Source organism: Escherichia sp. KCJ4928 (assembly GCF_004352695.1).
Lineage (GTDB): Bacteria > Pseudomonadota > Gammaproteobacteria > Enterobacterales > Enterobacteriaceae > ECMA0423.
Map to the genome: position 1 here is coordinate 1 of NZ_SJWV01000002.1, position 56,113 is coordinate 56,113.

General features: G+C 51.9%; 59 protein-coding genes, 1 other RNA gene and 1 pseudogene (1 of these 61 cut by a window edge). 38 read left to right on the forward strand and 23 right to left on the reverse strand.

Features of this window, described 5'->3' with window-relative positions:
• Nucleotides 1-81 precede the first annotated feature (81 nt).
• From cmtB to E0D98_RS00550, 6 genes are read left to right on the forward strand one after another with little or no spacing between them, the layout of a single operon-like run.
• Nucleotides 82-525 carry a PTS mannitol transporter subunit IIA gene (cmtB, locus tag E0D98_RS00525; protein WP_001239650.1) on the forward strand — a complete coding sequence of 148 codons (444 nt, stop codon included), beginning with the start codon at nt 82-84 and terminating at the stop codon, nt 523-525.
• 27 nt (nt 526-552) lie between these two features.
• A complete protein-coding gene (cmtA, locus tag E0D98_RS00530) occupies nt 553-1,953 on the forward strand; it encodes a PTS mannitol transporter subunit IICB (protein ID WP_000428806.1) in 1,401 nt (466 codons plus the stop codon).
• Nucleotides 1,954-1,955: 2 nt separating this feature from the next.
• Complete coding sequence (locus tag E0D98_RS00535; protein ID WP_000853221.1) at nt 1,956-3,233, forward strand: zinc-binding dehydrogenase; 1,278 nt, start codon at nt 1,956-1,958, stop codon at nt 3,231-3,233.
• A complete protein-coding gene (gene glpX, locus E0D98_RS00540) occupies nt 3,230-4,195 on the forward strand; it encodes a class II fructose-bisphosphatase (protein ID WP_000987277.1) in 966 nt (321 codons plus the stop codon). Before E0D98_RS00535 ends, glpX begins: the two co-directional genes overlap by 4 nt.
• A gap of 21 nt (nt 4,196-4,216) precedes the next feature.
• Nucleotides 4,217-4,726: a fumarase E gene (gene fumE / locus E0D98_RS00545; protein WP_000224138.1), complete on the forward strand. Its 510-nt coding sequence runs from the start codon at nt 4,217-4,219 to the stop codon at nt 4,724-4,726.
• Complete coding sequence (locus E0D98_RS00550; protein ID WP_000687768.1) at nt 4,723-5,436, forward strand: nucleoside/nucleotide kinase family protein; 714 nt, start codon at nt 4,723-4,725, stop codon at nt 5,434-5,436. Before fumE ends, E0D98_RS00550 begins: the two co-directional genes overlap by 4 nt.
• Here the strand turns inward: E0D98_RS00550 and E0D98_RS00555 are convergent.
• The 5 genes from E0D98_RS00555 to E0D98_RS00575 are packed head-to-tail and all read right to left on the reverse strand — an operon-like array spanning nt 5,408 to nt 8,484.
• Complete coding sequence (locus tag E0D98_RS00555) at nt 5,408-6,085, reverse strand: sulfate/molybdate ABC transporter ATP-binding protein (RefSeq protein WP_000956871.1); 678 nt, start codon at nt 6,083-6,085, stop codon at nt 5,408-5,410. The genes E0D98_RS00550 and E0D98_RS00555 overlap by 29 nt on opposite strands.
• Entirely contained in the window at nt 6,079-6,756 is a 678-nt protein-coding gene (locus tag E0D98_RS00560) for an energy-coupling factor ABC transporter ATP-binding protein (RefSeq protein WP_000256969.1), read from the reverse strand. The genes E0D98_RS00555 and E0D98_RS00560 overlap by 7 nt, the downstream gene beginning before the upstream one ends.
• Nucleotides 6,744-7,451: an energy-coupling factor transporter transmembrane component T gene (locus tag E0D98_RS00565; RefSeq protein WP_000553225.1), complete on the reverse strand. Its 708-nt coding sequence runs from the start codon at nt 7,449-7,451 to the stop codon at nt 6,744-6,746. Before E0D98_RS00565 ends, E0D98_RS00560 begins: the two co-directional genes overlap by 13 nt.
• The gene (locus E0D98_RS00570; protein WP_000124312.1) at nt 7,452-8,030 is read right to left on the reverse strand and encodes an ECF transporter S component; all 579 of its coding nucleotides are present in this window, start codon (nt 8,028-8,030) and stop codon (nt 7,452-7,454) included.
• A gap of 22 nt (nt 8,031-8,052) precedes the next feature.
• Entirely contained in the window at nt 8,053-8,484 is a 432-nt protein-coding gene (locus E0D98_RS00575; RefSeq protein ID WP_000988702.1) for a PPC domain-containing DNA-binding protein, read from the reverse strand.
• Between the two features lie 371 nt (nt 8,485-8,855).
• Here E0D98_RS00575 and epd point away from each other — a divergent pair, with 371 nt between their 5' ends.
• From epd to fbaA, 3 genes are all read left to right on the forward strand, one after another.
• On the forward strand, nt 8,856-9,875 hold the full coding sequence (gene epd, locus E0D98_RS00580) for an erythrose-4-phosphate dehydrogenase (RefSeq protein WP_000218480.1): 1,020 nt from the start codon (nt 8,856-8,858) through the stop codon (nt 9,873-9,875).
• A 49-nt stretch (nt 9,876-9,924) separates the two neighbouring features.
• Complete coding sequence (pgk, locus tag E0D98_RS00585) at nt 9,925-11,088, forward strand: phosphoglycerate kinase (RefSeq protein WP_000111269.1); 1,164 nt, start codon at nt 9,925-9,927, stop codon at nt 11,086-11,088.
• A 214-nt stretch (nt 11,089-11,302) separates the two neighbouring features.
• On the forward strand, nt 11,303-12,382 hold the full coding sequence (gene fbaA, locus E0D98_RS00590) for a class II fructose-bisphosphate aldolase (RefSeq protein ID WP_000034372.1): 1,080 nt from the start codon (nt 11,303-11,305) through the stop codon (nt 12,380-12,382).
• Nucleotides 12,383-12,445: 63 nt separating this feature from the next.
• Here fbaA and E0D98_RS28385 read toward each other — a convergent pair.
• Nucleotides 12,446-12,544 (reverse strand): annotated as a pseudogene (locus E0D98_RS28385) (hypothetical protein); the annotation flags it as partial.
• Nucleotides 12,545-12,739: 195 nt separating this feature from the next.
• Here E0D98_RS28385 and mscS point away from each other — a divergent pair.
• From mscS to E0D98_RS00610, 4 genes are all read left to right on the forward strand, one after another.
• A complete protein-coding gene (mscS, locus tag E0D98_RS00595; protein ID WP_000389818.1) occupies nt 12,740-13,600 on the forward strand; it encodes a small-conductance mechanosensitive channel MscS in 861 nt (286 codons plus the stop codon).
• Nucleotides 13,601-13,738: 138 nt separating this feature from the next.
• Nucleotides 13,739-14,374 carry an arginine exporter ArgO gene (gene argO, locus E0D98_RS00600; RefSeq protein WP_000493360.1) on the forward strand — a complete coding sequence of 212 codons (636 nt, stop codon included), beginning with the start codon at nt 13,739-13,741 and terminating at the stop codon, nt 14,372-14,374.
• Between the two features lie 92 nt (nt 14,375-14,466).
• Nucleotides 14,467-15,207 carry an oxidative stress defense protein gene (locus E0D98_RS00605; RefSeq protein ID WP_000669340.1) on the forward strand — a complete coding sequence of 247 codons (741 nt, stop codon included), beginning with the start codon at nt 14,467-14,469 and terminating at the stop codon, nt 15,205-15,207.
• 166 nt (nt 15,208-15,373) lie between these two features.
• Nucleotides 15,374-16,270, forward strand: coding sequence for a LysR family transcriptional regulator (locus E0D98_RS00610; protein ID WP_000350807.1), 897 nt, complete (start codon nt 15,374-15,376; stop codon nt 16,268-16,270).
• Here E0D98_RS00610 and scpC read toward each other — a convergent pair.
• The 5 genes from scpC to argP all read right to left on the reverse strand — a co-directional run bounded on the left by scpC (nt 16,267) and on the right by argP (nt 22,794).
• Nucleotides 16,267-17,745 carry a propionyl-CoA:succinate CoA transferase gene (gene scpC / locus E0D98_RS00615; RefSeq protein WP_000449968.1) on the reverse strand — a complete coding sequence of 493 codons (1,479 nt, stop codon included), beginning with the start codon at nt 17,743-17,745 and terminating at the stop codon, nt 16,267-16,269. The genes E0D98_RS00610 and scpC overlap by 4 nt on opposite strands.
• Before the next feature lie 23 nt (nt 17,746-17,768).
• Complete coding sequence (gene scpB / locus E0D98_RS00620; protein WP_000122079.1) at nt 17,769-18,554, reverse strand: methylmalonyl-CoA decarboxylase; 786 nt, start codon at nt 18,552-18,554, stop codon at nt 17,769-17,771.
• Nucleotides 18,555-18,564: 10 nt separating this feature from the next.
• On the reverse strand, nt 18,565-19,560 hold the full coding sequence (gene meaB, locus E0D98_RS00625) for a methylmalonyl Co-A mutase-associated GTPase MeaB (protein ID WP_000606525.1): 996 nt from the start codon (nt 19,558-19,560) through the stop codon (nt 18,565-18,567).
• On the reverse strand, nt 19,553-21,697 hold the full coding sequence (scpA, locus tag E0D98_RS00630) for a methylmalonyl-CoA mutase (RefSeq protein ID WP_000073248.1): 2,145 nt from the start codon (nt 21,695-21,697) through the stop codon (nt 19,553-19,555). Before scpA ends, meaB begins: the two co-directional genes overlap by 8 nt.
• 203 nt (nt 21,698-21,900) lie before the next feature.
• Nucleotides 21,901-22,794: a DNA-binding transcriptional regulator ArgP gene (gene argP / locus E0D98_RS00635; protein ID WP_000828351.1), complete on the reverse strand. Its 894-nt coding sequence runs from the start codon at nt 22,792-22,794 to the stop codon at nt 21,901-21,903.
• 141 nt (nt 22,795-22,935) lie between these two features.
• Between argP and E0D98_RS00640 the strand changes: the two genes are divergently transcribed.
• The 5 genes from E0D98_RS00640 to E0D98_RS00660 all read left to right on the forward strand — a co-directional run bounded on the left by E0D98_RS00640 (nt 22,936) and on the right by E0D98_RS00660 (nt 26,004).
• Nucleotides 22,936-23,121 carry a hypothetical protein gene (locus tag E0D98_RS00640; RefSeq protein WP_050877098.1) on the forward strand — a complete coding sequence of 62 codons (186 nt, stop codon included), beginning with the start codon at nt 22,936-22,938 and terminating at the stop codon, nt 23,119-23,121.
• A gap of 55 nt (nt 23,122-23,176) precedes the next feature.
• Nucleotides 23,177-23,836, forward strand: coding sequence for a ribose-5-phosphate isomerase RpiA (rpiA, locus tag E0D98_RS00645; protein ID WP_000189743.1), 660 nt, complete (start codon nt 23,177-23,179; stop codon nt 23,834-23,836).
• A gap of 255 nt (nt 23,837-24,091) precedes the next feature.
• Nucleotides 24,092-25,324, forward strand: coding sequence for a phosphoglycerate dehydrogenase (serA, locus tag E0D98_RS00650; protein WP_001151604.1), 1,233 nt, complete (start codon nt 24,092-24,094; stop codon nt 25,322-25,324).
• Nucleotides 25,325-25,552: 228 nt separating this feature from the next.
• Nucleotides 25,553-25,612 carry a type I toxin-antitoxin system toxin IbsC gene (gene ibsC / locus E0D98_RS00655; RefSeq protein WP_071524576.1) on the forward strand — a complete coding sequence of 20 codons (60 nt, stop codon included), beginning with the start codon at nt 25,553-25,555 and terminating at the stop codon, nt 25,610-25,612.
• Nucleotides 25,613-25,944: 332 nt separating this feature from the next.
• Nucleotides 25,945-26,004: a type I toxin-antitoxin system Ibs family toxin gene (locus E0D98_RS00660; protein WP_001387035.1), complete on the forward strand. Its 60-nt coding sequence runs from the start codon at nt 25,945-25,947 to the stop codon at nt 26,002-26,004.
• 100 nt (nt 26,005-26,104) lie between these two features.
• On the opposite strand, the gene E0D98_RS00665 is transcribed toward E0D98_RS00660, so the two are convergent.
• The 3 genes from E0D98_RS00665 to zapA all read right to left on the reverse strand — a co-directional run bounded on the left by E0D98_RS00665 (nt 26,105) and on the right by zapA (nt 27,282).
• The gene (locus E0D98_RS00665) at nt 26,105-26,707 is read right to left on the reverse strand and encodes a 5-formyltetrahydrofolate cyclo-ligase (protein ID WP_000192748.1); all 603 of its coding nucleotides are present in this window, start codon (nt 26,705-26,707) and stop codon (nt 26,105-26,107) included.
• A gap of 20 nt (nt 26,708-26,727) precedes the next feature.
• Nucleotides 26,728-26,911, reverse strand: a non-coding RNA gene (gene ssrS / locus E0D98_RS00670) — 6S RNA.
• A 41-nt stretch (nt 26,912-26,952) separates the two neighbouring features.
• Nucleotides 26,953-27,282, reverse strand: coding sequence for a cell division protein ZapA (zapA, locus tag E0D98_RS00675; RefSeq protein ID WP_001276008.1), 330 nt, complete (start codon nt 27,280-27,282; stop codon nt 26,953-26,955).
• 167 nt (nt 27,283-27,449) lie between these two features.
• Between zapA and ygfB the strand changes: the two genes are divergently transcribed.
• Genes ygfB through ubiI form a run of 4 tightly spaced genes read left to right on the forward strand, consistent with a single transcriptional unit; the run spans nt 27,450 to nt 31,779 of the window.
• Nucleotides 27,450-28,028 carry a UPF0149 family protein YgfB gene (gene ygfB, locus E0D98_RS00680; protein WP_001295378.1) on the forward strand — a complete coding sequence of 193 codons (579 nt, stop codon included), beginning with the start codon at nt 27,450-27,452 and terminating at the stop codon, nt 28,026-28,028.
• A gap of 25 nt (nt 28,029-28,053) precedes the next feature.
• The gene (gene pepP / locus E0D98_RS00685) at nt 28,054-29,379 is read left to right on the forward strand and encodes a Xaa-Pro aminopeptidase (RefSeq protein WP_001290141.1); all 1,326 of its coding nucleotides are present in this window, start codon (nt 28,054-28,056) and stop codon (nt 29,377-29,379) included.
• On the forward strand, nt 29,376-30,554 hold the full coding sequence (gene ubiH / locus E0D98_RS00690; protein ID WP_000111171.1) for a 2-octaprenyl-6-methoxyphenyl hydroxylase: 1,179 nt from the start codon (nt 29,376-29,378) through the stop codon (nt 30,552-30,554). The genes pepP and ubiH overlap by 4 nt, the downstream gene beginning before the upstream one ends.
• 22 nt (nt 30,555-30,576) lie before the next feature.
• On the forward strand, nt 30,577-31,779 hold the full coding sequence (gene ubiI, locus E0D98_RS00695; RefSeq protein ID WP_001192185.1) for an FAD-dependent 2-octaprenylphenol hydroxylase: 1,203 nt from the start codon (nt 30,577-30,579) through the stop codon (nt 31,777-31,779).
• 73 nt (nt 31,780-31,852) lie between these two features.
• On the opposite strand, the gene E0D98_RS00700 is transcribed toward ubiI, so the two are convergent.
• Nucleotides 31,853-31,936 carry a hypothetical protein gene (locus E0D98_RS00700; RefSeq protein WP_122056850.1) on the reverse strand — a complete coding sequence of 28 codons (84 nt, stop codon included), beginning with the start codon at nt 31,934-31,936 and terminating at the stop codon, nt 31,853-31,855.
• 290 nt (nt 31,937-32,226) lie between these two features.
• On the opposite strand from E0D98_RS00700, the gene gcvT reads away from it, so the two are divergent.
• The 4 genes from gcvT (at nt 32,227) to E0D98_RS00720 (ending at nt 37,671) form a co-directional block, all read left to right on the forward strand.
• A complete protein-coding gene (gcvT, locus tag E0D98_RS00705; protein ID WP_000068701.1) occupies nt 32,227-33,321 on the forward strand; it encodes a glycine cleavage system aminomethyltransferase GcvT in 1,095 nt (364 codons plus the stop codon).
• Nucleotides 33,322-33,344: 23 nt separating this feature from the next.
• Nucleotides 33,345-33,734 (forward strand): glycine cleavage system protein GcvH, encoded by a 390-nt coding sequence (gcvH, locus tag E0D98_RS00710; RefSeq protein ID WP_001295377.1) that lies wholly within the window; start codon nt 33,345-33,347, stop codon nt 33,732-33,734.
• Nucleotides 33,735-33,852: 118 nt separating this feature from the next.
• On the forward strand, nt 33,853-36,726 hold the full coding sequence (gene gcvP / locus E0D98_RS00715) for an aminomethyl-transferring glycine dehydrogenase (protein WP_000195023.1): 2,874 nt from the start codon (nt 33,853-33,855) through the stop codon (nt 36,724-36,726).
• Between the two features lie 201 nt (nt 36,727-36,927).
• A complete protein-coding gene (locus tag E0D98_RS00720) occupies nt 36,928-37,671 on the forward strand; it encodes an SDR family oxidoreductase (protein ID WP_000951964.1) in 744 nt (247 codons plus the stop codon).
• A gap of 56 nt (nt 37,672-37,727) precedes the next feature.
• On the opposite strand, the gene bglA is transcribed toward E0D98_RS00720, so the two are convergent.
• Nucleotides 37,728-39,161, reverse strand: coding sequence for a 6-phospho-beta-glucosidase BglA (gene bglA, locus E0D98_RS00725; protein ID WP_001307385.1), 1,434 nt, complete (start codon nt 39,159-39,161; stop codon nt 37,728-37,730).
• A 44-nt stretch (nt 39,162-39,205) separates the two neighbouring features.
• On the opposite strand from bglA, the gene yqfB reads away from it, so the two are divergent.
• Entirely contained in the window at nt 39,206-39,517 is a 312-nt protein-coding gene (gene yqfB, locus E0D98_RS00730; protein ID WP_001182954.1) for a N(4)-acetylcytidine aminohydrolase, read from the forward strand.
• Nucleotides 39,518-39,680: 163 nt separating this feature from the next.
• Nucleotides 39,681-40,340 carry a hemolysin III family protein gene (locus tag E0D98_RS00735; protein ID WP_000250274.1) on the forward strand — a complete coding sequence of 220 codons (660 nt, stop codon included), beginning with the start codon at nt 39,681-39,683 and terminating at the stop codon, nt 40,338-40,340.
• A 195-nt stretch (nt 40,341-40,535) separates the two neighbouring features.
• On the opposite strand, the gene ygfZ is transcribed toward E0D98_RS00735, so the two are convergent.
• Nucleotides 40,536-41,516: a tRNA-modifying protein YgfZ gene (gene ygfZ, locus E0D98_RS00740; protein ID WP_000886062.1), complete on the reverse strand. Its 981-nt coding sequence runs from the start codon at nt 41,514-41,516 to the stop codon at nt 40,536-40,538.
• A 242-nt stretch (nt 41,517-41,758) separates the two neighbouring features.
• Here ygfZ and sdhE point away from each other — a divergent pair, with 242 nt between their 5' ends.
• Both sdhE and E0D98_RS00750 read left to right on the forward strand, forming a co-directional pair.
• The gene (sdhE, locus tag E0D98_RS00745) at nt 41,759-42,025 is read left to right on the forward strand and encodes an FAD assembly factor SdhE (protein WP_000354046.1); all 267 of its coding nucleotides are present in this window, start codon (nt 41,759-41,761) and stop codon (nt 42,023-42,025) included.
• Nucleotides 42,006-42,413: a protein YgfX gene (locus E0D98_RS00750; RefSeq protein ID WP_000244772.1), complete on the forward strand. Its 408-nt coding sequence runs from the start codon at nt 42,006-42,008 to the stop codon at nt 42,411-42,413. Before sdhE ends, E0D98_RS00750 begins: the two co-directional genes overlap by 20 nt.
• 39 nt (nt 42,414-42,452) lie before the next feature.
• Here the strand turns inward: E0D98_RS00750 and fldB are convergent, their stop codons facing one another.
• Entirely contained in the window at nt 42,453-42,974 is a 522-nt protein-coding gene (gene fldB, locus E0D98_RS00755; RefSeq protein ID WP_001055874.1) for a flavodoxin FldB, read from the reverse strand.
• Between the two features lie 111 nt (nt 42,975-43,085).
• Between fldB and xerD the strand changes: the two genes are divergently transcribed.
• The 5 genes from xerD (at nt 43,086) to lysS (ending at nt 49,172) form a co-directional block, all read left to right on the forward strand.
• Nucleotides 43,086-43,982 carry a site-specific tyrosine recombinase XerD gene (gene xerD / locus E0D98_RS00760; RefSeq protein ID WP_047086491.1) on the forward strand — a complete coding sequence of 299 codons (897 nt, stop codon included), beginning with the start codon at nt 43,086-43,088 and terminating at the stop codon, nt 43,980-43,982.
• Between the two features lie 24 nt (nt 43,983-44,006).
• Nucleotides 44,007-44,717: a bifunctional protein-disulfide isomerase/oxidoreductase DsbC gene (dsbC, locus tag E0D98_RS00765; RefSeq protein WP_000715214.1), complete on the forward strand. Its 711-nt coding sequence runs from the start codon at nt 44,007-44,009 to the stop codon at nt 44,715-44,717.
• Nucleotides 44,718-44,722: 5 nt separating this feature from the next.
• Nucleotides 44,723-46,456 carry a single-stranded-DNA-specific exonuclease RecJ gene (gene recJ, locus E0D98_RS00770; RefSeq protein ID WP_000813215.1) on the forward strand — a complete coding sequence of 578 codons (1,734 nt, stop codon included), beginning with the start codon at nt 44,723-44,725 and terminating at the stop codon, nt 46,454-46,456.
• A gap of 90 nt (nt 46,457-46,546) precedes the next feature.
• Nucleotides 46,547-47,645 (forward strand): peptide chain release factor 2 gene (gene prfB / locus E0D98_RS00775; protein ID WP_001701073.1). Its coding sequence is split into 2 segments (ribosomal slippage): nt 46,547-46,621 and nt 46,623-47,645, totalling 1,098 coding nucleotides; the frame shifts between segments, so codons are not numbered across the junction.
• A 9-nt stretch (nt 47,646-47,654) separates the two neighbouring features.
• The gene (lysS, locus tag E0D98_RS00780; RefSeq protein WP_000003071.1) at nt 47,655-49,172 is read left to right on the forward strand and encodes a lysine--tRNA ligase; all 1,518 of its coding nucleotides are present in this window, start codon (nt 47,655-47,657) and stop codon (nt 49,170-49,172) included.
• A 42-nt stretch (nt 49,173-49,214) separates the two neighbouring features.
• Here lysS and idi read toward each other — a convergent pair whose 3' ends face one another.
• Nucleotides 49,215-49,763 (reverse strand): isopentenyl-diphosphate Delta-isomerase, encoded by a 549-nt coding sequence (gene idi, locus E0D98_RS00785; RefSeq protein WP_001192803.1) that lies wholly within the window; start codon nt 49,761-49,763, stop codon nt 49,215-49,217.
• A 54-nt stretch (nt 49,764-49,817) separates the two neighbouring features.
• Between idi and E0D98_RS00790 the strand changes: the two genes are divergently transcribed.
• Entirely contained in the window at nt 49,818-49,889 is a 72-nt protein-coding gene (locus E0D98_RS00790) for a protein YqfH (protein ID WP_120795390.1), read from the forward strand.
• Here the strand turns inward: E0D98_RS00790 and yqfG are convergent.
• Nucleotides 49,886-50,011 (reverse strand): protein YqfG, encoded by a 126-nt coding sequence (yqfG, locus tag E0D98_RS00795; protein ID WP_001050745.1) that lies wholly within the window; start codon nt 50,009-50,011, stop codon nt 49,886-49,888. The genes E0D98_RS00790 and yqfG overlap by 4 nt on opposite strands.
• A gap of 1 nt (nt 50,012) precedes the next feature.
• Nucleotides 50,013-51,461 (reverse strand): urate/proton symporter UacT, encoded by a 1,449-nt coding sequence (gene uacT, locus E0D98_RS00800; protein ID WP_001295374.1) that lies wholly within the window; start codon nt 51,459-51,461, stop codon nt 50,013-50,015.
• A 435-nt stretch (nt 51,462-51,896) separates the two neighbouring features.
• Here uacT and ygfT point away from each other — a divergent pair, with 435 nt between their 5' ends.
• Together ygfT and E0D98_RS00810 are read left to right on the forward strand one after the other, a co-directional pair.
• Entirely contained in the window at nt 51,897-53,816 is a 1,920-nt protein-coding gene (ygfT, locus tag E0D98_RS00805; RefSeq protein WP_001378370.1) for a formate-dependent uric acid utilization protein YgfT, read from the forward strand.
• Nucleotides 53,816-54,304: a 4Fe-4S dicluster domain-containing protein gene (locus E0D98_RS00810; RefSeq protein ID WP_000838428.1), complete on the forward strand. Its 489-nt coding sequence runs from the start codon at nt 53,816-53,818 to the stop codon at nt 54,302-54,304. The genes ygfT and E0D98_RS00810 overlap by 1 nt, the downstream gene beginning before the upstream one ends.
• Before the next feature lie 35 nt (nt 54,305-54,339).
• On the opposite strand, the gene ghxQ is transcribed toward E0D98_RS00810, so the two are convergent.
• Nucleotides 54,340-55,707 carry a guanine/hypoxanthine transporter GhxQ gene (gene ghxQ, locus E0D98_RS00815; protein ID WP_000012163.1) on the reverse strand — a complete coding sequence of 456 codons (1,368 nt, stop codon included), beginning with the start codon at nt 55,705-55,707 and terminating at the stop codon, nt 54,340-54,342.
• A gap of 35 nt (nt 55,708-55,742) precedes the next feature.
• Nucleotides 55,743-56,113, reverse strand: partial view of a guanine deaminase gene (gene guaD, locus E0D98_RS00820; protein WP_001295158.1) — the 3' portion only. It continues 946 nt past the right edge of the window; the window shows 371 of its 1,317 coding nt (coding positions 947-1,317); its start codon lies off the right edge, out of view — the gene reads right to left on this strand; it ends in the stop codon at nt 55,743-55,745.

The following is a 56,113-nucleotide window of genomic DNA, read 5'->3' on the forward strand; positions in this document are numbered from 1 at the left end:
GCTCAATTGCTTTCATTAAACCGCACGAGTATTTTATTTTTACCGCCGGACGGTACCCTAAAAATAAAGTAAGGATAATTTATGCGGCTTAGTGATTATTTTCCAGAATCATCAATCTCAGTTATACATTCAGCAAAAGATTGGCAGGAAGCTATCGATTTCTCGATGGTATCATTGCTGGATAAAAACTATATCAGCGAGAATTACATTCAGGCAATTAAAGATTCCACCATTAACAATGGCCCTTATTATATTCTCGCACCAGGCGTGGCAATGCCTCATGCGCGACCGGAATGTGGGGCGCTTAAAACCGGGATGTCTTTGACATTACTTGAACAAGGTGTTTATTTTCCGGGGAATGACGAACCAATTAAATTACTCATCGGACTCTCTGCTGCCGATGCCGATTCGCACATTGGCGCTATTCAGGCGTTAAGTGAATTACTGTGCGAAGAAGAAATACTCGAACAACTCTTAACAGCATCATCAGAAAAACAATTAGCGGACATTATCAGCCGCGGATAATTACTCTCTCCTCTACAGGATAATATTATGGAAAACAAGTCTGCTCGTGCAAAGGTCCAGGCTTTTGGGGGCTTTTTGACTGCAATGGTCATCCCCAATATTGGTGCTTTTATTGCCTGGGGCTTCATAACTGCGTTATTTATTCCCACCGGTTGGCTGCCGAATGAACATTTCGCCAAAATTGTCGGCCCGATGATTACCTATTTATTGCCCGTGATGATTGGTTCTACTGGTGGTCATCTGGTCGGCGGTAAACGCGGGGCGGTCATGGGCGGAATAGGTACTATTGGTGTGATCGTTGGCGCAGAGATCCCGATGTTCCTTGGCTCAATGATCATGGGGCCGCTCGGTGGGTTGGTCATAAAATATGTCGATAAGGCACTGGAAAAACGCATACCTGCCGGTTTTGAGATGGTTATCAATAACTTCTCATTAGGTATCGCGGGGATGCTCCTTTGTCTGCTGGGTTTTGAAGTGATCGGCCCGGCGGTGTTAATTGCCAATACTTTCGTCAAAGAGTGTATCGAGGCGCTGGTACATGCGGGTTATCTGCCTCTGCTGTCAGTCATCAATGAACCGGCGAAAGTGCTTTTCCTTAATAATGCGATCGATCAGGGCGTCTATTATCCGCTGGGAATGCAACAGGCTTCGGTTAACGGTAAATCCATCTTCTTTATGGTGGCCTCTAACCCAGGTCCGGGCCTGGGGCTGCTGCTGGCGTTTACCTTGTTTGGTAAAGGGATGAGTAAACGTTCTGCGCCCGGGGCGATGATTATTCACTTCCTCGGTGGGATCCACGAACTGTATTTCCCATATGTGCTGATGAAGCCGCTGACTATTATTGCCATGATTGCGGGCGGTATGTCTGGTACCTGGATGTTTAACTTACTGGACGGTGGTCTGGTGGCTGGCCCAAGTCCGGGGTCTATCTTTGCTTACCTGGCACTGACGCCGAAAGGCTCGTTCCTGGCGACAATTGCCGGTGTTACGGTAGGTACCCTGGTGTCCTTTGCTATTACTTCGCTGATACTGAAGATGGAAAAAACGGTGGAAACGGAGAGCGAAGATGAGTTTGCTCAGTCAGCCAATGCGGTTAAGGCGATGAAACAAGAGGGTGCATTCTCGTTAAGCAGGGTTAAGCGTATCGCCTTTGTTTGCGATGCGGGGATGGGCTCCAGTGCGATGGGCGCGACCACCTTCCGTAAACGCCTGGAAAAAGCGGGGCTGGCAATAGAAGTAAAACATTACGCGATAGAAAACGTGCCTGCGGATGCCGATATCGTCGTTACTCATGCCAGTCTGGAAGGGCGCGTGAAACGTGTTACGGATAAACCGCTGATATTGATTAATAACTATATTGGCGATCCAAAACTCGACACTTTATTTAATCAATTAACCGCCGAACATAAACACTGCTTACAGAGGTAAAAATGAAAACCAAAGTTGCTGCTATTTATGGCAAGCGGGATGTCCGTCTGCGCGAATTTGAACTGCCAGAAATTACCGATAATGAACTGTTAGTGAGTGTAATTTCTGACAGCGTCTGTTTATCGACCTGGAAAGCGGCGTTACTCGGTAGTGAACATAAACGCGTACCCGACGATTTAGAAAATCATCCGGTCATTACCGGGCATGAATGTGCCGGGGTTATTGTCGAAGTGGGTAAAAATCTCACTGGCAAATATAAAAAAGGCCAGCGTTTTGTATTGCAACCGGCGATGGGGTTACCAAGCGGATATTCAGCAGGCTACAGCTACGAATATTTTGGCGGTAACGCCACCTATATGATTATTCCCGAAATCGCCATTAATTTGGGCTGCGTATTACCGTATCACGGCTCTTATTTTGCTGCGGCGTCGCTGGCAGAGCCTATGTGCTGCATTATTGGTGCTTATCATGCCAATTATCACACCACGCAATATGTTTATGAGCATCGCATGGGCGTCAAACCTGGCGGCAATATTGCACTGCTGGCGTGTGCGGGTCCGATGGGCATTGGCGCTATCGATTACGCCATTAACGGTGGCATACAACCGTCACGGGTGGTGGTGGTCGATATCGACGACAAACGCCTGGCGCAGGTGCAGAAGCTGCTGCCGGTGGATCTGGCGGCCAGTAAAGGCATTGAGCTGGTGTATGTGAATACCAAAGGGATGAGCGATCCGGTCCAGACGCTGCGGGCGCTGACAGGAGATGTCGGGTTCGATGACATTTTTGTTTATGCGGCGGTGCCTGCTGTCGTTGAGATGGCTGACGAATTACTGGCGGAAGATGGCTGTCTGAACTTCTTTGCCGGGCCGACGGATAAAAACTTCAAAGTGCCGTTTAATTTCTACAACGTCCATTACAACAGCACGCACGTAGTCGGTACATCCGGCGGTTCAACGGACGACATGAAAGAGGCGATTGCGTTAAGCGCCACGGGGCAGTTGCAGCCGTCCTTTATGGTCACGCATATCGGTGGGCTGGATGCGGTGCCAGATACCGTGCTCAATCTGCCGGATATCCCTGGCGGTAAAAAACTCATTTATAACGGCGTGACCATGCCGCTCACTGCCATTGCCGATTTTGCCGAAAAAGGCAAAACCGATCCGCTGTTTAAAGAGTTGGCGCGGCTGGTTGAGGAAACGCACGGCATCTGGAATGAACAGGCCGAGAAATATCTGCTGGCACAATTTGGCGTTGATATCGGGGAGGCCGCGCAATGATGTCCCTGGCGTGGCCATTATTTCGCGTTACGGAACAGGCAGCGTTGGCTGCCTGGCCGCAAACCGGATGTGGCGACAAAAATAAAATTGATGGCCTGGCGGTCACCGCGATGCGCCAGGCATTAAACGACGTCGCTTTTCGTGGACGAGTGGTTATCGGCGAAGGAGAAATTGACCATGCGCCGATGCTGTGGATTGGCGAAGAGGTGGGCAAAGGCGATGGGCCAGAAGTCGATATCGCGGTTGACCCGATTGAAGGCACGCGGATGGTAGCGATGGGGCAGAGCAATGCGCTGGCGGTCATGGCTTTCGCCCCTCGAGATAGCCTGTTACATGCGCCCGATATGTATATGAAAAAGCTGGTTGTTAATCGACTGGCTGCCGGGGCGATTGATCTGTCTTTGCCTCTGGCGGACAACTTGCGTAACGTGGCGCGGGCGTTAGGTAAACCGCTGGACAAGCTGCGCATGGTTACGCTGGATAAACCGCGCCTGAGTGCCGCGATTGAAGAAGCAACACAGCTGGGCGTGAAGGTTTTCGCTCTGCCGGATGGCGATGTCGCCGCCAGCGTGCTGACCTGCTGGCAGGATAATCCTTACGACGTGATGTACACCATCGGCGGTGCGCCAGAAGGCGTGATTTCTGCCTGTGCCGTTAAAGCATTAGGTGGGGATATGCAGGCCGAGCTGATTGACTTTTGTCAGGCTAAAGGGGATTACACGGAAAATCGGCAGATTGCAGAGCAGGAGCGCAAGCGTTGTAAGGCAATGGGCGTTGACGTTAACCGTGTGTACTCGCTCGATGAACTGGTGAGGGGGAACGATATCCTCTTTAGCGCTACGGGCGTGACGGGCGGCGAGTTGGTGAACGGTATCCAACAGACGGCGAATGGGGTGCGGACGCAGACATTACTGATCGGCGGCGCGGACCAAACGTGTAATATAATAGACTCCCTGCATTGATGGTGATCTATCGGAAGACCAATGGCGACGCTGACAGAAGATGATGTGCTTGAGCAACTGGATGCACAGGACAATTTATTTTCATTTATGAAAACTGCGCATTCTATTTTGCTCCAGGGGATACGCCAGTTTCTGCCGTCGCTGTTTGTCGATAACGATGAAGAGATCGTCGAATATGCAGTGAAGCCGTTACTCGCCCAAAGCGGCCCGCTTGACGATATTGATGTTGCGCTGCGTTTGATTTATGCGCTGGGGAAAATGGATAAATGGCTGTATGCCGATATCACGCACTTTTCCCAGTACTGGCATTACCTGAACGAACAGGATGAAACGCCCGGATTTGCCGATGACATGACCTGGGATTTTATCAGCAACGTCAATAGCATAACCTGCAATGCGACGCTCTATGACGCGTTAAAAGCGATGAAGTTCGCCGATTTCGCCGTCTGGTCAGAGGCGCGTTTTAGCGGAATGGTCAAAACGGCGCTGACGCTGGCAGTAACGACCACCTTAAAGGAATTAACGCCGTGAAAATTGAATTAACGGTGAATGGGCTGAACGTGCAAGCGCAGTACCATGATGAAGAGATAGAACGCGTGCATAAACCGTTGCTGCGTATGCTGGCGGCCTTACAGACGGTAAGTCCGCAGCGACGTACGGTGGTTTTTCTTTGCGCTCCGCCGGGGACGGGTAAATCTACCTTAACTACCTTCTGGGAATATCTCGCGCAACAAGACCCTGAATTACCCGCTATCCAGACGCTCCCGATGGATGGTTTTCACCATTACAATAGCTGGCTGGATGCGCATCAATTGCGCCCCTTCAAAGGCGCACCAGAGACATTTGACGTTGCGAAACTGGCGGAAAATCTGTGCCAGGTAGTGGAAGGGGATTGTACGTGGCCGCAGTATGATCGACAAAAGCATGATCCTGTTGAAGATGCGTTGCACGTTACCGCACCACTCGTCATCGTCGAAGGAAACTGGTTGTTGCTGGACGACGAGAAGTGGTGCCAGCTTGCGCAATTTTGTGATTTCTCGATCTTTATCAACGCGCCAGCTACTGCGTTGCGGGAACGACTGGTAGGGCGCAAGCTGGCGGGAGGGGTATCGCTGGCAGACGCAGAAGCTTTTTATGACCGTACCGACGGGCCGAATGTTCGCCGGGTGCTGGAAGAGAGTCTGCCTGCAAATTTGACCTTAATGATGACCGCTACGGGTGAATATCGTCTGGTGGATTAACGTTCCTGATTAGACCATCTTCCAGTCGCACCACACGAGAGAAATGACGCCGGGTAAATGCGGCGTCATGACTGATTGCTACGACGCTCGTGCCTCGCTGGCCGCACTTCTCCAGCCAGCTTTCAAACACGCTCAACCAATTTTCGTCAAAATCCCGACTCGGCTCGTCCAGCAGCAATAGTGGCGGAGAGAGTGCTTCCAGGCAGGCGACGGCGACCATCCGTCGCTGCGCACTATGCAGATCCAACGGGTGCGAGTTGGCAGTGTCTGCTAACTGACAACATTGCAGGGCAGCATGGGTACGTTGAGTGATTTCATCCGCCGGGCATTTTTGCAGTTTCAAACCAAATGCGATCTCGTCAGCGACGGTGCTGTGAAAAAGTTGGTTTTCCGCTTCCTGAAACAGTACGCCAACCTTTGCCGCGCGCTGGCGGTTTTTCAGGTTTTTCATCGCCTGTTGTTGCAGCATAACCGTACCGGCTGTGGGCGTAAGAAGACCTGCCATTACTCGTAACAGCGTCGATTTTCCCGCGCCATTGTCGCCGGTCAGCGCCAACCATTCACCTTGTTTGAGTTGCAGAGAAATGTCGCAAAGACAATCCGTTGCCGCGCCAGGCCAGCGATAAGATATCTTATTTAACGTTAACATAGTGGCTGGAGCGCTCCGTTTTGCAATTGCCACGCTTGCTGGCAGTAGTTCAGGAAAGGTGTGCGATGACGTTCAAAAAGAATAATCAGCGAACCACGTTCAAACGCCCAGTGTTGTAAGCGCTGCAACAGCATTTCGCTGGCCTGCGGAGTCAGGCGGCTAAAGGCTTCATCAAGAATTAAGAGCTTTGGCTGCATCGCGATGGCGCAGGCGATGACCACGCGCTGTGTCTCTCCACCGGAGAGTGTTGCCGGGTGACGATGGCGCAACGGCTGGCACTCGGTCAGAGTCAGGGCGGCATCAATCCGCGCCATAATCTCTGCTTCAGCAAGACACAGATTTTCTGGCCCAAAGGCAACTTCTTCTTCCACGCTAAAGGTACAGCCGGAGAGCTGCAAATAGGGCGATTGCTGGACGAGCTGGATGGTGGCGGATTGTTCATTAAGCGGGAGATGCCCAATGGGCGTACCGAGGAGCGTCCCCGTGCCTGTTATCTCTCCTGGCAGAAAGTCCGGATACCAGCCCGCCATCAGCTGTGCCAGCGTACTTTTGCCACTGCCGTTGTCACCAAAGATGGCGACCATCCCCGGTTTGACATAGTGAAAGTCATAACAGAACGGAGGATGCGTTGAGTGTGTCGGGCAATAACGGAACTGTTCTAACGTAACCATATCCACGCTCCGAATTCTGTCAGCATCAGCAAGATCATGGTGTAACGCGCTACGCGTTGTAGGGTGCTATCGGCTGGTGCCCACAACGTTGTTCGTCGGTTGTGGATCCGAAATGCCCGCATATCCAGCGCCGCACCACGGACAGCCAGATCGTTAAGCGCATTGTGTGTTAGCGGAATAATTAACGCGGGCATCGCACGTAAACGCTGATACCAGCCCTCATCCAGCGGCACGCCGCGGGCACGCTGCGCTTCATGAATAATCGCTAATTGCCGTTTTAACTGCTCAACGACCAATAACGGCCCGGCAAACAGATAAGCGACGCCTGGCGGCAGGCGAGAAGCAAACAGAGCGCGGATCAAACATTGCACGGGGACGTACTGCATCCACAACTGTGAGGTTGAAACAATCGCCAGAATCCGCAACCAGAGCGTAATAGCATGCGACCACCGTTCTGGCGAACGCGGCGTGCCGCTTAGCCATTCTGTTAGCCAGCCACCGTGTACCAGCCACAGCCCGGCTCCCAGCGAGAACATCAGCCAGACGACATATTTTGCCCGCCGCCGCGTGGCCTTTAGCGCAATAAGGCAAAAAAAGGTCGCCGCGCTATAGATCGGCAAAATGGTCTGCGCGGGCAGGATAAGCGTGGTGCAGGCCGCCAATGCCCATAGTGTTAATGAGGTAAATGGATGCATTTAGCGCACGGCAGCCATTGCCGGAAAATGGCGCGTGGTGCGAATCGGCAGCTGGCGCAGTAAAAGCCAGACAATCACCGCTGTAAGAATTTTATCGACCAGGTTCGCGCCTATCACCGTAATCGCCACCGACTCCACCAGGTTTTGCCCCATAGAGTGCATCCAGGCAACGAACAAATCGGCTCCGCTACCGGTGACACCGCCGAACAGCGCAGTACGCAGCGGTACAGCGACGACCGTTACCGCAAGCGTAATAATCACGCCGCTGACAACGACTTTTGGCAGGGTGCGAAACCAACCCGCTCGCGCCAGCCAACCGGCGACCAGGCCGATGACCATCGCGACGGGGGCAAATGCGGCGGCGATCGGGTCGGTCAGCAATCCCCAGAGTAAATTGGTCAGTAAGCCGGTTAGCATCCCGATCACCGGACCAAGCAGTACCGCGCTAATAAGGGTGCCGATGGAGTCGAGAAATATAGGTAATTTGACCATGCTGGCCAGTTGCCCGCCGATCATATTGATGGCGATAGATATAACGATCAACACCAGTGCCTGACTGGAAAAGTGGCTACGCGCCATAAGAAAACCTCTCTGAAAGTAGTTATTTAACGGGGGAAATATGCAACTCGTCGTAACCAGAAAGCGCGCAAGGTTGGCGGCTAAACGCCAGTTCCTCAAGGCTACCGATCACTAGTTCAAGCGTGGTCCGCACGGTACAGCCGGGCATCATATGACCGCCAAGCATCGTGCCGTGTGGATCGGAAACGCAGAGATGAAGATGCTCACCACTCTGTTCCAGCGTGCCGTTTAGTGAGATCACTTCGAATGTACCGTTCAGGAGCGTGGTGCCTTCTTGCCCGGCATAGCGCAAGGCGACGTCAGTCAGGCTACCGGTACAGCCTGCAATCCAGGCGGCATGAAGTTGCTGCTGCTGTGCAAAAGCGTGTAGCTGGGAAAAAACTTCCTGCCCGGGGAGCAGGCGCAGTGCGTAAAAGCGTGCGGAGGAAGAATATGGGTAGGGCAATGTCATCATTGGAGTACTCCGAAACTCGGACGTATTGCGGATAATATCGACGCTGCATCAGTCATATTCTGATATAAGTCAGGGTTTGTGACGGCACAACGAAAAGATTTTGCTACGCTTATTCGTGATTCTGCAAAGTGGAATAAATTCCACAGGGGCGGGGCTGAAAACGTGACGTAAGTCAGATATTTGTTTTCTTTGACTGGACAATCATTCCTTTTATTCCACGTTTCGCTTATCCTAGCTGAAGCGTTTCAGTCGATTAAATGTTCGACAATTAACCAATCAGTCGCAGTTTGCGACAGGTAAGGTTTCCCCGGACGATTTGCTGGATTACTCTGTCTGGCAAATTTGCTCAGGGAAAACCTTGCAGGAGATCTATGACCGTACGCGTAGCGATAAATGGCTTCGGTCGCATCGGGCGTAATGTGGTTCGTGCTTTGTATGAATCAGGACGCCGTGCGGAAATTACCGTGGTGGCAATCAACGAACTGGCGGATGCTGCGGGCATGGCGCATTTGTTGAAATATGACACCAGTCATGGCCGTTTTGCATGGGAAGTACGACAGGAACGCGATCAACTTTTTGTTGGTGATGACGCCATCCGCGTATTGCATGAACGTTCACTGCAATCGCTCCCCTGGCGTGAACTTGGCGTTGATGTAGTCCTCGACTGCACCGGCGTATATGGCTCCCGCGAGCATGGCGAAGCGCATATTGCCGCCGGGGCCAAAAAAGTGCTCTTTTCACATCCTGGCAGTAACGATCTCGACGCGACCGTTGTTTACGGCGTCAATCAGGATCAACTTCGTGCGGAACACCGCATCGTTTCTAACGCTTCCTGTACCACGAATTGCATAATTCCCGTCATCAAATTGTTAGATGATGCGTACGGTATTGAGTCCGGCACAGTGACCACAATTCACTCCGCCATGCACGATCAACAGGTTATTGATGCATACCATCCTGACCTGCGTCGCACCCGGGCAGCCAGCCAGTCGATCATTCCGGTCGATACTAAACTGGCCGCCGGTATCACACGATTTTTTCCGCAATTTAACGATCGCTTTGAAGCGATTGCGGTACGTGTGCCAACCATAAATGTGACGGCAATCGATTTAAGCGTGACGGTGAAGAAACCTGTAAAAGCCAATGAAGTCAACCTGTTGCTGCAAAAAGCAGCACAAGGTGCATTTCATGGTATAGTTGACTATACGGAATTGCCGTTGGTCTCTGTAGATTTTAACCACGATCCGCACAGTGCCATTGTCGATGGCACCCAAACCCGGGTCAGTGGCGCACACCTGATCAAAACGTTGGTCTGGTGCGATAACGAATGGGGCTTTGCTAACCGAATGCTCGACACGACGTTAGCTATGGCTACTGTTGCTTTCAGGTAAGACGCAAGCAGCGTCTGCAAAACTTTTAGAATCAACGAGAGGATTCACCATGTCTGTAATTAAGATGACCGATCTGGATCTTGCTGGGAAACGTGTATTTATCCGTGCGGATCTGAACGTACCAGTAAAAGACGGGAAAGTAACCAGCGACGCGCGTATCCGTGCTTCTCTGCCGACCATCGAACTGGCCCTGAAACAAGGCGCAAAAGTGATGGTAACTTCCCACCTGGGTCGTCCTACCGAAGGCGAGTACAACGAAGAATTCTCTCTGCTGCCGGTTGTTAACTACCTGAAAGACAAACTGTCTAACCCGGTTCGTCTGGTTAAAGATTACCTCGACGGCGTTGACGTTGCTGAAGGTGAACTGGTTGTTCTGGAAAACGTTCGCTTCAACAAAGGCGAGAAGAAAGACGACGAAACCCTGTCCAAAAAATACGCTGCACTGTGTGACGTGTTCGTAATGGACGCATTCGGTACTGCTCACCGCGCGCAGGCTTCTACTCACGGTATCGGTAAATTCGCTGACGTTGCGTGCGCAGGCCCGCTGCTGGCAGCTGAACTGGACGCGCTGGGTAAAGCACTGAAAGAACCTGCTCGCCCGATGGTGGCTATCGTTGGTGGTTCTAAAGTATCTACCAAACTGACCGTTCTGGACTCCCTGTCTAAAATCGCTGACCAGCTGATTGTTGGTGGTGGTATCGCTAACACCTTTATCGCGGCACAAGGCCACGATGTGGGTAAATCCCTGTACGAAGCTGACCTGGTTGACGAAGCTAAACGTCTGCTGACCACCTGCAACATCCCGGTTCCGTCTGATGTTCGCGTAGCAACCGAGTTCTCTGAAACTGCACCGGCTACCCTGAAATCTGTTAACGATGTGAAAGCTGACGAGCAGATCCTGGATATCGGTGATGCTTCCGCTCAGGAACTGGCTGAAATCCTGAAGAATGCGAAAACCATTCTGTGGAACGGTCCGGTTGGCGTGTTCGAATTCCCGAACTTCCGCAAAGGTACTGAAATCGTGGCTAACGCTATCGCAGACAGCGAAGCGTTCTCCATCGCTGGCGGCGGCGACACTCTGGCAGCAATCGACCTGTTCGGCATTGCTGACAAAATCTCCTACATCTCCACTGGCGGCGGCGCATTCCTCGAATTCGTGGAAGGTAAAGTACTGCCTGCAGTAGCGATGCTCGAAGAGCGCGCTAAGAAGTAAAAAATCACAGGGCAGGGAAACCTGCCCTTGTTTCAGCGCGCTTTTAGAGCACGCATTTTTTCATACTCTAAATAATTCGAGTTGCAGGAAGGCGACAAGAGAGTGAATCCCCAGGAGCTTACATAAGTAAGTGACTGGGGTGAGCGAACGCAGACGCAGCACATGCAACTTGAAGTATGATGAGTATAAGGCCCGACGATACAGGACAAGAGACATGTCTAAGATTTTTGATTTCGTAAAACCTGGCGTAATCACTGGTGATGACGTACAGAAAGTTTTCCAGGTAGCAAAAGAAAACAACTTCGCACTGCCAGCAGTAAACTGCGTCGGTACTGACTCCATCAACGCCGTACTGGAAACTGCTGCTAAAGTTAAAGCGCCGGTTATCGTTCAGTTCTCCAACGGTGGTGCTTCCTTTATCGCTGGTAAAGGCGTGAAATCTGACGTTCCGCAGGGTGCTGCTATCCTGGGCGCGATCTCTGGTGCGCATCACGTTCACCAGATGGCTGAACATTATGGTGTTCCGGTTATCCTGCACACTGACCACTGCGCGAAGAAACTGCTGCCGTGGATCGACGGTCTGCTGGACGCGGGTGAAAAACACTTCGCAGCTACCGGCAAGCCGCTGTTCTCTTCTCACATGATCGACCTGTCTGAAGAATCTCTGCAAGAGAACATCGAAATCTGCTCTAAATACCTGGAGCGTATGTCCAAAATCGGCATGACTCTGGAAATCGAACTGGGTTGCACCGGTGGTGAAGAAGACGGCGTGGACAACAGCCACATGGACGCTTCTGCACTGTACACCCAGCCGGAAGACGTTGATTACGCATACACCGAACTGAGCAAAATCAGCCCGCGTTTCACCATCGCAGCGTCCTTCGGTAACGTACACGGTGTTTACAAGCCGGGTAACGTGGTTCTGACTCCGACCATCCTGCGTGATTCTCAGGAATATGTTTCCAAGAAACACAACCTGCCGCACAACAGCCTGAACTTCGTATTCCACGGTGGTTCCGGTTCTACTGCTCAGGAAATCAAAGACTCCGTAAGCTACGGCGTAGTAAAAATGAACATCGATACCGATACCCAATGGGCAACCTGGGAAGGCGTTCTGAACTACTACAAAGCGAACGAAGCTTATCTGCAGGGTCAGCTGGGTAACCCGAAAGGCGAAGATCAGCCGAACAAGAAATACTACGATCCGCGCGTATGGCTGCGTGCCGGTCAGACTTCGATGATTGCTCGTCTGGAAAAAGCATTCCAGGAACTGAACGCGATCGACGTTCTGTAAGATATTCCTTTCTGCTTATCTCAAGGCCCGCTCTGCGGGTCTTTTTTTCGCCAAAAGCAAAATTGCCTGATGCGCTACGCTTATCAGGCCTACACGTATCCTGCAATATATTGAATTTGCAGGTTTTTGTAGGCCAGATAAGGCGTTCACGCCGCATCCGGCATGACAAAGCGCACATTGATATCTGTCTGAGCCCCGCTCTGCGGGGATTTTTTCGCCAAAAGCAAGGTGATTCAGATGAGAAATCTGTGATCTATTTGGCAAAATTATGCTTTATTGTTTACCCTTGTCAGACTGCCCGTCATAAGGCGGCGGAGTGTATTTCTCCATTTTGAGTCAGTTGAAAAGGAATATTGAATGGAAGATTTGAATGTTGTCGATAGCATAAACGGCGCGGGAAGCTGGCTGGTAGCTAACCAGGCGCTGCTGCTAAGTTATGCAGTAAACATCGTGGCGGCACTCGCGATCATCATCGTTGGTTTGATTATCGCGCGGATGATTTCCAACGCGGTGAATCGCCTGATGATCTCCCGTAAAATCGATGCCACTGTTGCTGATTTTCTTTCTGCATTAGTCCGTTACGGTATTATCGCCTTTACGCTAATCGCTGCCCTGGGACGCGTGGGTGTACAAACAGCGTCAGTCATTGCTGTACTCGGTGCCGCAGGCTTAGCTGTTGGTCTGGCTTTGCAGGGGTCACTTTCTAACCTGGCCGCTGGCGTGTTACTTGTCATGTTCCGCCCGTTCCGTGCCGGAGAATATGTTGACCTCGGCGGCGTAGCCGGTACTGTGCTGAGTGTGCAGATTTTCTCCACCACCATGCGTACTGCAGACGGTAAAATTATCGTTATTCCGAACGGTAAAATTATTGCCGGAAATATTATTAACTTCTCCCGCGAGCCAGTTCGCCGTAACGAATTTATTATTGGCGTGGCGTATGATTCCGATATCGATCAGGTTAAGCAGATCCTGACCAATATTATCCAGTCTGAAGATCGCATTTTGAAAGATCGCGAAATGACTGTGCGCCTGAACGAACTTGGTGCATCGTCGATTAATTTCGTGGTCCGCGTCTGGAGCAACAGCGGCGATCTGCAAAACGTGTACTGGGATGTGCTGGAGCGTATTAAACGTGAATTTGATGCCGCCGGTATCAGCTTCCCGTACCCGCAAATGGATGTGAACTTTAAGCGGGTGAAAGAAGACAAAGCTGCGTAATCAACGCTGAGGCCAGATAATACTCTCTGGCCTCTCTCTTATTAGTTATTCTGATTGCCAATTAATATTATCAATTTCCGCTAATAACAATCCCGCGATATAGTCTCTGCATCAGATACTTAATTCGGAATATCCAACGTGTTTTCTTATTACTTTCAAGGTCTTGCTCTTGGGGCAGCTATGATTCTGCCGCTCGGCCCACAAAATGCTTTTGTGATGAATCAGGGCATTCGTCGTCAGTACCACATTATGATTGCCTTACTTTGCGCTATCAGCGATTTGGTCCTGATTTGCGCGGGGATTTTTGGTGGTAGCGCGTTATTGATGCAGTCGCCGTGGTTGCTGGCGCTGGTCACCTGGGGCGGCGTAGTCTTCTTGCTGTGGTATGGTTTTGGCGCTTTTAAAACAGCGATGAGTAGTAATATTGAGTTAGCTAGTGCCGAAGTCCTGAAGCAAGGCAGATGGAAAATTATCGCCACCATGTTGGCAGTGACCTGGCTGAATCCGCATGTTTACCTGGATACTTTTGTTGTACTGGGCAGCCTTGGCGGGCAGCTTGACGTCGAACCAAAACGTTGGTTTGCGCTCGGGACAATTAGCGCCTCTTTCCTGTGGTTCTTTGGTCTGGCTATTCTCGCAGCCTGGCTGGCACCGCGCCTGCGCACGGCAAAATCACAGCGCATTATCAATCTGGTAGTGGGATGTGTCATGTGGTTTATAGCCTTGCAGCTGGCGAGAGACGGTATTGCTCATGCACAAGCCTTGTTCAGTTAGGCGCTATCTGATGGAAAAATAAAACAGAGGCGCTAAGCTTGCCTCCAGAGGTCCTGAATTTTGGGCAAGTCAATTAACACGGAGAGACTAACGTGAAGTTCAAAATTATCGCCCTGGCGGCATTAATGGGTATTAGCGGGATGGCAGCGCAGGCTAACGAATTGCCGGATGGACCGCATATTGTCACCTCCGGTACGGCAAGTGTGGATGCGGTGCCAGACATTGCCACTCTTGCGATTGAAGTTAACGTGGCCGCGAAGGATGCCGCTACAGCCAAGAAACAGGCAGATGAGCGCGTCGCACAATACATTTCCTTCCTTGAACTCAATCAGATCGCGAAAAAAGATATCAGCTCAGCGAATTTACGCACCCAGCCAGATTATGATTATCAGGATGGTAAAAGTATCCTGAAAGGCTACCGCGCTGTGAGAACGGTGGAAGTCACGCTCCGTCAGTTAGACAAACTGAATTCCTTGCTGGATGGCGCGCTGAAGGCGGGTCTTAACGAAATTCGTTCTGTGTCGCTGGGCGTGGCGCAGCCGGATGCCTATAAAGACAAAGCGCGTAAGGCAGCGATTGATAACGCGATTCATCAGGCGCAGGAACTGGCGAACGGCTTTCATCGTAAACTGGGGCCGGTATATAGCGTGCGCTACCATGTTTCCAACTATCAGCCCAGCCCAATGGTGCGGATGATGAAAGCCGATGCCGCGCCGGTGTCTGCCCAGGAAACTTACGAGCAGGCCGCTATTCAGTTTGATGATCAGGTCGATGTGGTCTTCCAGTTAGAACCTGTGGATCAACAACCCGCTAAAACACCTGCAGCACAATAATACTTGTAGCCCGACGTATTCGTCGGGCTAATGCCTTTACCCGATATTGCCTCCTTTTTCTGTAATTTTCTGTAAAACCATGACGTAATCACCTATCTTTGCTCGCGGTTTCATCAAGGATAGGCTGACTGAAACGGTTAAGCGGACAAGGATGCGGGGAGGGGGGATGGACATTTTTATTTCGAAAAAGATGCGCAATTTCATTTTATTAGCGCAAACCAATAATATTGCCCGGGCGGCAGAAAAAATCCATATGACGGCTTCGCCATTTGGTAAAAGCATTGCCGCGCTGGAAGAACAAATTGGCTATACGCTATTTACCCGCAAAGATAATAATATCAGCCTCAATAAAGCCGGTCAGGAACTGTATCAAAAACTGTTCCCGGTTTATCAACGGCTTTCTGCGATTGATAATGAAATCCATAACTCAGGACGTCGTTCACGAGAAATTGTGATTGGCATAGATAATACTTATCCGACAATTATTTTCGATCAGTTGATTAGTCTCGGAGATAAGTATGAAGGCGTGACCGCCCAGCCAGTTGAGTTCAGCGAAAACGGCGTTATCGATAATCTTTTTGACCGCCAGTTAGATTTTATTATCTCCCCACAGCATGTATCTGCACGAGTTCAGGAACTGGAAAACCTGACTATCAGTGAACTACCACCGCTGCGATTAGGCTTTCTCGTTTCTCGCCGTTATGAAGAGCGTCAAGAGCAAGAGCTGCTTCAGGAGCTGCCCTGGCTACAAATGCGCTTTCAGAACCGGGCCAACTTCGAAGCAATGATTGATGCGAATATGCGACCTTGTGGGATCAATCCAACCATTATTTATCGTCCCTACAGTTTTATGGCCAAAATCAGCGCCGTGGAGCGCGGACATTTTCTGACGGTGATCCCGCATTTTGCCTGGCGACTGGTGAATCCGGCAACGCTGAAATATTTTGATGCGCCGCACAGGCCGATGTATATGCAGGAATATCTTTATTCAATCAGAAATCATCGTTATACCGCCACGATGCTTCAGCATATTGCTGAAGATCGTGACGGGACGAGTCATTAACCCAGCATCGAGCCGGTTGCAATTAAATTACGGTGTAAGTCGAAGACGTGGCTAAGATCGTGGTGAATATGTCCGCCAGGCGCATTTTCCAGATAGCGATGCAGATAATCCCGATACATAGGATGTGCACAATTATCAATGATAGTGCGGGCGCGTTGAAGCGGGGAAAGACCGCGCAGATCGGCGATCCCTTGTTCGGTGATGATCACTTTGACGCTGTGTTCGCTGTGATCAACATGGCTGCACATTGGCACGACGGTTGAGATCTTGCCTTCTTTAGCAATCGACGGGGCCATAAAGATCGACAGATACGCGTTGCGTTCAAAATCACCGCTGCCGCCGATGCCGTTCATCAGATCGACCCCGGCTACGTGTGTTGAGTTGGCATGCCCGTAAATATCAAACTCCAGGCCGACGTTCAGAGCGATGACGCCCAGACGACGGATGATTTCCGGGTTATTGGAAATCTCCTGCGGACGCAACACAATGCGGCTGGCAAAGTAATCCATATTGTCGTAAATCTTGCGCAGGGAATCGGCCGAGATTGTCAGGCTGGAGGCGCTGGCCCCGCTGATTTTGCCGGTTTCCAGTAAATGCACCACCGATTCCTGTAGCACTTCCGAATACATCATAAACGGAGGAATTTCCGGGTTTTCCCCCAGACGCGCCATTACCGCATTATTGATATTGCCCACGCCACTTTGCAGCGGCAGAAATTCCGGCGGAATACGCCCATGCGCCATTTCCTGCAATAAGAACGTGACCACGTTATCGGCAATCTGCTGGCACATGGGATTTTGCTTATCCAGCATATTACCGGCGTCGGGCAAGTTGGTTTCCACGACGGCGACAATCTTTTTCGGATCGATTTGCACATAGCGGGTACCGACGCGATCCATTGCATGGAAGATCGACACGCTATTGCGCCGCGGTGGCGCGCCAGGGATCACAATATCCGCCAGTTCTGCAACGCGCGGATCGTGATAGTTATTGAGTTCAATGATCACTTTCTTCGCTCGCAGCAGCCAGGTCGGCGCATTACCGATCCCGCTGGTTAACCAGACTCGACCATCCGGTGCCAGTGCCGATGCTTCAATGACGGCAACATCAATGTCGCCGAAGAAACCGTAATTGACCATTTGCGCCACTTCGCTCAAATGCAGGTCAACGAAACTCACCGCGCCCTGATTGATCTTTTTACGTAAACCGGACGATGTTTGATATGGCGCACGCCAGGAAACAGCATCGGCGTCAGAAAGTACATCGTCAGCGGCGGCGCTGATTGACGCACCCGTCAGAAGGCGAATTTGATACGGCTTTTTGGCCTCATGCTGTTCGTTAGCTCTGCGGGCAATCGCGGTGGGTAGGGCTTTCGGCGAACCCGCCGGGGTAAAGCCGCTAAACGCCACCATGTCGTTATGCTGGATAATTTCTGCCGCTTCATTGGCGGTCATCCTTGTCCACTGAGTTTCCATTTTTACTCCTTCGTTCGCAGGGATTAATGACCAACGAAATTAGGTTTACGTTTTTCGAGGAAAGCGTTAATCCCTTCCTGGTAATCTTCGCTGTCATACACCGCGCGGCGCATCCCCTGAATACGTTCAAATTCATCGGAGTTCATGGTGTGTGCTTCGCCCAGTACACGCAGCTCTTCTTTGATAACGGCAATGGCTAACGGCGCTTTCTCAGAGATGTGGTGCGCCATTTGTAAGGTGAAATCTTCCAGTTCTTCCACTTCCACAACATGGTTGAGGATGCCGACAGCCAGCGCGCGCTGGGCGGTGATTGGCGAAGCGGTAAAAATCAGCTCTTTGACAATGTGGAAGCCCGCGTCGCGGGTCAGGTTGTGAATGCCGACCAGGTTATACGGGACGCCGAGGTTTACAGGCGTCATTGAGAAGGTTGAGGTACTGGCGGCGATGATCAGATCGGAACTCATGATCATTTCAAATGCGCCACCCCAAACACTACCTTCCACCATCGAAATGATCGGTTTCGGGAATTTTTGGATCATGCGGGTGATTTGACGCAATGGATCATCATAGGAGAGCGGATCGCGACCGCCAGACGGCAGTTCGTGAATATCGTGGCCTGCGGAGAAGACTTTGGATCCACTCGGCGCGCGCAAAATGATACAGCGAATTTCCGGCCGGTTGAGATCGCTTAATGCCTGCATAAGATCATCAATAAAGACTTTACTTAAGGCATTAAGTTTGCGGCCATAGTTAAACTCAATGACCGCCACTTTGTTGATAGTGACAACGTTAACATACTGATAAGACATAAAAATTCCTTTAATCAAAATATTGCGTCTGGATAAATTCACTGAGCTGCCGCAGGCCGGTGCGCGGTGAGAGCGTATTGTTTTTGACCGCTAAAAGCGTCTGGCGGTAATAGCGATCGAAATCTTCATTCGCGAACAGGTGATTCAGTACTTCTTCTTCGGTCTGCTTACGCAGCCATTCCACCGATTGTTGTTGCCGCACTTGTTGTAAACGACCACTGGCAGTTAGCGCGGTTTTGAAGTCGATGATGGCGTGCCAGATCTCATCGATTCCACGTTTTTCCAGTGCGCTACAAGTCAGAACCCGTGGCTGCCATTCGTCGTATTTACGTCGCAGAATATGCAGGGCACTCTCGTACATATGCCGGGCAATGGCGACATTGGTATGGTTATCGCCATCGTCTTTGTTGATAACGATCAGATCAGCCACTTCCATCAGCCCTTTTTTAATGCCCTGCAGATCATCGCCGCCACCGGCAATTTGCAACGAGATAAAACAGTCCACCATGCGGGCGACTTCTGTTTCCGACTGCCCGACGCCAACCGTTTCGACAATCACTACGTCATAACCCGCTGCTTCGCATAACAGCATTAATTCCCGCGCTCGCTGACTGGCACCGCCCAGATGACCGGAGGATGGTACCGGGCGAATAAACGCCGCTTCGGCACGCGCCAGGTCATTCATGCGGGTTTTATCCCCGAGAATGCTACCGCCAGTGACCGGGCTGCTGGGATCGACCGCAATAACCGCGACCTTTAATCCCTCTCGAATCAACAACATGCCAAAGGCCTCAAGAAAGGTACTTTTCCCCGCGCCGGGGGTGCCGGTAACGCCCAGTCGCAGGGTGTTACCGCAGTACGGCATAATGGCATCAAGCAGCTGCGTACTTAGTGCCTGATGACGCGGGTGACGGCTTTCCACCAGCGTCATGGCCTGGGCGAGTGTGGCACGCTCACCCTGACGTAAGCGGCGAATACTTTCTGCCAGCGTGGCTTCATTAATCATGATGCTGGCTTATCAGATTCAGTACGTCGCGCACACTGTCGAGCATAGGTGTACCTGGACCATAAATCGCCGCCACGCCGCGCTCTTGCAGGAAGGCGTAATCCTGCGGCGGAATGACGCCACCCGCGACCACGCAGATATCTTCGCGTCCCCATTTTTTCAGCGCTTCGACCAATTCCGGGATCAGCGTTTTATGACCGGCAGCCAGTGAGGATGCGCCCACTACGTGAACGTCGTTTTCTACGGCCAGGCGGGCGATCTCTTCAGGTGTAGAGAACATCGGGCTTAAATCTACGTCGAAACCGAGATCGGAATAGGCGCTGGCGATCACTTTCGCGCCGCGATCGTGTCCATCCTGGCCCATCTTAGCGATCAGAATGCGCGGGCGACGACCATTGTCGGCAAGGAACTGCTCCGTTTGCGCAACAATGGCATCGAACTCGGAGGCCGATTTCTCAGACTGATGATAGCTTTGCGCAATCACGCCGGTAACACACTGGCTTGGCACCAGATAACGGTCGAAAGCGACTTCCAGCGCATCGGAAATTTCACCCAGGGTGGCGCGAACGCGAGCGGCATTAACAGCGGCAGCCAGCAGGTTTTCGTTATGCTGTGCGGCGTGAGTCAGGGCGTTCAACGCGGCGGTTACGGCGGCATCATCACGGGTGGCGCGAATGCGTTCCAGCGAAGCAATTTGCTCGTTACGCACCATCACGTTGTCGATCTCAAGTACATCGGTTTCGTCTTCGTGATCCAGTTTGTACTTGTTGACACCAACGATGACACGCTTGCCCTGGTCGATCAGCGACTGTTCGCGCGCTGAGGCCTCTTCGATCATTCGTTTTGGCAGACCTGCTTCGATCGCTTTCGCCATGCCACCGGCTTCGTCGATCTGTTGGATAATAGCTCTGGCTTGTTTGACGATTTGATCGGTCAGCGACTCAATGTAATAGGATCCGGCCAGTGGATCGACGGTGCGGCAGAGTTCTGATTCTTCCTGGATGATGATCTGGGTGTTGCGGGCAATGCGTGCTGAGAAATCGGTAGGCAAACCAAGCGCTTCGTCAAAGGCGTTGGTATGCAGTGACTGAGTACCGCCCAGCGTCGCAGCCAGTGCTTCAATGGTGGTGCGGATAACGTTGTTATACGGATCCTGTTCAGTCAGGCTCCAGCCTGAGGTCTGGCAGTGGGTACGCAGCGCCAGTGATTTCGGATCCTGTGCGCCAAATCCACTGACCGCTTCGCTCCATAAATAACGTGCCGCACGCAACATGGCGACGTTCATAAACAGATCCATGCCGATACCGAAGAAGAACGACAGGCGAGGAGCGAAGTCATCAATTTTCAGTCCGGCAGAGATTGCTGCTTTGATGTACTCAATCCCATCAGCGAGCGTAAATGCTACCTGCTGCACGCAGTTGGCACCCGCTTCCCCCATGTGGTAACCGCTGATACTGATGGTATTAAATCGCGGCATGTTGCCGGAACACCAGGCGATGATGTCGGCGATAATGCGCATTGACGGTTTTGGTGGGTAAATATAGGTGTTGCGGCAGAGGTACTCTTTGAGGATATCGTTCTGAATGGTGCCGGTCAGTTTATCAGGTGTAACACCTTGCTCTTCTGCGGCGACGATATAAAACGCCAGTACTGGTAGCACTGCGCCATTCATGGTCATCGAAACCGACATTTTATCCAGCGGGATCTGGTCGAACAGGACTTTCATATCTTCCACGGTGTCGATAGCGACGCCCGCTTTGCCGACGTCGCCCGCCACGCGCGGGTTATCGGAGTCGTAGCCACGGTGGGTGGCAAGGTCAAACGCAACGGAAAGACCTTTTTGCCCGGCGGCCAGGTTACGGCGATAAAAAGCGTTGGACTCTTTTGCTGTTGAAAAACCAGCATACTGACGGATGGTCCACGGTTGGGCGGTATACATAGTGGCACGCGGGCCACGAACGTAGGGCGGCAAACCAGGAAGGGTACCTGTCACCTCCAGATTATCGAGATCGGCTTCGGTATACAGCGGCTTGATGGCGATCCCTTCCGCGGTTTGCTGAACCAGCGAGTCGACAGTTTTCTCCCGACGGCTCAATTCCTTGTTGGCAAGCTGTTGCCACTCCTGCACGTTAGACATTATTTGCTCCGTAAAACGCAATCAAAATGAGGGTATTTGCGCCTACGGTGAGCTTTTTACGTGGGTTTGTCGCCAGCAAAAAAAATGCATTCAGACGTCGTTTTTTGCCGCCTGAGATTTGTCTATTTTGTGATGTGATTCAAGGAATACAAAAAGAAGTGAGGACAACGCCTGATATGTGCTATCAGGCATTATTTGATGGATTAATCCTGACGAAGGACTTTGTGACCATAATCGAGTAACGCATCAGTGACTTTACGCATCATGCGGCTTTCAGGAGCAAAGCGGTGCCAGTAGAGCATCCGTCGTTGAAATAGCCCAGGCGTTAAGTCAATCAGTTCACCGCTGGCCAGCTCTTTCTCGATTTGCAGGTGCGGGATCATACAGCAGGTGGTGCCCTGGCGAGCAAGTTGTACGAACGCTTCTGAAGAATTAACGATATGGCAGGGCACGCTGCCTGGAGGCAGATCGAAGTTTTGCTGCAAAAAGGCCTGGTGCATATCGTCAAGATGGTCAAACGCGACCACTGGCGCTTTCAGTAATGCCGAACGCGTTACGCCGTTAGGGAAATATTTTTCGGCAAAGGGTTTTGAGCTGACGAACAGATAGTCGAGCGCACCAAGTTTATCGACAAGACAACTCGGCAGCGCCTGATGTTGAATACTCACCGCGCCGACCACTTCGCCGCGGCGCAGACGTTCCTGAGTGCGGGTTTCATCTTCTACCTGCAAGTTGAGGCGGATAGGCGAATCAGCCAACACAGGAGCCAGTGCAGGAAGCAACCACGTCGCCAGACTGTCGGCGTTGACCGCCAGTGAAAGCAGCAGCGGAGTCGAACCGGTTTGTTCATCGCCCAGCCACTCTTCTTCCAGCAACTCCACCTGGCGCAGCAGTGCCAGCAGTTTTTGCCCTTGTTCCGTCGGGCGCGGCGGTACGGTACGCACCAACAGCGGCTGCCCGAACATATTTTCCAGTTGCTTAATGCGCTGTGAGACGGCTGATTGTGTAATGCACAGCTTTTGTGCCGCGCGCTCAAATCCTCGTTCACGTATCACCGCATCCAGTGCCTGTAATGTTCTGTAGTCCGGGCGTTTCATTGCTGTTGTCTGCTCCTGGTAAATGCTTTTTCCTGCACTATGACACAATTTTGTGTCAGGTTGCATATACCGAAGCCGTCGGCGGGTAACATTTGTATTCGTGGTTAAACGCGCAGCTTAAAAGATCAGGGATTTGCGCTAATGCATTTCGCTCAGCGAGTTCGCGCCCTGGTTGTGTTGAATGGCGTGGCGTTGTTGCCTCTGTTCGCACCGTGGAGCGGCATACCCAGATCGTTGTATGCTTTATTTGCGGGGCGAAAGGGGATGCCCGCCATTGCGCGATATTTTATGGATGAGTTAACCACGCGGCTTGCCAACGGGGTCTGAATCGCTTTTTTTGTATATAATGCGTGTGAAATTTCATACCACAGGCGAAACGATCATGACGCAGGATGAATTGAAAAAAGCAGTAGGATGGGCGGCACTTCAGTATGTTCAGCCCGGCACCATTGTTGGTGTAGGTACAGGTTCCACCGCCGCACACTTTATTGACGCGCTCGGTACAATGAAAGGCCAGATTGAAGGGGCCGTTTCCAGTTCAGATGCTTCCACTGAAAAACTGAAAAGCCTCGGCATTCACGTTTTTGATCTCAACGAAGTCGACAGCCTTGGCATCTACGTTGATGGCGCAGATGAAATCAACGGCCACATGCAAATGATCAAAGGCGGCGGCGCGGCGCTGACCCGTGAAAAAATCATTGCTTCGGTTGCAGAAAAATTTATCTGTATTGCAGACGCTTCCAAGCAGGTTGATATTCTGGGTAAATTCCCGCTGCCAGTAGAAGTTATCCCGATGGCACGTAGTGCAGTGGCGCGTCAGCTGGTGAAACTGGGCGGTCGTCCGGAATACCGTCAGGGCGTGGTGACCGATAATGGCAACGTGATCCTCGACGTCCACGGCATGGAAATCCTTGACCCGATAGCGATGGAAAACGCCATAAATGCGATTCCTGGCGTGGTGACTGTTGGCTTGTTTGCTAACCGTGGCGCGGACGTTGCGCTGATTGGCACACCTGACGGTGTCAAAACCATTGTGAAATGATCTGACGGGGGAACCTCCCCCGTTAAAAAAATTCTCTTCATTAAATTTGGTGACATGTGTCACGCTTTTACCAGGCAATTGTCGATTGCTCTAAATAAATCCTCTAAACCAGCATATTCATCCAAGAATTACCTTTGCGTGATATTTCCTCAACATCGCGACGCAAACGTTCATATTGCCGCAATATTATTTTTTGATATGTTGAAAGGCGGATGCAAATCCGCACACAACATTTCAAAAGACAGGATTGGGTAAATGGCAAAGGTATCGCTGGAGAAAGACAAGATTAAGTTTCTGCTGGTAGAAGGCGTGCACCAAAAGGCGCTGGAAAGCCTTCGTGCAGCTGGTTACACCAACATCGAATTTCACAAAGGCGCGCTGGATGATGAACAATTAAAAGAATCCATCCGCGATGCCCACTTCATCGGCCTGCGATCCCGTACCCATCTGACTGAAGACGTGATCAACGCCGCAGAAAAACTGGTCGCTATTGGCTGTTTCTGTATCGGAACAAACCAGGTTGATCTGGATGCGGCGGCAAAGCGCGGGATCCCGGTATTTAACGCACCGTTCTCAAATACGCGCTCTGTTGCGGAGCTGGTGATTGGCGAACTGCTGCTGCTATTGCGCGGCGTGCCGGAAGCCAATGCTAAAGCGCACCGTGGCGTGTGGAACAAACTGGCGGCGGGTTCTTTTGAAGCGCGCGGCAAAAAGCTGGGTATCATCGGCTACGGTCATATTGGTACGCAATTGGGCATTCTGGCTGAATCGCTGGGAATGTATGTTTACTTTTATGATATTGAAAACAAACTGCCGCTGGGCAACGCCACTCAGGTACAGCATCTTTCTGACCTGCTGAATATGAGCGATGTGGTGAGTCTGCATGTACCAGAGAATCCGTCCACCAAAAATATGATGGGCGCGAAAGAGATTTCGCTAATGAAGCCCGGCTCGCTGCTGATTAATGCCTCGCGCGGTACTGTGGTGGATATTCCGGCGCTGTGTGATGCGCTGGCGAGCAAACATCTGGCGGGGGCGGCAATCGACGTATTCCCGACGGAACCGGCGACCAATAGCGATCCATTTACCTCTCCACTGTGTGAATTCGACAACGTCCTTCTGACGCCACACATTGGCGGTTCGACTCAGGAAGCGCAGGAGAATATCGGCCTGGAAGTTGCGGGTAAATTGATCAAGTATTCTGACAATGGCTCAACGCTCTCTGCGGTGAACTTCCCGGAAGTCTCGCTGCCACTGCATGGTGGTCGTCGTCTGATGCACATCCACGAAAACCGTCCGGGCGTGCTAACTGCGCTGAACAAAATCTTCGCCGAGCAGGGCGTCAACATCGCCGCGCAATATCTACAAACTTCCGCCCAGATGGGTTATGTAGTTATTGATATTGAAGCTGACGAAGACGTTGCCGAAAAAGCGCTGCAGGCAATGAAAGCTATTCCGGGTACCATTCGCGCCCGTCTGCTGTACTAATTCCCCTTCTCTGAAAATTAACGGGCAGGTCACTGACTTGCCCGTTTTTTTATCCCTTCTCCACACCGTTGCCGCGTTGCGCATTCTACTTTGCGAGTCTGCTCCAGAAAATAAATCAAAGTCAGATCAATGCGTTGTGTTTATTTAATGGGGATTTACGATGGCGGGACAGCATGGGGCTGTAACGGTAAAGCCCTCACCGAAGCGAGGGCTTAAAGGAGAAGGGTTATGATGCGACTTGTCATCATACTGATTGTACTGTTACTGATAAGTTTCGGAGCTTATTAACAGTCAGTCTCAGGGGAGGAGTCATCCTCCCTTACCCTTACTCACTAAATTAGGTCAAAGAATCAACGATGTCAATCAGGGCGATGCGGGGTGCATCGCCCTGAACCGAACTTTTTGATAGCCACTTCATCGCCCACGTTTACTGCCGTAATAGATCCTTTTTCCCAAAAATTATCTCTGTTTTGCATGGGGTTTTTCGAGCACGCTCGAAGAAAAGATTTAAAGGTAGATCAATGCGTTGTGGTTATTTAAAGAGAGCTTACGATAGCTGGGCAGCATGGGGCTGTAACGGTAAAGCCCTCACCGAAGCGAGGGCTTGAAGGAGAAGGGTTATGATGCGACTTGCCATCATACTGATTGTACTGTTACTCATAAGTTTCCCAGCTTATTAACAGTCAGTCACAGGGGAGGAGCAATCCTCCCTTACCCTTACTCACTAAATTAGGTTAAAGAATCAACGATGTCAATCAGGGCGATGCAGGTGTATCGCCCTTACCACTCCCAGACTTTCGACGGTGTAACCACCGCAGGAAGAGGGATATCCCACTCTTCAACGGGGAGTTTTTCCACCAACTGACAATCATGCGCATAACCCACCGGTTGCGTTTTATAGTGCTGCCAGTTTTGTAAGGTCCGATCATAAAAACCACCGCCCATTCCCAGGCGCTGACCGTACTCATCAAAGGCGACCAGCGGTGTGATCAGCACGTCTAATCGGGAAAGGGGTAGCACGTCACGCACATCCAGTTTTGGCTCATGGATCTTCAACCTGTTCATCACCAGTTCGCTTTGCGGATGGTAATTCAGGAACAGCAAATTACCGGCACTAAAGGGATGCAAAACTGGAAGATATACGCGCTTACCGGCGCGCCAGAGTTGTTCTATTAGCGGCTGGGTGTCGAGTTCACCATCAAAAGAGAGGAATACAGCGACCGTATGCGCCATCACCACCGGGGGATAAGTCATCATCCGGGTAGCGGCTTGTTGACCCATTTCCTGCTGTTGTTCCGGCGTTAACGCACGACGACGTTGCCGAATCATTTTGCGGATTTCTTGTCGGGATAATGTCAGTGGGAGTTCTGGTAGTTGCGTCATGGCTGGTGCCAGATAAGAAGGGAATCTCCGAGATGCCGCCGCAGGCTGTAACCCTTGAACCCTTGGTTCAAGGTGAATGTGTCGTCGCAGTTTTAAGGCTTCTCGGACGGACCGAGCATGCTCACCAACCGCGGAGCGCCACATTCTTGTGGTATGAAATATCGGCTCAGGGGACTGGCCCGCTTGCGAACATCTCAGAGAAATTTTGTCTTCACGGTTACTCTACCACAGTAAACCGAAAAGTGTCATTCAAAGTTTTGGTTAGTTTTTTCGGTGATGCGACCTTGTTCAAGTAACGCTTGTTCTATGGTCTGCTGCAGCATCCGAATACGCTGTTCCATACTTGCCGCGTAGTCACGAGTCTTCGCTTTTTCTTGCGCTAACTCATAGCTGATATTCAATGCGGCAATGAAGACCAACTGTTCAGTATTTGTGACTCTAGTGCGTTCTTTCAGATCTTGCAACCGTTGGTTCAGATCGTCCGCTGCCTGATTCAACGCATCCCTTTGGTCAGGCGGGCAGTTCACACGCAGTGAACGGCCAAAAATTTGGATATCGACGGGTTGTGCAGACATGCCACCTTCCTGCTGATTGACTGCGCTGCCTTCGTCTTTAGACCCATGGTCTGCGAAGGGGCGACACTATAGCTACCCTGATGAGAAGAGACAAGCCCTTTTCTGGTCCACCAGGGCCCAAAGTGGTAGCATATCATGAATATTCCTCCCTTTGACGACGAATGCTTATGTCTATACAGAACGAAATGCCTGGTTACAACGAAATGAACCAGTATCTGAACCAACAAGGGACGGGTCTGACCCCTGCTGAGATGCATGGTTTAATCAGTGGGATGATATGTGGCGGTAACGATGACAGCTCATGGCTACCGCTACTTCACGACCTGACGAACGAAGGCATGGCTTTCGGTCATGAGCTGGCACAGGCACTGCGTAAAATGCACTCTGCCACCAGCGATGCCCTGCAGGATGACGGCTTCCTTTTTCAGCTTTATCTGCCTGATGGCGATGATGTCAGCGTTTTCGATCGGGCTGATGCATTGGCAGGTTGGGTCAATCACTTCCTGCTTGGTCTTGGCGTTACGCAACCGAAGCTGGATAAAGTGACCGGCGAAACCGGTGAAGCTATCGACGATCTGCGTAACATTGCGCAACTGGGTTACGACGAAGACGAAGATCAGGAAGAGCTTGAAATGTCGCTTGAAGAGATCATCGAATACGTTCGTGTTGCCGCGCTGTTATGCCACGACACCTTTACTCATCCGCAACCGACCGCGCCAGAAGTACAAAAACCGACTCTACACTAAAAACAAAAAACGTAAGGAGAGTGTTATGAGTGAGATATCCCGGCAAGAGTTTCAGCGTCGCCGTCAGGCCCTGGTGGAGCAAATGCAACCCGGCAGCGCCGCGCTGATTTTTGCTGCACCAGAAGTAACACGTAGCGCCGACAGCGAATACCCCTATCGTCAGAACAGTGACTTCTGGTACTTCACCGGCTTTAACGAACCGGAAGCGGTGCTGGTGCTGATTAAAAGCGATGACACTCATAACCACAGCGTTCTGTTTAACCGCGTTCGCGACCTGACGGCGGAGATCTGGTTTGGCCGTCGTTTAGGTCAGGATGCCGCGCCAGAGAAACTGGGCGTTGACCGCGCACTGGCATTCAGCGAAATTAATCAGCAACTTTATCAATTACTTAATGGTCTGGATGTGGTTTACCACGCCCAGGGCGAATATACCTATGCTGATGAAATCGTGAACAGCGCGCTGGAAAAGCTGCGTAAAGGTTCGCGACAAAATCTCACCGCGCCGGCAACGATGATCGACTGGCGTCCCATTGTTCATGAAATGCGCCTGTTCAAATCGCCAGAAGAGATTGCCGTACTTCGCCGCGCGGGTGAAATCACCGCCCTGGCGCATACCCGGGCGATGGAAAAATGCCGTCCGGGAATGTTCGAGTACCACCTGGAAGGCGAAATTCACCACGAATTTAACCGCCACGGCGCGCGCTATCCTTCCTATAACACCATTGTCGGCAGCGGTGAAAACGGCTGCATTTTGCACTACACCGAAAACGAGTGTGAACTGCGTGACGGTGACCTGGTGTTGATTGACGCGGGTTGTGAATACAAAGGTTACGCTGGCGATATTACCCGCACCTTCCCGGTCAACGGCAAATTCACTCAGGCCCAGCGTGAAATCTACGACATTGTGCTGGAGTCTCTCGAAACCAGCTTGCGCCTGTATCGTCCGGGAACTTCCATGCAGGAAGTCACCGGTGAAGTGGTGCGCATCATGGTTAGCGGCCTGGTAAAACTCGGCATTCTGAAAGGTGATGTTGATGAACTGATCGCTCAGAACGCCCATCGTCCTTTCTTTATGCATGGCCTTAGCCACTGGTTAGGGCTAGATGTCCATGACGTTGGCGTTTATGGTCAGGATCGCTCGCGCATTCTGGAACCGGGCATGGTACTGACCGTAGAGCCAGGGCTGTATATTGCGCCGGATGCAGAAGTGCCAGAACAATATCGCGGTATCGGCATTCGTATTGAAGACGACATTGTGATTACCGAAACCGGTAACGAAAACCTCACCGCCAGCGTGGTGAAAAAGCCGGAAGAAATCGAAGCGTTGATGGCAGCTGCGAGAAAGCAATGAGCGTAATCATCGTCGGTGGCGGCATGGCGGGCGCGACGCTGGCGCTGGCTATTTCCCGGTTAAGTCACGGGGCGCTGCCGGTACATTTGATTGAAGCGACCGCGCCAGAGTCACATGCTCATCCGGGCTTTGATGGACGAGCTATTGCGCTAGCGGCGGGGACCTGTCAGCAACTGGCGCGCATCGGCGTCTGGCAATCTCTGGCTGATTGCGCAACCGCCATCACTACCGTGCATGTCAGCGATCGTGGTCATGCTGGATTCGTCACCCTCGCCGCAGAAGATTACCAACTGGCGGCGCTGGGGCAGGTTGTCGAATTGCATAATGTCGGGCAACGGCTGTTTGCATTGCTGCGAAAAGCACCTGGCGTAATGCTGCATTGCCCCGATCGCGTAGCTAACGTTGCCCGTACTCAGAGTCACGTTGAAGTGACGCTGGAGAGCGGCGAGATGCTGACGGGCCGCGTGCTGATAGCCGCTGATGGCACCCATTCAGCGTTAGCCACCGCGTGCGGCGTTGATTGGCAGCAGGAGCCTTACGAACAACTGGCCGTGATTGCCAACGTTGCGACTTCCGTTGCGCACGAAGGCCGCGCTTTTGAACGCTTCACGCAACATGGCCCGCTGGCGATGTTGCCGATGTCTGACGGACGCTGTTCGCTGGTCTGGTGTCATCCACTGGAACGGCGCGAAGAGGTGCTGTCGTGGAGCGACGAGAAGTTTTGCCGTGAACTCCAGTCGGCCTTTGGCTGGCGACTTGGAAAAATTACCCACGCCGGTAAACGCAGTGCTTATCCGCTGGCGTTAACCCGCGCCGCCAGAGCTATTACCCATCGTACCGTGCTGGTGGGCAATGCGGCGCAAACTCTGCACCCGATTGCCGGGCAAGGGTTTAACCTCGGTATGCGAGATGTCATGAGCCTTGCGGAAACCCTAACTCAGGCGCATGAGCGCGGAGAAGACATCGGTGATTACGGCATATTGTGCCGCTATCAACAGCGTCGACAGAGCGATCGCGAAGCAACCATCGGCGTCACGGACAGCCTGGTACATCTTTTTGCCAACCGTTGGGCACCGCTGGTTGTCGGGCGCAACATCGGACTGATGACGATGGAATTATTCACCCCGGCACGCGATGTGCTGGCGCAGCGCACCCTCGGTTGGGTGGCGCGTTGAAGGCGGTTTTAAGGAATAAACAATGCAAAGTGTTGATGTAGCCATTGTTGGTGGCGGCATGGTGGGGCTGGCGGTTGCCTGCGGCTTACAGGGGAGCGGCTTACGCGTTGCCGTACTGGAGCAGCGCGTACCGGAACCTCTGGCGGCGGATGCACCACCACAACTGCGCGTTTCGGCTATCAATGCCGCCAGCGAAAAATTACTCACCCGTCTTGGCGTCTGGCAGGACATTCTCTCTCGTAGGGCCAGTTGTTATCACGGTATGGAAGTGTGGGACAAAGACAGTTTTGGTCACATTTCGTTTGACGATCAAAGCATGGGCTATAGCCATCTTGGGCATATCGTTGAAAACTCAGTGATTCACTACGCGCTGTGGAACAAAGCGCAGCAGTCGTCAGATATCACTCTGTTGGCCCCCGCAGAATTACAGCAGGTCGCCTGGGGAGAAAATGAAACTTTCCTGACGCTGAAAGATGGCAGCATGTTAACGGCGCGTCTGGTGATTGGCGCGGACGGTGCTAATTCCTGGTTGCGCAACAAAGCAGATATTCCGCTGACTTTCTGGGATTATCAGCATCACGCGCTGGTAGCGACCATTCGCACGGAAGAACCGCATGATGCGGTGGCGCGGCAGGTTTTCCATGGCGAAGGCATTCTGGCCTTTTTACCGCTTAGCGATCCGCATCTTTGCTCAATTGTCTGGTCACTGTCGCCAGAGGAAGCGCAGCGGATGCAGCAGGCAAGTGAAGATGAATTTAATCGCGCGTTAAATATCGCTTTTGATAATCGCCTGGGCTTATGCAAGGTTGAGAGCGCGCGTCAGGTGTTCCCACTGACGGGGCGTTATGCGCGCCAGTTTGCCGCGCACCGTCTGGTGCTGGTGGGCGACGCCGCGCATACCATTCACCCGCTGGCGGGGCAGGGAGTAAATCTCGGCTTTATGGATGCTGCAGAGCTGATTGCTGAACTGAAACGGTTGCATCGTCAGGGGAAAGACATCGGGCAGTACATTTACCTGCGCCGGTATGAGCGTAGCCGCAAGCACAGTGCGGCGCTGATGCTGGCTGGTATGCAGGGATTCCGCGATCTGTTTTCCGGTACCAATCCGGCGAAAAAACTGCTGCGTGATATTGGTTTGAAACTGGCCGACACGCTTCCTGGCGTTAAACCACAACTTATCCGCCAGGCAATGGGATTAAACGATTTGCCTGAATGGCTGCGTTAAAAATTTCTCTTCTGCTGTTTATTTGATACCCATCACACTTTCATCTCCCGGTTTTTTCGCCGGGAGATTTTCCTCATTTGAAATAAACTAATTTCACCTCCGTTTTCGCATTATATTTTCTAATGTCATTATTTTTTGATTTAGTGTTTTTTGACATTTTTTTAGCTCTTAATATTGCCTTATTCAAATTAGCTTTCTAATGGCATCATCTTTATATAGAAACTGGTGTGTTTTTTGGTTTTTTATTCTGTTGCGATTTTGGCGTTTTTTAACCATAAGCTAATGTGATGATCAATTTTACCTTATGGTTAACAGTCTGTTTCGGTGGTAAGTTCAGGCAAAAGAGAACGATTGCGTTGGGGACCGGGAGTGGCTCCGATGCTGGGTTTCGTGGTGATAATTTCACCATGAAAAAGTTGTCAGCCCCGCTTATTCAATGAGGACAAGATGGCACAACAGACTCCTTTGTACGAACAACACACGCTTTGCGGCGCTCGCATGGTGGATTTCCACGGCTGGATGATGCCGCTGCATTACGGTTCGCAAATCGACGAACATCATGCGGTACGTACCGATGCCGGAATGTTTGATGTGTCACATATGACCATCGTCGATCTTCGCGGCAGCCGCACCCGGGAGTTTCTGCGTTATCTGCTGGCGAACGATGTGGCGAAGCTCACCAAAAGCGGCAAAGCCCTTTACTCGGGGATGTTGAATGCCTCTGGCGGTGTGATAGATGACCTCATCGTCTACTACTTTACTGAAGATTTCTTCCGCCTCGTTGTTAACTCCGCCACCCGCGAAAAAGACCTCTCCTGGATTACCCAACACGCTGAACCTTTCGGCATCGAAATTACCGTTCGTGATGACCTTTCCATGATCGCCGTACAAGGGCCGAATGCGCAGGCAAAAGCTGCCACACTGTTTAATGATGCTCAGCGTCAGGCGGTGGAAGGGATGAAACCGTTCTTTGGCGTGCAGGCGGGCGATCTGTTTATTGCCACCACTGGTTATACCGGTGAAGCGGGCTATGAAATTGCGCTGCCCAATGAAAAAGCGGCCGATTTCTGGCGTGCGCTGGTGGAAGCGGGCGTTAAGCCATGCGGTCTGGGCGCGCGTGACACGCTGCGTCTGGAAGCGGGCATGAATCTTTATGGTCAGGAGATGGACGAAACTATTTCTCCTTTAGCCGCCAACATGGGCTGGACTATCGCCTGGGAACCGGCAGATCGTGACTTCATCGGTCGTGAAGCCCTGGAAGTGCAGCGTGAGCATGGCACAGAAAAACTGGTTGGTCTGGTGATGACCGAAAAAGGCGTGCTGCGTAATGAACTGCCGGTACGTTTTACCGATGCGCAGGGCAACCAGCATGAAGGCATTATCACCAGCGGGACTTTCTCCCCGACGCTGGGTTACAGCATTGCGCTGGCACGCGTGCCGGAAGGTATTGGCGAAACGGCGATTGTGCAAATTCGCAACCGTGAAATGCCGGTTAAAGTGACGAAACCTGTTTTTGTGCGTAACGGTAAAGCCGTCGCGTGATTTACTTTTTTGGAGATTGATTGATGAGCAACGTACCAGCAGAACTGAAATACAGCAAAGAACACGAATGGCTGCGTAAAGAAGCCGACGGCACTTACACCGTTGGTATAACCGAACATGCCCAGGAGCTGTTAGGCGATATGGTGTTTGTTGACCTGCCGGAAGTGGGCGCAACGGTTAGCGCGGGCGATGACTGCGCGGTTGCCGAATCAGTAAAAGCGGCGTCAGACATTTATGCGCCAGTAAGCGGTGAAATCGTGGCGGTAAACGACGCACTGAGCGATTCCCCGGAACTGGTGAACAGCGAACCGTATGCAGGTGGCTGGATCTTTAAAATCAAAGCCAGCGATGAAAGCGAACTGGAATCACTGCTGGATGCGACCGCATACGAAGCATTGTTAGAAGACGAGTAACGGCTTTATTCCTCTTCTGCGGGAGAGGATCAGGGTGAGGAAAATTTATGCCTCACCCTCACTCTCTTCGTAAGGAGAGAGGTTCACAATTCACTGCACGTTTCAGGAACCATCGCTCATGACACAGACGTTAAGCCAGCTTGAAAACAGCGGCGCTTTTATTGAACGCCATATCGGACCGGACGCCGCGCAACAGCAAGAAATGCTGAATGCCGTTGGTGCACAATCGTTAAACGCGCTGACCGGCCAGATTGTGCCGAAAGATATTCAGCTTGCGACCCCGCCGCAGGTTGGCGCACCGGCGACCGAATACGCCGCACTGGCAGAACTCAAGGCTATTGCCAGTCGCAATAAACGCTTCACGTCTTACATCGGCATGGGTTACACCGCCGTGCAGCTACCGCCGGTTATCCTGCGTAACATGCTGGAAAATCCGGGCTGGTATACCGCGTACACTCCGTATCAACCTGAAGTCTCCCAGGGCCGCCTTGAAGCACTGCTCAACTTCCAGCAGGTAACGCTGGATTTGACTGGACTGGATATGGCCTCTGCTTCTCTTCTGGACGAGGCCACCGCTGCCGCCGAAGCAATGGCGATGGCGAAACGCGTCAGCAAACTGAAAAATGCCAACCGCTTCTTCGTGGCTTCCGATGTGCATCCGCAAACGCTGGATGTGGTCCGTACTCGTGCCGAAACCTTTGGTTTTGAAGTGATTGTCGATGACGCGCAAAAAGTGCTCGACCATCAGGACGTCTTCGGCGTGCTGTTACAGCAGGTTGGCACAACCGGTGAAATCCACGACTACACCGCGCTTATTAGCGAACTGAAATCACGCAAAATTGTGGTCAGTGTCGCCGCCGATATTATGGCGCTGGTGCTGTTAACTGCGCCGGGTAAACAGGGCGCGGATATTGTTTTTGGTTCGGCGCAACGCTTCGGCGTGCCGATGGGCTACGGTGGCCCACACGCGGCCTTCTTTGCGGCGAAAGATGAATACAAACGCTCAATGCCGGGCCGTATTATCGGTGTATCGAAAGATGCAGCTGGCAATACCGCGCTGCGCATGGCGATGCAGACTCGCGAGCAACATATTCGCCGTGAGAAAGCGAACTCCAACATTTGTACTTCCCAGGTGCTGCTGGCAAACATCGCCAGCCTGTATGCCGTTTATCACGGCCCGATTGGCCTGAAACGTATCGCTAACCGCATTCACCGTCTGACCGATATCCTGGCGGCGGGCCTGCAACAAAAAGGTCTGAAACTGCGCCATGCGCACTATTTCGACACCTTGTGTGTGGAAGTGGCCGACAAAGCGGGCGTACTGACGCGTGCCGAAGCGGCTGAAATCAACCTGCGTAGCGATATTCTGAACGCGGTTGGGATCACCCTTGATGAAACAACCACGCGTGAAAACGTAATGCAGCTTTTCAACGTGCTGCTGGGCGATAACCACGGCCTGGACATCGACACGCTGGACAAAGACGTGGCTCACGACAGCCGCTCTATCCAGCCTGCGATGCTGCGCGACGACGAAATCCTCACCCATCCGGTGTTTAATCGCTACCACAGCGAAACCGAAATGATGCGCTATATGCACTCGCTGGAGCGTAAAGATCTGGCGCTGAATCAGGCGATGATCCCGCTGGGTTCCTGCACCATGAAACTGAACGCCGCCGCCGAGATGATCCCAATCACCTGGCCGGAATTTGCCGAACTGCACCCGTTTTGTCCGCCGGAACAGGCTGAAGGTTATCAGCAGATGATTGCGCAGCTGGCTGACTGGCTGGTGAAACTGACCGGTTACGACGCCGTTTGTATGCAGCCGAACTCCGGCGCACAGGGCGAATACGCGGGCCTGCTGGCGATTCGTCATTATCATGAAAGCCGCAACGAAGGGCATCGCGATATCTGCCTGATCCCGGCTTCTGCGCACGGAACTAACCCCGCTTCTGCACATATGGCAGGAATGCAGGTGGTGGTTGTGGCGTGTGATAAAAACGGCAACATCGATCTGACTGATCTGCGCGCGAAAGCGGAACAGGCGGGCGATAACCTCTCCTGTATCATGGTGACTTATCCTTCTACCCACGGCGTGTATGAAGAAACGATCCGTGAAGTGTGTGAAGTCGTGCATCAGTTCGGCGGTCAGGTTTACCTTGATGGCGCGAACATGAACGCCCAGGTTGGCATCACCTCGCCGGGCTTTATTGGCGCGGACGTTTCGCACCTCAACCTGCATAAAACTTTCTGCATTCCGCACGGCGGTGGTGGTCCGGGTATGGGACCGATCGGTGTGAAAGCGCATCTGGCACCGTTTGTACCGGGTCATAGCGTGGTGCAAATCGAAGGCATGTTAACCCGTCAGGGCGCAGTTTCTGCGGCACCGTTCGGTAGCGCCTCTATCCTGCCAATCAGCTGGATGTACATCCGCATGATGGGCGCAGAAGGGCTGAAAAAAGCAAGCCAGGTGGCAATCCTCAACGCCAACTATATTGCCAGCCGCCTGCAGGATGCCTTCCCGGTGCTGTATACCGGTCGCGACGGTCGCGTGGCGCACGAATGTATTCTCGATATTCGCCCGCTGAAAGAAGAAACCGGCATCAGCGAGCTGGATATTGCCAAGCGCCTGATCGACTACGGTTTCCACGCGCCGACCATGTCGTTCCCGGTGGCGGGTACGCTGATGGTTGAACCGACTGAATCTGAAAGCAAAGTGGAACTGGATCGCTTTATCGACGCGATGCTGGCTATCCGCGCAGAAATCGACCAGGTTAAAGCCGGTGTCTGGCCGCTGGAAGATAACCCGCTGGTGAACGCGCCGCACATTCAGAACGAACTGGTCGCCGAGTGGGCGCATCCGTACAGCCGTGAAGTTGCAGTATTCCCGGCAGGTGTGGCAGACAAATACTGGCCGACGGTGAAACGTCTGGATGATGTTTACGGCGACCGTAACCTGTTCTGCTCCTGCGTACCGATTAGCGAATACCAGTAATTCACTGATTCGACTATCTTCTAAAGGCGCTTCGGCGCCTTTTTAGTCAGATGACAAAGTACAAAAGCGCTCAGACAGTCCCCTCACCCCGGCCCTCTCCCTGAAAGGGCGAGGGGAAAAGCGTGCCAACATTGAAGATTGAGCCAGTTTGTTAGCAATCTCAAAGATACGTCAACGAATTAATTTTTCTCGGAAAAACAAATGGCTATAGCACTTGTGACCGGTGGCAGTCGCGGCATCGGGCGGGCAACTGCATTACTGTTGGCGCAAGAAGGGTATACGGTGGCGGTTAATTATCAGCAAAACCTCCACGCGGCGCAGGAAGTGATGAACTTAATAACGCAAGCCGGTGGCAAAGCATTCGTGCTCCAGGCGGATATCAGCGACGAAAACCAGGTCGTTGCGATGTTTACAGCAATCGATCAGCACGATGAACCGCTAGCAGCGCTGGTCAATAACGCCGGGATCTTGTTTACCCAGTGCACCGTTGAAAACCTTACCGCAGAGCGAATCAACCGAGTACTTTCCACCAACGTGACGGGATATTTTCTCTGCTGCCGCGAGGCGGTAAAACGCATGGCGCTTAAAAATGGTGGCAGTGGCGGCGCTATCGTCAATGTCTCTTCGGTGGCCTCACGGTTGGGTTCGCCAGGGGAATATGTTGATTACGCGGCATCGAAAGGGGCGATTGATACGTTAACCACCGGACTATCGCTGGAAGTCGCCGCGCAGGGGATCCGCGTTAACTGCGTGCGGCCAGGGTTTATTTATACCGAAATGCACGCCAGCGGCGGCGAGCCTGGACGCGTCGATCGCGTTAAGTCGAACATCCCCATGCAGCGTGGTGGACAGGCAGAAGAGGTCGCGCAGGCCATTGTCTGGCTACTAAGTGATAAAGCCTCTTACGTCACGGGAAGTTTTATCGATTTGGCGGGCGGGAAATAAAACAGGGAAGTTGTCTGACCGGATGCAACAAGTATTGCATCCGGTACTTCATCGACTTAAAGCTTCTCGCCGTTGCTGGCAATCACCTCTTGGTACCAGTTAAAGCTCTTCTTACGTGAACGCGACATATCGCCAGCACCGTCGTCATGTTTATTCACATAGATAAAGCCGTAGCGTTTGCTGTACTGCCCGGTGGTGAACGATACGCAGTCGATGCAGCCCCACGGTGTGTAGCCCATCAGATCCACGCCATCGTAAGTCACCGCTTTTTTCATCTCTTCGATATGGGCGCGCAGGTAGTCAATGCGGTAGTCGTCGTTGATGCTGCCATCTTCTTCCACTTTGTCGTAAGCGCCAAAACCGTTTTCGACAATAAACAGCGGCCTCTGATAACGCTCATACAGTTCGCAAAGGGCATAGCGCAGACCTACTGGATCAATCTGCCAGCCCCAGTCAGACGCTTTAACATACGGGTTCGGTACGCTGCCTTCGAAACCAGAGATCGCATCGCCGGTGCCGCCTTCGGCCTTCACTGCGTTGGTCATGTAATAGCTGAAACCAAGATAATCGCAGGTGCCTTCACGCAGTACATCGAGATCGCCGTCTTCCATTTTGATGTTAAATCCGCGACGCTCCCACTCGTTCAACACATAGGACGGGTAATAGCCGCGTAGCTGCACATCGGTAAAGACGTAGCGTTCGCGCATCGACTCCTGAGCGAACATCACATCGTCCGGGTTACAGCAGTAGGGATAGAGCGGCACCATCGCCAGCATACAGCCGACTTTCATCTCCGGGTTAATGCGACGCGCAGCTTTCACCGCCAGGGCGCTGGCGACAAACTGGTGATGCAGCACCTGGTACATCGTCTCTTCCGGGTTGTCATGCTCGGTATAAACCACGCCGGAGCAGCAGTAACCGAACAGCGGTGCACGCCAGTTACGCTGGTTGTTAATTTCGTTGAAGGTCATCCAGTATTTGACTTTATGCTTATAGCGTTCAAACACCACTTCCGCGAAACGGACAAAGAAATCAACCACTTTACGGTTGGTCCAGCTACCGTATTGCTGCACCAGATGCAGCGGCATTTCAAAGTGGGAGAGGGTGATCACCGGTTCGATGTTGTATTTCAGCAGTTCATCGAACATATCATCGTAGAACTTCAGCCCTTCTTCGTTTGGCTGAGCTTCATCACCTTTTGGAAAAATACGCGTCCAGGCGATGGAAGTCCGAAAACATTTGAAGCCCATTTCGGCAAATAGCTTGATGTCTTCCTTGTAGTGACCATAAAAATCAACGGCTTCATGGTTTGGATAGTATTTGCCTGGCAAGACTTCTTTGGTGATTTCGCGCGGCACGCCGTGTGCGCCACCGGTCAGAACGTCACAAATGCTCGGCCCTTTGCCGCCTTTGTTCCAGCCGCCTTCGACCTGATGAGCGGCAACTGCGCCGCCCCATAAGAAATCTTTCGGTAAGGTGAGTTTTTTCACTATCATAGGCTCCAGATGAGTCAATTCTTACAGGAAATAGTACCATGCAGCCAAACGACATCACTTTTTTTCAACGTTTCCAGGATGACATTCTGGCTGGGCGTAAAACCATCACCATCCGCGACGAGTCTGAATCGCACTTCAAAACGGGTGATGTGCTTCGTGTCGGGCGTTTTGAAGATGACGGTTATTTTTGCACGATTGAAGTCACCGCAACCTCAACCGTAACGCTGGATACGCTGACGGAAAAACATGCAGAGCAGGAAAATATGACCCTGACTGAACTGATAAAGGTCATTGCCGACATCTATCCCGGTCAGACACAGTTTTATGTGATTGAATTTAAATGTCTTTAAATTGAACTCACGCCTGTTAGTTGAAATTTCGCATTTAATTTCATGATTTTTAGGAGATTAGTCTCAAATCAGAATTTATTTTAGCTAACAGGTGTTCACTGGAACTATTCTCAGTTACGCTGGAGAGGTATACATGTGCGTGTACGTTTCTCCGGAGTAAGTTATGGTTCAGAAGCCCCTCATTAAGCAGGGATATTCGCTGGCAGAGGAAATTGCCAACAGCGTCAGTCACGGCATTGGGTTGGTGTTTGGTATCGTTGGGCTGGTGTTGCTACTGGTTCAGGCGGTGGATCTCAATGCCAGCGCCACAGCGATAACCAGTTACAGCCTCTATGGCGGCAGTATGATCCTGCTGTTCCTCGCTTCGACGCTCTATCACGCCATTCCTCATCAACGGGCAAAAATGTGGCTGAAGAAATTTGACCATTGCGCTATTTACCTGTTGATTGCCGGAACCTACACGCCGTTTTTGCTGGTGGGGCTGGATTCTCCGTTAGCGCGCGGGTTGATGATTGTTATCTGGAGCCTGGCATTGCTGGGTATTCTGTTTAAACTGACCATCGCGCACCGATTCAAAATTTTATCTCTGGTGACCTATCTGGCGATGGGCTGGCTGTCGCTGGTGGTAATTTATGAAATGGCAGTTAAGCTCGCGGCGGGCAGCGTTACCTTACTGGCGGTAGGCGGCGTGGTTTATTCGCTCGGGGTGATTTTCTACGTCTGCAAACGCATTCCATACAACCATGCCATCTGGCACGGCTTCGTGCTCGGCGGTAGTGTGTGCCACTTTCTGGCGATCTATTTGTATATTGGGCAGGCGTAATGGGTATGCCTTTGTAGGCCTGATAAGACGCGCCAGCGTCGCATCAGGCATCGGAGCGCAACCGCCGGATGCGGCGTGAACGCCTTATCCGATCTACGGGCCTCGTCCCTGTTGTGATAAAGGCATCAAATCCCAGACATGATAAGACGCGTCAGCGTCGCATCAGGCGATAAATGCCTGATGCGATACAGAGATTTACTCTTCGAGCGAATACGGCAGCGGCTCGATATGCAGTGTATTCGCATCGTCGCGTACGCGGAAGATGCTGTCCGGTTCCATATCGTTATTCATGACGACCTGTACCACGACCTGACCATCTTCCAGTTTTACCGCAGCCAGCACCGTACCGGTACGACGCCAGTTCTCGCCCATTTTCAGCTCTAAGTCTTCACCAGCTTCCGGCAGTCGGCTGGCGCTACCTGCCAGCAACCAGAGCGCACGTTTATTGGCACCACGGAATTTTGCTCGCGCCACCATCTCTTGTCCGGTATAACAGCCTTTCTTAAAGCTGATACCGCCCAGCGCCTGGAGATTGGTCGCCTGTGGGATAAACTGCCCGCTGTTGGCGGCATCAATCACCGGGAAACCCGCTTCAATGTTTAATGCCAGCCACTGTTGGCTATTGTTCAGTTCCGCTTCACCGCGCAGTTTATCGGTCAGCATATTAGCAGTAGCTTCATCGGTTACGATCAGGAAACGTTCTGCCGGGTGTTCAAACCATAGCAAAGTGGTCGCGCCTTCTTTGACTACCTGTTTTTCTTTCGAAGGCAGTTCGCTAAAGAGATTTGCCAGCGCGGCGCGCGCCTGAAAACCGGCAACACCAAGCAGCACACGCTCGTCGTCTGGCGCGATGGTCACTTTAGAGAATACCGCATATTTTTTCAGTTCAGTCAGCTGCGGTTCACGCACGCTGCGCCGTTCAATCCATGCAAAGCCATCGCCGTCGCGGAACAGACGTAAATTGCTCCACATTTTACCTTTGGCGTCGCAATGGGCGGCGAGCAGGTGCTGATCTTCTGCCATCTGGCTGACATCTGCTGTCACCTGACCCTGCATATATTTTTCGCTGTCCGCGCCAGTAATGGTGGCAAGCGCCCAGTCATCAAGCGTCATCAGCGTCAGCGGTAAACGGGCAGAAGCCGTAGGCTGACGGGGAGGAAAAGGTGTAAAAGCCATAATAGAGTCCTGAGTTGCTTAACGGCGTATTAATGACTAATGGTAAAAGAGCTATGAGGCAATGCAAGTGCTTTCACTACGCGATCTGTGCCTTCTGCGAGGCGACTTCCAAAAAAATGAAGCCATTGAATTGTTGTGAATTAATTTCGCGATCGCGATGGTGTTTACTGATATTCCCGTAAAAGAAGGCGAAAAACACGTTACAATAGCCGGGTACTGGATTTTCGTGAGACAGGAAGAAGATGGACATTAACAACAAAGCCCGCATTCATTGGGCATGCCGCCGTGGTATGCGCGAACTCGATATTTCAATCATGCCGTTTTTCGAACATGAGTACGACAGCTTAAGCGATGACGAAAAACGCATCTTTATTCGTCTGCTGGAATGTGACGATCCGGACCTGTTTAACTGGCTGATGAATCACGGTAAACCGGCCGATGCAGAACTGGAAATGATGGTCCGACTCATCCAGACACGGAACCGGGAACGTGGTCCTGTGGCAATCTGATTTGCGCGTCTCCTGGCGCGCACAGTGGCTTTCCTTGCTGATTCATGGGCTGGTTGCCGCTGTTATTTTACTCATGCCCTGGCCACTCAGTTACACCCCGTTATGGATGGTGTTACTTTCGCTGGTGGTGTTTGATTGCGTTCGCAGCCAGCGGCGTATTAATGCTCGCCAGGGGGAAATTCGCTTGTTGATGGACGGGCGTTTGCGTTGGCAAGGGCAGGAGTGGTGCATCGTCAAAGCACCGTGGATGATTAAGAGCGGCATGATGCTGCGTTTACGTTCTGATGGCGGTAAACGGCAACATTTATGGCTGGCAGCCGACAGCATGGACGAAGCCGAATGGCGGGATTTACGGCGGATTTTGTTGCAACAAGAGACGCAAAGATAAAGATGACGGCAAAGCATATGCGCTAAGCCGTCAGTGAGATCAGGCGTAATGCTCTGCCATTTCGTTGAGGATTTGCTCGCACCAGCTCTGAATACGCTCGTCGCTAAGGTCATACTGGTTAGTTTCATCCAGCGCCAGACCCACGAACAGTTGCCCGTCAGCAATCACCGGTTTCGGGCTGGTAAATTCATATCCTTCCGTTGGCCAGTAGCCGACGAACTTCACGCCTTTGGTCGAGAGTTTGTCATGCAGCATACCGAGCGCATCGAGGAACCACTCGCCGTATCCCAGTTGATCGCCAAGCCCATACAGCGCAACAATTTTACCTTCAAGGTTCAGGTCGTCGAGCTGATCCCAGACGGCTTCCCAGTCTTCCTGGATTTCACCAAAATCCCAGGTCGGGATACCCAGAATGAGCACATCGTACTGCTCCATTAATTTCGGGGAGTCGTCCTTGAGGTTATGTAAGGTCACCAGTTCTGGGCCGATAATATCGCGGATTTTTTCTGCCGCCATTTCGGTGTAACAGGTGCTGGAACCGTAAAAAAGACCCATATTCATAACGTAAGCTTCTCGATTCTGCTGTGGCTTTTGCGGCTAGTGTATCAGAATCGCTTTAGTCACGGCACAATAAGGCATAATGGATCAAATGAGTGACCATAAGGGGCGCAAGTGAAACAGGATCTGGCACGCATCGAGCAGTTTCTTGATGCTCTGTGGCTGGAAAAAAATCTGGCTGAAAATACGTTGAACGCTTACCGTCGCGATCTGTCAATGATGGTGGAGTGGTTGCATCACCGCGGGTTGACGCTGGCGACGGCGCAAAGTGACGATTTGCAGGCATTACTGGCAGAACGGCTGGAGGGCGGGTATAAAGCCACCAGCTCAGCGCGTTTGCTGAGTGCAGTGCGCCGATTGTTCCAGTATCTTTATCGCGAAAAGTTTCGTGAAGACGATCCCAGTGCGCATCCCGCTTCACCGAAATTGCCCCAGCGTTTGCCAAAAGATTTAAGCGAAGCGCAGGTCGAACGTTTATTACAGGCACCATTAATTGATCAGCCACTGGAGCTACGCGATAAAGCCATGCTTGAAGTGTTGTATGCTACCGGGCTGCGTGTCTCTGAACTGGTCGGACTGACAATGAGTGATATCAGCCTGCGTCAGGGCGTAGTGCGGGTCATTGGTAAAGGCAACAAAGAGCGCCTGGTACCGTTAGGTGAAGAGGCGGTTTACTGGCTGGAAACCTATCTGGAACATGGGCGTCCGTGGCTGCTGAATGGTGTGTCAATTGACGTGTTGTTTCCCAGCCAGCGTGCGCAGCAGATGACGCGACAGACCTTCTGGCACCGCATTAAACATTATGCTGTGCTGGCGGGTATCGACAGCGAAAAGCTGTCACCGCATGTATTGCGTCACGCTTTTGCCACCCATTTATTAAATCATGGTGCGGATTTACGCGTGGTGCAGATGCTACTGGGCCACAGCGACCTCTCCACCACGCAAATTTATACGCATGTCGCTACCGAGCGTCTGCGGCAACTTCATCAACAGCATCACCCGCGGGCGTGATGTCTGAAAAGAACGGGAAGATTTATGAAGAAAGGTTTTATGTTGTTTACTTTGTTAGCGGCGTTTTCAGGTTTTGCTCAGGCTGATGACGCGGCAATTCAACAAACGTTAGCCAAAATGGGCATCAAAAGCAGCGATATTCAGCCCGCGCCCGTAGCTGGCATGAAGACAGTTCTGACTAACAGCGGCGTGTTGTACATCACCGATGATGGTAAACATATCATTCAGGGGCCAATGTATGACGTTAGCGGCACGGCTCCGGTCAATGTCACCAATAAGATGCTGTTAAAGCAGTTGAATGCGCTTGAAAAAGAGATGATCGTTTATAAAGCGCCGCAGGAAAAACACGTCATCACCGTGTTTACTGATATTACCTGTGGTTACTGCCACAAACTGCATGAGCAAATGGCAGACTATAACGCGCTGGGGATCACCGTGCGTTATCTTGCTTTCCCGCGCCAGGGGCTGGACAGCGATGCAGAGAAAGAAATGAAAGCTATCTGGTGTGCGAAAGATAAAAACAAAGCGTTTGATGATGTGATGGCAGGTAAAAGCGTCGCACCAGCCAGCTGCGACGTGGATATTGCCGACCATTACGCACTTGGCGTCCAGCTTGGCGTTAGCGGTACTCCGGCAGTTGTGCTGAGCAATGGCACACTTGTTCCGGGTTACCAGCCGCCGAAAGAGATGAAAGAATTCCTCGACGAACACCAAAAAATGACCAGCGGTAAATAATTCGCGTGAAACAACAGATACAACTTCGTCGCCGTGAAGTCGATGAAACGGCAGACTTGCCCGCTGAATTGCCTCCCTTGCTGCGCCGTTTATACGCCAGCCGGGGCGTGCGCAGTGCGCAAGAACTGGAACGCAGTGTTAAAGGTATGTTGCCCTGGCAGCAACTGAGCGGCGTCGAAAAGGCCGTTGAGATCCTTTACAACGCTTTTCGCGAAGGAACGCGGATTATTGTGGTCGGCGATTTTGACGCCGACGGCGCGACCAGCACGGCTCTAAGCGTGCTGGCGATGCGCTCGCTTGGTTGCAGCAATATCGACTACCTGGTACCAAACCGTTTCGAAGACGGTTACGGCTTAAGCCCGGAAGTGGTCGATCAGGCCCATGCCCGTGGCGCGCAGTTAATTGTCACGGTGGATAACGGTATTTCCTCCCATGCGGGGGTTGAACACGCTCGCTCGTTGGGCATTCCGGTTATTGTTACCGATCACCATTTGCCAGGCGAAACATTACCCGCGGCGGAAGCGATCATTAACCCTAACTTGCGCGACTGTAATTTCCCGTCGAAATCACTGGCAGGCGTGGGTGTGGCGTTTTATCTGATGCTGGCGCTGCGCACCTTTTTGCGCGATCAGGGCTGGTTTGATGAGCGTGGCATCGCAATTCCTAACCTGGCAGAACTGCTGGATCTGGTAGCGCTGGGGACAGTAGCGGACGTCGTGCCGCTGGACGCTAATAATCGCATTCTGACCTGGCAGGGGATGAGTCGCATCCGTGCCGGAAAGTGCCGTCCGGGGATTAAAGCGCTGCTGGAAGTGGCAAATCGCGATGCGCAAAAACTCGCCGCCAGCGATTTAGGTTTTGCGCTGGGGCCACGTCTCAATGCTGCCGGGCGACTGGACGATATGTCCGTCGGTGTGGCGCTGTTGCTGTGCGACAACATCGGCGAAGCGCGCGTGCTGGCAAATGAACTCGATGCGCTAAACCAGACGCGAAAAGAGATCGAACAAGGAATGCAAGTTGAAGCCCTGACCCTGTGCGAGAAACTGGAGCGAAGTCGCGACACGCTACCCGGCGGGCTGGCAATGTACCACCCCGAATGGCATCAGGGCGTTGTCGGTATTCTGGCTTCGCGCATCAAAGAGCGTTTTCACCGTCCGGTTATCGCCTTTGCGCCAGCAGGTGATGGTACGCTGAAAGGTTCAGGTCGCTCCATTCAGGGGCTGCATATGCGTGATGCACTGGAGCGATTAGACACACTCTACCCTGGCATGATGCTGAAGTTTGGCGGTCATGCGATGGCGGCGGGTTTGTCGCTGGAAGAGGATAAATTCGAACTCTTTCAACAACGGTTTGGCGAACTGGTTACAGAGTGGCTGGACCCTTCGCTATTGCAAGGCGAAGTGGTGTCAGACGGTCCGTTAAGCCCGGCCGAAATGACCATGGAAGTGGCGCAGTTGCTGCGCGATGCTGGCCCGTGGGGGCAGATGTTCCCGGAGCCGCTGTTTGACGGTCATTTCCGTCTGCTGCAACAGCGGCTGGTGGGCGAACGTCATTTGAAGGTGATGGTCGAACCGGTCGGCGGCGGTCCACTGCTGGATGGTATTGCTTTTAATGTCGATACCGCCCTCTGGCCGGATAACGGCGTGCGTGAAGTGCAACTGGCTTATAAGCTCGATATCAACGAGTTTCGCGGCAACCGCAGCCTGCAAATTATCATCGACAATATCTGGCCAATTTAGCGTCATCTTCTCTATAAAAAAGAGCGTGGATTGGGTACAATCCCGCTCTTATCACCGCATTTTGACTAGCTCAATAAAAGAAATCAGACCATGTTTGAAATTAATCCGGTAAATAATCGCATTCAGGACCTCACGGAACGCTCCGACGTTCTTAGGGGGTATCTTTGACTACGACGCCAAGAAAGAGCGTCTGGAAGAAGTAAACGCCGAGCTGGAACAGCCGGATGTCTGGAACGAACCCGAACGCGCACAGGCGCTGGGTAAAGAGCGTTCCTCCCTCGAAGCCGTTGTCGACACCCTCGACCAAATGAAACAGGGGCTGGAAGATGTTTCTGGTCTGCTGGAACTGGCTGTAGAAGCTGACGACGAAGAAACCTTTAACGAAGCCGTTGCTGAACTCGACGCCCTGGAAGAAAAACTGGCGCAGCTTGAGTTCCGCCGTATGTTCTCTGGCGAATATGACAGCGCCGACTGCTACCTCGATATTCAGGCGGGGTCTGGCGGTACGGAAGCACAGGACTGGGCGAGCATGCTTGAGCGTATGTATCTGCGCTGGGCTGAATCGCGTGGTTTCAAAACTGAAATCATCGAAGAGTCGGAAGGTGAAGTGGCGGGTATTAAATCCGTGACGATCAAAATCTCCGGCGATTACGCTTACGGCTGGCTGCGTACAGAAACTGGCGTTCACCGCCTGGTGCGTAAAAGCCCGTTTGACTCCGGCGGTCGTCGCCACACATCGTTCAGCTCTGCGTTTGTTTACCCGGAAGTTGATGATGATATTGATATCGAAATCAACCCGGCGGATCTGCGCATTGACGTTTATCGCGCGTCCGGCGCGGGCGGTCAGCACGTTAACCGTACCGAATCTGCGGTGCGTATTACCCACATCCCAACCGGGATCGTGACCCAATGCCAGAACGACCGTTCCCAGCACAAGAACAAAGACCAGGCCATGAAGCAGATGAAAGCGAAGCTTTATGAACTGGAGATGCAGAAGAAAAATGCCGAGAAACAGGCGATGGAAGATAACAAATCCGACATCGGCTGGGGCAGCCAGATTCGTTCTTATGTCCTTGATGACTCCCGCATTAAAGATCTGCGTACCGGGGTAGAAACCCGCAACACGCAGGCCGTGCTGGACGGCAGCCTGGATCAATTTATCGAAGCAAGTTTGAAAGCAGGGTTATGAGGAACCAACATGTCTGAACAACACGCACAGGGCGCTGACGCGGTAGTCGATCTTAACAATGAACTGAAAACGCGTCGTGAGAAGCTGGCGAACCTGCGCGAGCAGGGGATTGCCTTCCCGAACGATTTCCGTCGCGATCATACCTCTGACCAATTGCACGCAGAATTCGACGGTAAAGAGAACGAAGAACTGGAAGCGCTGAACATCGAAGTCGCCGTTGCTGGCCGCATGATGACCCGCCGTATTATGGGTAAAGCGTCTTTCGTTACCCTGCAGGATGTGGGTGGCCGCATTCAGCTGTACGTTGCCCGTGACGATCTGCCGGAAGGCGTTTACAACGAGCAGTTCAAAAAATGGGACCTCGGCGACATCCTCGGCGCGAAAGGTAAACTGTTCAAAACCAAAACCGGCGAACTGTCTATCCACTGCACCGAGCTGCGTCTGCTGACCAAAGCACTGCGTCCGCTGCCGGATAAATTCCACGGCTTGCAGGATCAGGAAGCGCGCTATCGTCAGCGTTATTTGGATCTCATCTCTAACGATGAATCCCGTAACACCTTTAAAGTACGCTCGCAGATCCTCTCTGGTATTCGCCAGTTCATGGTGAACCGCGGCTTTATGGAAGTTGAAACGCCGATGATGCAGGTGATCCCTGGCGGTGCCGCTGCGCGTCCGTTTATCACCCACCATAACGCGCTGGATCTCGACATGTACCTGCGTATCGCGCCGGAACTGTACCTCAAGCGTCTGGTGGTCGGTGGCTTCGAGCGTGTATTCGAAATCAACCGTAACTTCCGTAACGAAGGTATCTCCGTACGTCATAACCCAGAGTTCACCATGATGGAACTCTACATGGCTTACGCAGATTACAAAGATCTGATCGAGCTGACCGAATCGCTGTTCCGTACTCTGGCACAGGATATTCTCGGTAAGACGGAAGTGACCTACGGCGACGTGACGCTGGACTTCGGTAAACCGTTCGAAAAACTGACCATGCGTGAAGCGATCAAGAAATATCGCCCGGAAACCGACATGGCGGATCTGGACAACTTCGACTCTGCAAAAGCGATTGCTGAATCTATCGGCATCCACGTTGAGAAGAGCTGGGGTCTGGGCCGTATCGTTACCGAGATCTTCGAAGAAGTGGCAGAAGCACATCTGATTCAGCCGACCTTCATTACTGAATATCCGGCAGAAGTTTCTCCGCTGGCGCGTCGTAACGACGTTAACCCGGAAATCACAGACCGCTTTGAGTTCTTCATTGGTGGTCGTGAAATCGGTAACGGCTTTAGCGAGCTGAATGACGCGGAAGATCAGGCGCAGCGCTTCCTGGATCAGGTTGCCGCGAAAGACGCAGGTGACGACGAAGCGATGTTCTACGACGAAGATTACGTCACCGCACTGGAACACGGCTTACCGCCGACAGCAGGTCTGGGAATTGGTATCGACCGTATGGTAATGCTGTTCACCAACAGCCATACCATCCGCGACGTTATTCTGTTCCCGGCGATGCGTCCGGTAAAATAAGCATTACGTTATGCTCACAACCCCGGCAAATGTCGGGGTTTTTTAATTGTGCTGCGCGAAAGTAGACAACAATTTTCTTGCTTCACTATTGGCTGCCTGCATCACCATCCACGGACTGAACGCCCACGGCGTGGCATCAATACCGTGTAATACATCAGCTAAATCACACCATTGATAATCCATCACTTCATCATCGTTGATCTGTAACGCACTGGTGGTGCGTGCGGCAAATACCGGACACACTTCATTTTCCACAATGCCACTCGGATCGGTGGCGCGGTAGCGAAAGTCAGGATAGATAGATTCAGGAGGCGTAATTTCCACGCCAAGCTCATAACGGCAACGGCGGATCACCGCGTCTTCGCTGCTTTCTCCCAGTTGTGGGTGCCCACAAACCGAGTTAGTCCACACGCCAGGCCACGCTTTTTTGCTCAGTGCGCGGCGGGTAACTAATAATTGCCCCTTGGCATTAAACAGCCAACTGGAGAACGCGAGATGTAAGAGGGTGTCTGCCGTGTGTGCGGCATACTTTTCCAGCGTACCAGTGGGAACTCCCTGTGCATTCAATAAAATGACGTGTTCCGTTTGCATAATTTCTCACATGTAATTCTGATCACTCATCATTATAGATAATTGAAGAGTGAAATGATTAACCAAGTGAGCGTTTATCGACAACCGCCCGTTTTGAGCGGATGCCGACAGGTAAAAACCATTTAAAAAAGTAGCATCATATATTTGAAGCGACTTTCAATGGCCATTGCAACACAGTCAGAAATGACAGGAATAGAGAGAGTAAAAAGCAACAGCAGACTGAATATAGCGCGCATTAAAAGATTCATATTATTCTCCATGCTCATTTTTCTTCAGCTTGCGCATCAGAAGCCACATACGTACTGTCCTGACTTTTAAATCTTTATCAGAGACGGATTCCTTCACCAGGTCAGCATGATGCTGATAGCCATTAAAGAAGACGTTCAGCACAACGGCGCTAAGGGTTGCGAGCATAATGCCGCTATGTAGCAGCGGTTGCAGTACGGCCGGTAACTTAGAAAAGAAATCGTGAGAGAGCGTCGGAGTCATGCCAACGCCGAGACTGATCGCCACAATATAGAGGTTGTAACGGTTGGTGGTGTAGTTACAGCGCGACAGAATTCGAATCCCTGTCGCCAGTACCATGCCGAACATCACCAGCCCAGCACCGCCCAGCACAAATTGCGGAATGGAGGCGACCAGCACCGCCATTTTTGGCACCATGCCAAACAGGATTAATATAATTCCCGAAGAAATACACACCCAGCGGCTATGAACGCGCGTCACGCTAACCAGGCCAACGTTTTGTGAAAATGACGTGTGGGGGAAGCTGTTAAACGTTCCGCCTATCATTGTCCCTACGCCATCGACACGCAGCCCGCGAATAATATCGTGTGAAGAGAGTTTACGACCGACTATTTCACCCAGTGCCAGGAACATCCCCATCGACTCGATAAACACGATGATTAACACGGCAGTCATGGTCAGAATGGAAACGGGATCGAAAATCGGCATACCAAATGACATCGGCGTGACAATCGCAAACCATGAAGCATCATGTAGCCCGGATAAATTGACTTCATTCATCATCCACGAAAGTAAAAAGCCAAATACAATCCCCAGTAATACGGCGACGTTGGACATAAATCCTTTCGCATAGCGAGTAATGAGCAAGATAAAAATTAAGACAGCAAAGGAGATACCTAAATAAACGGGATTACCATATTGCGGATTCCCTTTACCTCCGGCGGCCCAGTCAATACCCACCTGAATGATGCTAAGTCCGATAGAAGTAATAACCACACCGGTAACCAGTGGCGGGAATAAAGGCATCAAGCGACCGATAAGTGGCGCTAATAATGTGGTGATAAAACCCGCGGCGATAGTGGCACCAAATATCCCCAGCAGGCCGATATCCGGGTTCATCCCAATGGCTATCATTGGTGTTACAGCAGCAAAGGTCACCGACATAATCACCGGCAGGCGGATCCCCATAAAGCGGCCGATACCGATACATTGCAATAATGTGACGATCCCGCAGCAAAAGAGATCCGAGCTAATGAGCATCGCAATAGCTTCTTTTGAGAGGCCCAGTCGGTCACCAATCATAAGAGGAACAGCGACTGCACCTGCGTACATGACAAGGACGTGTTGCAGACCGAGTATGATCAGCTTTCCTGGTGATAATATGCGGTCAACCTCATCAGTTGGGCGGTCTTGCCCAGAAGATGAGGGAAGTTGGGAATCTATGGCGCTCATCAGTGTTTCTCCTTTCGCCCGCCAGAGTAAAAAGCAACCGTTTACGTTAATGAAACTGTCTAAACACATGCTCGTGGAGTGCCAGTTTTTGCGAGGAAGGGGAGTTAGAGACAGGAATTGCGGAGGCAATCACATAATCGTGCTTAAACCACGAAAATGACAAGAGAACCTGACAATGGAATTATCTGTAATTTTCTCATATTGATATTTCATTAATCATTCTGGCATGTCGCACTCTCGCATTTAATCGTTTTTATCTGGATAGCGCTCTTTTGATCGGCAATGTTGAAATAATGAAAGCGGCATAGATTGAGGGGCAATAATTTGAACTCAGTCGCAAAATTATAATTAAAACGGTCATGCTACCTAATATATGCCCGTTTATTGCATCGCGAAATTTGAGAAGACATAACTCATTAAATGAAAGGGATGCAAATGAATAAGTTTATCGCTGCTGAAGCTGCGGAATGTATAGGCTGTCATGCTTGTGAAATTGCCTGTGCGGTGGCACACAATCAAGAAAACTGGCCGCTGAGTCACAGTGACTTTAGACCGCGTATCCACGTTGTAGGGAAAGGCCAGGCTGCGAATCCGGTGGCCTGCCATCACTGCAACAATGCCCCTTGCGTTACGGCTTGTCCGGTTAATGCTCTGACTTTCCAGTCCGATAGCGTACAACTGGACGAGCAAAAATGTATTGGTTGTAAAAGATGCGCAATCGCTTGCCCCTTTGGCGTCGTTGAGATGGTCGATACGATTGCGCAGAAATGCGACCTTTGTAACCAGCGCAGTTCTGGCACGCAAGCCTGTATTGAAGTCTGCCCAACACAGGCGTTACGACTGATGGACGATAAAGGGTTACAGCAGATAAAGGTGGCCCGCCAGCGCAAAACGGCAGCAGGAAAAGCGTCATCAGTCGCTCAGCCATCTCGCAGTGCAGCGTTGCTCCCCGTTAACTCGCGTAAAGGCGCAGATAAAATTTCAGCAAGTGAACGGAAAAACCACTTTGGCGAAATCTATTGCGGGCTGGATCCACTGCAAGCGACTTATGAGAGTGACCGCTGTGTTTATTGTGCCGAAAAAGCTAACTGCAACTGGCATTGCCCGCTGCATAACGCTATTCCGGATTACATCCGTTTGGTACAGGAGGGAAAGATTATTGAAGCGGCAGAACTTTGCCACCAGACCAGTTCCTTACCAGAAATCTGCGGCAGGGTATGTCCACAGGACCGTCTTTGTGAAGGCGCATGTACTTTGAAAGATCACTCTGGCGCAGTCACTATCGGTAATCTGGAACGCTACATCACCGATACCGCGCTGGCGATGGGCTGGCGTCCCGATGTCAGCAAAGTTGTTCCCCGTAGCGAAAAAGTGGCGGTGATTGGCGCTGGGCCAGCAGGGTTAGGGTGTGCTGATATTCTGGCGCGCGCAGGAGTTCAGGTTGATGTCTTTGATCGCCATCCAGAAATTGGCGGTATGCTGACTTTTGGCATTCCTCCTTTCAAACTCGATAAAACGGTATTAAGCCAGCGGCGAGAGATATTCACCGCAATGGGAATCGACTTTCATCTCAACTGTGAAATTGGCCGCGATATTACCTTTAGCGATTTAACTTCTGAATATGATGCAGTTTTCATCGGCGTGGGGACTTACGGGATGATGCGAGCAGATCTGCCGCATGAAGATGCGCCCGGTGTCATTCAGGCTCTACCGTTCCTGACTGCCCATACCCGCCAGCTCATGGGATTGCCGGAGTCTGAAGAGTATCCGCTGACGGACGTGGAAGGTAAGCGAGTCGTGGTATTGGGCGGTGGCGATACGACAATGGATTGTTTGCGGACTTCCATCCGCCTCAATGCCGCCAGCGTGACCTGCGCGTATCGTCGTGATGAAGTCAGTATGCCGGGCTCGCGCAAAGAGGTGGTTAATGCGCGCGAGGAAGGTGTCGAGTTTCAGTTCAATGTTCAACCGCAATATATCGCTTGTGACGAAGATGGGCGTTTAACTGCGGTGGGCCTGATTCGTACCGCCATGGGTGAGCCGGGGCCGGATGGTCGCCGTCGTCCTCGTGCGGTTGCGGGTTCAGAGTTTGAATTGCCCGCCGATGTTCTCATTATGGCCTTTGGTTTCCAGGCGCATGCCATGCCGTGGTTGCAGGGCAGCGGAATTAAACTCGATAAATGGGGCCTGATTCAAACCGGTGACGTCGGGTATTTACCTACCCAGACGCATCTGAAAAAAGTCTTTGCTGGTGGGGATGCAGTTCATGGCGCGGATCTGGTTGTCACTGCAATGGCCGCAGGAAGGCAGGCGGCGCGCGATATGTTAACTCTGTTTGATACGAAGGCATCGTGATGAAATCGTTAATTATCGTTAATCCGGCTGACTGTATTGGCTGCCGTACTTGTGAAGTAGCCTGTGTGGTCGCTCACCCTTCAGAACAGGAGTTGAATGCCGATGTCTTTTTACCCCGGCTGAAGGTACAGCGACTGGACAGCATCAGTGCGCCGGTGATGTGCCATCAGTGTGAAAACGCCCCTTGTGTTGGCGCTTGCCCCGTGGGGGCGCTGACGATGGGCGAGCAGGTGGTGCAGACCAATTCTGCCCGTTGTATTGGCTGTCAGAGTTGCGTCAGTGCGTGCCCGTTTGGAATGATCACCATTCAGTCGTTGCCGGGGGATACCCGACAACAAATTGTGAAATGCGATCTCTGTGAACAGCGGGAAGAGGGGCCAGCCTGTGTTGAATCTTGCCCGACACAGGCGCTGCAGTTGCTTACTGAAAGAGAACTCAGGCGAGTCCGCCAGCAGCGTATTGTTGCCAGCGGTGAGAATCCTCTGTGAAAGAAATCTCCGCGCTGAAAGGCGCGGAGAATCTATTAGATTGCCCAACCACCCGCGTAAAATGCGACCAGTGCGGCAGTAATGATCACCGTACCAATATTCAACTTTTGCCATTCGCGAGCAAAGACACGGCCTACGACCAGTGTCACAAAGCCCAGCATAATACCGGTAACGATATTACAAGTCAGAACGATGAACACGGCACACACCAGGCCAGCCATTGCGTCAATAAAATCGTTGAAATCCAGCTTCGAGACGTTACTTAACATCAGCAAACCCACGTACATCAGAGCGGGTGCAGTGGCGTAACCAGGGATCAAAAATGACAGCGGTGATAAGAACAGAATCAGCAGGAATAACGCCCCCACTACGGTTGCGGTCAACCCTGTTTTACCCCCGGCGGCGGTTCCTGCCGCTGATTCGATATAAACCGCTGCGGGCGCTGCGCCCACCAGACCGGAGAATATTGAACTTACTGAGTCACTGGTCAGGGCTTTGCCGCCATTGATGATCTGGTTGTCTTTATCCAACAAATTCGCCTGACCGGCGACGGCACGGATGGTGCCAGTGGCGTCGAACACTGCGGTCATCACCAATGCCAGTACACTCGGAAGTACGGTTGGCTGGAGTGCGCCCATAATATCGAGGCTGAAAATCAGAGACTTACCATCTTCGCCAGTCAGACTTGGCATCGCCACCAGACCGTGGTATTTCACCGCTGGGTCAAAGATTAAGCCGATAATCGAAATTGCGATAATCACCAACAAGATCCCGCCGGGTACGCGGCACTTCTCCAGACCGAAGATGACCGCCAGCCCCAGCAAGCTCATCATCACCGGGAAGGAGGTAAACGCACCGAGCGCCACTGGCAAGCCTTCAATCGGGTTTTTGATAACCATACCCACACCGTTAGCAGCAATCAGCAGCAGAAACAGGCCGATACCGATACCTGTACCGTGAGCGATACCCATCGGTAAATTACGTAAGATCCAGGTACGCACACCGGTTACGGAAATAGCGGTGAAGATGACGCCCATCAGAAAGACCGCGCCCAGTGCGACAGGAACGCTAATTTGTTGCCCGAGTACCAGACTGAATGCGGTAAATGCCGTCAAGGAAATCGCACAACCAATCGCCATTGGCAAATTGGCCCACAACCCCATCAGCAACGAGCCGAAGCCCGCGACCAGACAGGTGGCAACAAACACAGCTGCGGGAGGAAAACCTGCTTTGCCCAGCATTCCCGGAACGACGATAACGGAATAAACCATGGCCAGAAAGGTCGTTAAGCCAGCCAGTACTTCCTGACGAACGGTACTGCCACGAGCGGTAATTTTAAAATAATTATCCAGCGCGCCCTGTGGCTTTGGTGCGTCCGGTGTTTGTAGGATGTCTCCAGACATAATGATGTCCTCACGAGGATGTTAAAGTTTTATTATTAGTTGCGTTCGTACACCAGACGACCATCAACGTAGGTGCGGTAGATCGAACGGTCATCGCCCAACGTCATCATCACGAACAATTTGTCGACTAAAGAAACAGAGTTGTCATAGCGCAGCTGCTGTAGCGGAGTGGCGGTGGGTTCCATCACCACGAAATCAGCCTCTTTGCCAGGTAAAAAGTTGCCAATCAAATCGTCAAGGCCCAGAGATTTCGCTCCGCCGAGCGTGGCCAGGTAAAACGCTTCATATGCCGAGAGGCGATAGCCTTGTAATTGCAATACTTTGTAGGCTTCGTTCAGCGTTTGCAGCATGTTGAAAGTGGTTCCGGCACCGATATCCGTTCCCATGCCCACTTTAACTTTCTTCT

What these genes read in the sequence shown, in the direction of transcription:
- E0D98_RS00610 (WP_000350807.1), top strand. Translation starts at nt 15,374, where the DNA reads ATGGACATTTTTATTTCGAAAAAGATGCGCAATTTCATTTTATTAGCG.
- argP (WP_000828351.1), bottom strand. Translation starts at nt 22,794, where the DNA reads ATGAAACGCCCGGACTACAGAACATTACAGGCACTGGATGCGGTGATA.
- E0D98_RS00555 (WP_000956871.1), bottom strand. Translation starts at nt 6,085, where the DNA reads ATGTTAACGTTAAATAAGATATCTTATCGCTGGCCTGGCGCGGCAACG.
- E0D98_RS00535 (WP_000853221.1), top strand. Translation starts at nt 1,956, where the DNA reads ATGAAAACCAAAGTTGCTGCTATTTATGGCAAGCGGGATGTCCGTCTG.
- E0D98_RS00575 (WP_000988702.1), bottom strand. Translation starts at nt 8,484, where the DNA reads ATGATGACATTGCCCTACCCATATTCTTCCTCCGCACGCTTTTACGCA.
- ubiH (WP_000111171.1), top strand. Translation starts at nt 29,376, where the DNA reads ATGAGCGTAATCATCGTCGGTGGCGGCATGGCGGGCGCGACGCTGGCG.
- ygfT (WP_001378370.1), top strand. Translation starts at nt 51,897, where the DNA reads ATGAATAAGTTTATCGCTGCTGAAGCTGCGGAATGTATAGGCTGTCAT.
- E0D98_RS00735 (WP_000250274.1), top strand. Translation starts at nt 39,681, where the DNA reads ATGGTTCAGAAGCCCCTCATTAAGCAGGGATATTCGCTGGCAGAGGAA.
- scpA (WP_000073248.1), bottom strand. Translation starts at nt 21,697, where the DNA reads ATGTCTAACGTGCAGGAGTGGCAACAGCTTGCCAACAAGGAATTGAGC.
- epd (WP_000218480.1), top strand. Translation starts at nt 8,856, where the DNA reads ATGACCGTACGCGTAGCGATAAATGGCTTCGGTCGCATCGGGCGTAAT.
- E0D98_RS00570 (WP_000124312.1), bottom strand. Translation starts at nt 8,030, where the DNA reads ATGGCGCGTAGCCACTTTTCCAGTCAGGCACTGGTGTTGATCGTTATA.
- E0D98_RS00720 (WP_000951964.1), top strand. Translation starts at nt 36,928, where the DNA reads ATGGCTATAGCACTTGTGACCGGTGGCAGTCGCGGCATCGGGCGGGCA.
- pepP (WP_001290141.1), top strand. Translation starts at nt 28,054, where the DNA reads ATGAGTGAGATATCCCGGCAAGAGTTTCAGCGTCGCCGTCAGGCCCTG.
- ygfZ (WP_000886062.1), bottom strand. Translation starts at nt 41,516, where the DNA reads ATGGCTTTTACACCTTTTCCTCCCCGTCAGCCTACGGCTTCTGCCCGT.
- cmtB (WP_001239650.1), top strand. Translation starts at nt 82, where the DNA reads ATGCGGCTTAGTGATTATTTTCCAGAATCATCAATCTCAGTTATACAT.
- mscS (WP_000389818.1), top strand. Translation starts at nt 12,740, where the DNA reads ATGGAAGATTTGAATGTTGTCGATAGCATAAACGGCGCGGGAAGCTGG.
- gcvT (WP_000068701.1), top strand. Translation starts at nt 32,227, where the DNA reads ATGGCACAACAGACTCCTTTGTACGAACAACACACGCTTTGCGGCGCT.
- ghxQ (WP_000012163.1), bottom strand. Translation starts at nt 55,707, where the DNA reads ATGTCTGGAGACATCCTACAAACACCGGACGCACCAAAGCCACAGGGC.
- yqfB (WP_001182954.1), top strand. Translation starts at nt 39,206, where the DNA reads ATGCAGCCAAACGACATCACTTTTTTTCAACGTTTCCAGGATGACATT.
- scpB (WP_000122079.1), bottom strand. Translation starts at nt 18,554, where the DNA reads ATGTCTTATCAGTATGTTAACGTTGTCACTATCAACAAAGTGGCGGTC.
- glpX (WP_000987277.1), top strand. Translation starts at nt 3,230, where the DNA reads ATGATGTCCCTGGCGTGGCCATTATTTCGCGTTACGGAACAGGCAGCG.
- scpC (WP_000449968.1), bottom strand. Translation starts at nt 17,745, where the DNA reads ATGGAAACTCAGTGGACAAGGATGACCGCCAATGAAGCGGCAGAAATT.
- pgk (WP_000111269.1), top strand. Translation starts at nt 9,925, where the DNA reads ATGTCTGTAATTAAGATGACCGATCTGGATCTTGCTGGGAAACGTGTA.
- gcvP (WP_000195023.1), top strand. Translation starts at nt 33,853, where the DNA reads ATGACACAGACGTTAAGCCAGCTTGAAAACAGCGGCGCTTTTATTGAA.
- fbaA (WP_000034372.1), top strand. Translation starts at nt 11,303, where the DNA reads ATGTCTAAGATTTTTGATTTCGTAAAACCTGGCGTAATCACTGGTGAT.
- E0D98_RS00565 (WP_000553225.1), bottom strand. Translation starts at nt 7,451, where the DNA reads ATGCATCCATTTACCTCATTAACACTATGGGCATTGGCGGCCTGCACC.
- fumE (WP_000224138.1), top strand. Translation starts at nt 4,217, where the DNA reads ATGGCGACGCTGACAGAAGATGATGTGCTTGAGCAACTGGATGCACAG.
- idi (WP_001192803.1), bottom strand. Translation starts at nt 49,763, where the DNA reads ATGCAAACGGAACACGTCATTTTATTGAATGCACAGGGAGTTCCCACT.
- lysS (WP_000003071.1), top strand. Translation starts at nt 47,655, where the DNA reads ATGTCTGAACAACACGCACAGGGCGCTGACGCGGTAGTCGATCTTAAC.
- dsbC (WP_000715214.1), top strand. Translation starts at nt 44,007, where the DNA reads ATGAAGAAAGGTTTTATGTTGTTTACTTTGTTAGCGGCGTTTTCAGGT.
- E0D98_RS00640 (WP_050877098.1), top strand. Translation starts at nt 22,936, where the DNA reads ATGCATTTCGCTCAGCGAGTTCGCGCCCTGGTTGTGTTGAATGGCGTG.
- ubiI (WP_001192185.1), top strand. Translation starts at nt 30,577, where the DNA reads ATGCAAAGTGTTGATGTAGCCATTGTTGGTGGCGGCATGGTGGGGCTG.
- yqfG (WP_001050745.1), bottom strand. Translation starts at nt 50,011, where the DNA reads ATGAATCTTTTAATGCGCGCTATATTCAGTCTGCTGTTGCTTTTTACT.
- E0D98_RS00665 (WP_000192748.1), bottom strand. Translation starts at nt 26,707, where the DNA reads ATGACGCAACTACCAGAACTCCCACTGACATTATCCCGACAAGAAATC.
- E0D98_RS00560 (WP_000256969.1), bottom strand. Translation starts at nt 6,756, where the DNA reads ATGGTTACGTTAGAACAGTTCCGTTATTGCCCGACACACTCAACGCAT.
- sdhE (WP_000354046.1), top strand. Translation starts at nt 41,759, where the DNA reads ATGGACATTAACAACAAAGCCCGCATTCATTGGGCATGCCGCCGTGGT.
- serA (WP_001151604.1), top strand. Translation starts at nt 24,092, where the DNA reads ATGGCAAAGGTATCGCTGGAGAAAGACAAGATTAAGTTTCTGCTGGTA.
- meaB (WP_000606525.1), bottom strand. Translation starts at nt 19,560, where the DNA reads ATGATTAATGAAGCCACGCTGGCAGAAAGTATTCGCCGCTTACGTCAG.
- E0D98_RS00810 (WP_000838428.1), top strand. Translation starts at nt 53,816, where the DNA reads ATGAAATCGTTAATTATCGTTAATCCGGCTGACTGTATTGGCTGCCGT.
- gcvH (WP_001295377.1), top strand. Translation starts at nt 33,345, where the DNA reads ATGAGCAACGTACCAGCAGAACTGAAATACAGCAAAGAACACGAATGG.
- zapA (WP_001276008.1), bottom strand. Translation starts at nt 27,282, where the DNA reads ATGTCTGCACAACCCGTCGATATCCAAATTTTTGGCCGTTCACTGCGT.
- fldB (WP_001055874.1), bottom strand. Translation starts at nt 42,974, where the DNA reads ATGAATATGGGTCTTTTTTACGGTTCCAGCACCTGTTACACCGAAATG.
- E0D98_RS00700 (WP_122056850.1), bottom strand. Translation starts at nt 31,936, where the DNA reads ATGTCAAAAAACACTAAATCAAAAAATAATGACATTAGAAAATATAAT.
- rpiA (WP_000189743.1), top strand. Translation starts at nt 23,177, where the DNA reads ATGACGCAGGATGAATTGAAAAAAGCAGTAGGATGGGCGGCACTTCAG.
- cmtA (WP_000428806.1), top strand. Translation starts at nt 553, where the DNA reads ATGGAAAACAAGTCTGCTCGTGCAAAGGTCCAGGCTTTTGGGGGCTTT.
- uacT (WP_001295374.1), bottom strand. Translation starts at nt 51,461, where the DNA reads ATGAGCGCCATAGATTCCCAACTTCCCTCATCTTCTGGGCAAGACCGC.
- ygfB (WP_001295378.1), top strand. Translation starts at nt 27,450, where the DNA reads ATGTCTATACAGAACGAAATGCCTGGTTACAACGAAATGAACCAGTAT.